Origin of the sequence: Microbacterium sp. VKM Ac-2870 (genome assembly GCF_015350795.1) — a bacterium.
Classification (GTDB): domain Bacteria; phylum Actinomycetota; class Actinomycetes; order Actinomycetales; family Microbacteriaceae; genus Microbacterium.
The window spans coordinates 1-46523 of record NZ_JADKSH010000008.1; the positions used below are offsets into that span (position 1 = coordinate 1).

50 protein-coding genes are annotated in these 46523 nt (G+C 67.3%); 25 read left to right on the top strand and 25 right to left on the bottom strand.

Features of this window, described 5'->3' with window-relative positions; genetic code table 11:
• Positions 1-9: 9 nt before the first annotated feature.
• The 4 genes from ITJ43_RS14575 to ITJ43_RS14590 form a co-directional block, all read right to left on the bottom strand.
• Positions 10-405, bottom strand: a complete 396-nt coding sequence (locus ITJ43_RS14575; protein ID WP_194584581.1) for a single-stranded DNA-binding protein — start codon at positions 403-405, stop codon at positions 10-12.
• Between the two features lie 28 nt (positions 406-433).
• A complete protein-coding gene (nrdH, locus tag ITJ43_RS14580) occupies positions 434-682 on the bottom strand; it encodes a glutaredoxin-like protein NrdH (RefSeq protein ID WP_194584582.1) in 249 nt (82 codons plus the stop codon).
• A 286-nt stretch (positions 683-968) separates the two neighbouring features.
• Positions 969-1763 carry a hypothetical protein gene (locus ITJ43_RS14585; RefSeq protein ID WP_194584583.1) on the bottom strand — a complete coding sequence of 265 codons (795 nt, stop codon included), beginning with the start codon at positions 1761-1763 and terminating at the stop codon, positions 969-971.
• Positions 1764-1886: 123 nt separating this feature from the next.
• Positions 1887-2150 carry a hypothetical protein gene (locus ITJ43_RS14590; RefSeq protein ID WP_194584584.1) on the bottom strand — a complete coding sequence of 88 codons (264 nt, stop codon included), beginning with the start codon at positions 2148-2150 and terminating at the stop codon, positions 1887-1889.
• Between the two features lie 71 nt (positions 2151-2221).
• Between ITJ43_RS14590 and ITJ43_RS14595 the strand changes: the two genes are divergently transcribed.
• The 3 genes from ITJ43_RS14595 to ITJ43_RS14605 are packed head-to-tail and all read left to right on the top strand — an operon-like array spanning position 2222 to position 3734.
• Entirely contained in the window at positions 2222-2548 is a 327-nt protein-coding gene (locus tag ITJ43_RS14595; RefSeq protein WP_194584585.1) for a hypothetical protein, read from the top strand.
• 26 nt (positions 2549-2574) lie between these two features.
• The gene (locus ITJ43_RS14600) at positions 2575-2844 is read left to right on the top strand and encodes a hypothetical protein (protein WP_194584586.1); all 270 of its coding nucleotides are present in this window, start codon (positions 2575-2577) and stop codon (positions 2842-2844) included.
• The gene (locus ITJ43_RS14605; protein WP_194584587.1) at positions 2841-3734 is read left to right on the top strand and encodes a zeta toxin family protein; all 894 of its coding nucleotides are present in this window, start codon (positions 2841-2843) and stop codon (positions 3732-3734) included. Before ITJ43_RS14600 ends, ITJ43_RS14605 begins: the two co-directional genes overlap by 4 nt.
• Positions 3735-3741: 7 nt before the next feature.
• Here ITJ43_RS14605 and ITJ43_RS14610 read toward each other — a convergent pair whose 3' ends face one another.
• The 11 genes from ITJ43_RS14610 to ITJ43_RS14655 all read right to left on the bottom strand — a co-directional run bounded on the left by ITJ43_RS14610 (position 3742) and on the right by ITJ43_RS14655 (position 16139).
• Entirely contained in the window at positions 3742-4020 is a 279-nt protein-coding gene (locus ITJ43_RS14610; protein ID WP_194584588.1) for a hypothetical protein, read from the bottom strand.
• Positions 4021-4161: 141 nt separating this feature from the next.
• Positions 4162-4491, bottom strand: a complete 330-nt coding sequence (locus tag ITJ43_RS14615; protein ID WP_194584589.1) for a hypothetical protein — start codon at positions 4489-4491, stop codon at positions 4162-4164.
• Positions 4488-5162, bottom strand: a complete 675-nt coding sequence (locus tag ITJ43_RS14620) for a DUF6349 family protein (protein ID WP_194584590.1) — start codon at positions 5160-5162, stop codon at positions 4488-4490. Before ITJ43_RS14620 ends, ITJ43_RS14615 begins: the two co-directional genes overlap by 4 nt.
• Positions 5159-5566 (bottom strand): hypothetical protein, encoded by a 408-nt coding sequence (locus ITJ43_RS14625; RefSeq protein ID WP_194584591.1) that lies wholly within the window; start codon positions 5564-5566, stop codon positions 5159-5161. Before ITJ43_RS14625 ends, ITJ43_RS14620 begins: the two co-directional genes overlap by 4 nt.
• Positions 5567-5832: 266 nt before the next feature.
• Complete coding sequence (locus ITJ43_RS14630; protein ID WP_228495966.1) at positions 5833-10737, bottom strand: DEAD/DEAH box helicase family protein; 4905 nt, start codon at positions 10735-10737, stop codon at positions 5833-5835.
• Positions 10738-10763: 26 nt separating this feature from the next.
• On the bottom strand, positions 10764-11351 hold the full coding sequence (locus ITJ43_RS15165; protein WP_228495967.1) for a hypothetical protein: 588 nt from the start codon (positions 11349-11351) through the stop codon (positions 10764-10766).
• Positions 11352-11536: 185 nt separating this feature from the next.
• The gene (locus ITJ43_RS14635) at positions 11537-11974 is read right to left on the bottom strand and encodes a ParB family protein (protein WP_194584593.1); all 438 of its coding nucleotides are present in this window, start codon (positions 11972-11974) and stop codon (positions 11537-11539) included.
• Positions 11971-12894, bottom strand: coding sequence for a ParA family protein (locus ITJ43_RS14640; RefSeq protein ID WP_323741250.1), 924 nt, complete (start codon positions 12892-12894; stop codon positions 11971-11973). The genes ITJ43_RS14635 and ITJ43_RS14640 overlap by 4 nt, the downstream gene beginning before the upstream one ends.
• Positions 12895-13292: 398 nt before the next feature.
• A complete protein-coding gene (locus ITJ43_RS14645; RefSeq protein WP_194584594.1) occupies positions 13293-15164 on the bottom strand; it encodes a hypothetical protein in 1872 nt (623 codons plus the stop codon).
• A 327-nt stretch (positions 15165-15491) separates the two neighbouring features.
• Complete coding sequence (locus tag ITJ43_RS14650) at positions 15492-15719, bottom strand: hypothetical protein (protein ID WP_194584595.1); 228 nt, start codon at positions 15717-15719, stop codon at positions 15492-15494.
• Between the two features lie 87 nt (positions 15720-15806).
• Positions 15807-16139, bottom strand: a complete 333-nt coding sequence (locus ITJ43_RS14655; RefSeq protein ID WP_194584596.1) for a MarR family transcriptional regulator — start codon at positions 16137-16139, stop codon at positions 15807-15809.
• Between the two features lie 305 nt (positions 16140-16444).
• Here ITJ43_RS14655 and ITJ43_RS14660 point away from each other — a divergent pair, with 305 nt between their 5' ends.
• The 21 genes from ITJ43_RS14660 (at position 16445) to ITJ43_RS14760 (ending at position 36562) form a co-directional block, all read left to right on the top strand.
• A complete protein-coding gene (locus ITJ43_RS14660) occupies positions 16445-17137 on the top strand; it encodes a helix-turn-helix domain-containing protein (protein WP_194584597.1) in 693 nt (230 codons plus the stop codon).
• Between the two features lie 170 nt (positions 17138-17307).
• Positions 17308-17649, top strand: a complete 342-nt coding sequence (locus tag ITJ43_RS14665) for a hypothetical protein (protein ID WP_194584598.1) — start codon at positions 17308-17310, stop codon at positions 17647-17649.
• Complete coding sequence (locus ITJ43_RS14670) at positions 17649-18581, top strand: hypothetical protein (RefSeq protein WP_194584599.1); 933 nt, start codon at positions 17649-17651, stop codon at positions 18579-18581. Before ITJ43_RS14665 ends, ITJ43_RS14670 begins: the two co-directional genes overlap by 1 nt.
• A complete protein-coding gene (locus tag ITJ43_RS14675; RefSeq protein WP_194584600.1) occupies positions 18578-19684 on the top strand; it encodes an alpha/beta hydrolase family protein in 1107 nt (368 codons plus the stop codon). The genes ITJ43_RS14670 and ITJ43_RS14675 overlap by 4 nt, the downstream gene beginning before the upstream one ends.
• Before the next feature lie 395 nt (positions 19685-20079).
• A complete protein-coding gene (locus ITJ43_RS14680) occupies positions 20080-22707 on the top strand; it encodes a hypothetical protein (protein ID WP_194584601.1) in 2628 nt (875 codons plus the stop codon).
• A 123-nt stretch (positions 22708-22830) separates the two neighbouring features.
• Positions 22831-23991, top strand: a complete 1161-nt coding sequence (locus tag ITJ43_RS14685) for a hypothetical protein (RefSeq protein ID WP_194584602.1) — start codon at positions 22831-22833, stop codon at positions 23989-23991.
• A 174-nt stretch (positions 23992-24165) separates the two neighbouring features.
• The gene (locus ITJ43_RS14690) at positions 24166-24615 is read left to right on the top strand and encodes a hypothetical protein (protein ID WP_194584603.1); all 450 of its coding nucleotides are present in this window, start codon (positions 24166-24168) and stop codon (positions 24613-24615) included.
• Positions 24616-24665: 50 nt separating this feature from the next.
• Positions 24666-25337: a hypothetical protein gene (locus tag ITJ43_RS14695; RefSeq protein ID WP_194584604.1), complete on the top strand. Its 672-nt coding sequence runs from the start codon at positions 24666-24668 to the stop codon at positions 25335-25337.
• Positions 25337-25948: a M23 family metallopeptidase gene (locus ITJ43_RS14700; RefSeq protein ID WP_194584605.1), complete on the top strand. Its 612-nt coding sequence runs from the start codon at positions 25337-25339 to the stop codon at positions 25946-25948. The genes ITJ43_RS14695 and ITJ43_RS14700 overlap by 1 nt, the downstream gene beginning before the upstream one ends.
• A gap of 17 nt (positions 25949-25965) precedes the next feature.
• A complete protein-coding gene (locus ITJ43_RS14705; protein ID WP_194584606.1) occupies positions 25966-26259 on the top strand; it encodes a hypothetical protein in 294 nt (97 codons plus the stop codon).
• 1 nt (position 26260) lies between these two features.
• Positions 26261-27775 (top strand): hypothetical protein, encoded by a 1515-nt coding sequence (locus ITJ43_RS14710; protein WP_194584607.1) that lies wholly within the window; start codon positions 26261-26263, stop codon positions 27773-27775.
• Positions 27775-29268 carry an SCO6880 family protein gene (locus ITJ43_RS14715; RefSeq protein WP_194584608.1) on the top strand — a complete coding sequence of 498 codons (1494 nt, stop codon included), beginning with the start codon at positions 27775-27777 and terminating at the stop codon, positions 29266-29268. Before ITJ43_RS14710 ends, ITJ43_RS14715 begins: the two co-directional genes overlap by 1 nt.
• Positions 29265-30884 carry a hypothetical protein gene (locus tag ITJ43_RS14720; protein WP_194584609.1) on the top strand — a complete coding sequence of 540 codons (1620 nt, stop codon included), beginning with the start codon at positions 29265-29267 and terminating at the stop codon, positions 30882-30884. Before ITJ43_RS14715 ends, ITJ43_RS14720 begins: the two co-directional genes overlap by 4 nt.
• Positions 30884-32173 (top strand): ParA family protein, encoded by a 1290-nt coding sequence (locus tag ITJ43_RS14725; protein WP_228495968.1) that lies wholly within the window; start codon positions 30884-30886, stop codon positions 32171-32173. Before ITJ43_RS14720 ends, ITJ43_RS14725 begins: the two co-directional genes overlap by 1 nt.
• 17 nt (positions 32174-32190) lie before the next feature.
• Positions 32191-32808: a hypothetical protein gene (locus ITJ43_RS14730; RefSeq protein ID WP_194584611.1), complete on the top strand. Its 618-nt coding sequence runs from the start codon at positions 32191-32193 to the stop codon at positions 32806-32808.
• Between the two features lie 41 nt (positions 32809-32849).
• Positions 32850-34628 carry a TraM recognition domain-containing protein gene (locus tag ITJ43_RS14735; protein ID WP_194584612.1) on the top strand — a complete coding sequence of 593 codons (1779 nt, stop codon included), beginning with the start codon at positions 32850-32852 and terminating at the stop codon, positions 34626-34628.
• A complete protein-coding gene (locus tag ITJ43_RS14740) occupies positions 34621-35016 on the top strand; it encodes a hypothetical protein (protein ID WP_194584613.1) in 396 nt (131 codons plus the stop codon). The genes ITJ43_RS14735 and ITJ43_RS14740 overlap by 8 nt, the downstream gene beginning before the upstream one ends.
• A complete protein-coding gene (locus ITJ43_RS14745; protein WP_194584614.1) occupies positions 35013-35507 on the top strand; it encodes a hypothetical protein in 495 nt (164 codons plus the stop codon). Before ITJ43_RS14740 ends, ITJ43_RS14745 begins: the two co-directional genes overlap by 4 nt.
• A gap of 157 nt (positions 35508-35664) precedes the next feature.
• Positions 35665-35925, top strand: a complete 261-nt coding sequence (locus ITJ43_RS14750; protein ID WP_194584615.1) for a type II toxin-antitoxin system prevent-host-death family antitoxin — start codon at positions 35665-35667, stop codon at positions 35923-35925.
• Entirely contained in the window at positions 35922-36188 is a 267-nt protein-coding gene (locus ITJ43_RS14755) for a type II toxin-antitoxin system RelE family toxin (RefSeq protein ID WP_194584616.1), read from the top strand. The genes ITJ43_RS14750 and ITJ43_RS14755 overlap by 4 nt, the downstream gene beginning before the upstream one ends.
• 2 nt (positions 36189-36190) lie before the next feature.
• Positions 36191-36562, top strand: a complete 372-nt coding sequence (locus tag ITJ43_RS14760; RefSeq protein WP_194584617.1) for a hypothetical protein — start codon at positions 36191-36193, stop codon at positions 36560-36562.
• A gap of 115 nt (positions 36563-36677) precedes the next feature.
• Here ITJ43_RS14760 and ITJ43_RS14765 read toward each other — a convergent pair whose 3' ends face one another.
• Entirely contained in the window at positions 36678-39902 is a 3225-nt protein-coding gene (locus tag ITJ43_RS14765; protein ID WP_228495969.1) for an AAA family ATPase, read from the bottom strand.
• 345 nt (positions 39903-40247) lie between these two features.
• Here ITJ43_RS14765 and ITJ43_RS14770 point away from each other — a divergent pair, with 345 nt between their 5' ends.
• Positions 40248-40544, top strand: coding sequence for a hypothetical protein (locus ITJ43_RS14770; RefSeq protein WP_194584618.1), 297 nt, complete (start codon positions 40248-40250; stop codon positions 40542-40544).
• 350 nt (positions 40545-40894) lie between these two features.
• Here the strand turns inward: ITJ43_RS14770 and ITJ43_RS14775 are convergent, their stop codons facing one another.
• The 9 genes from ITJ43_RS14775 to ITJ43_RS14815 all read right to left on the bottom strand — a co-directional run bounded on the left by ITJ43_RS14775 (position 40895) and on the right by ITJ43_RS14815 (position 46419).
• The gene (locus ITJ43_RS14775) at positions 40895-41257 is read right to left on the bottom strand and encodes a hypothetical protein (RefSeq protein WP_194584619.1); all 363 of its coding nucleotides are present in this window, start codon (positions 41255-41257) and stop codon (positions 40895-40897) included.
• Positions 41248-42072 (bottom strand): cutinase family protein, encoded by an 825-nt coding sequence (locus ITJ43_RS14780; protein WP_194584620.1) that lies wholly within the window; start codon positions 42070-42072, stop codon positions 41248-41250. The genes ITJ43_RS14775 and ITJ43_RS14780 overlap by 10 nt, the downstream gene beginning before the upstream one ends.
• 224 nt (positions 42073-42296) lie before the next feature.
• Positions 42297-42773: a hypothetical protein gene (locus tag ITJ43_RS14785; RefSeq protein ID WP_194584621.1), complete on the bottom strand. Its 477-nt coding sequence runs from the start codon at positions 42771-42773 to the stop codon at positions 42297-42299.
• A gap of 23 nt (positions 42774-42796) precedes the next feature.
• Positions 42797-43042 carry a hypothetical protein gene (locus ITJ43_RS14790; RefSeq protein WP_194584622.1) on the bottom strand — a complete coding sequence of 82 codons (246 nt, stop codon included), beginning with the start codon at positions 43040-43042 and terminating at the stop codon, positions 42797-42799.
• Positions 43039-43623 carry a recombinase family protein gene (locus tag ITJ43_RS14795; protein ID WP_194584623.1) on the bottom strand — a complete coding sequence of 195 codons (585 nt, stop codon included), beginning with the start codon at positions 43621-43623 and terminating at the stop codon, positions 43039-43041. The genes ITJ43_RS14790 and ITJ43_RS14795 overlap by 4 nt, the downstream gene beginning before the upstream one ends.
• Entirely contained in the window at positions 43620-43898 is a 279-nt protein-coding gene (locus tag ITJ43_RS14800) for a hypothetical protein (RefSeq protein ID WP_194584624.1), read from the bottom strand. Before ITJ43_RS14800 ends, ITJ43_RS14795 begins: the two co-directional genes overlap by 4 nt.
• A gap of 3 nt (positions 43899-43901) precedes the next feature.
• A complete protein-coding gene (locus ITJ43_RS14805; protein WP_194584625.1) occupies positions 43902-44120 on the bottom strand; it encodes a hypothetical protein in 219 nt (72 codons plus the stop codon).
• Positions 44121-44275: 155 nt separating this feature from the next.
• Positions 44276-45757, bottom strand: a complete 1482-nt coding sequence (locus ITJ43_RS14810; RefSeq protein ID WP_194584626.1) for a hypothetical protein — start codon at positions 45755-45757, stop codon at positions 44276-44278.
• A gap of 467 nt (positions 45758-46224) precedes the next feature.
• Positions 46225-46419: a hypothetical protein gene (locus ITJ43_RS14815; protein ID WP_194584627.1), complete on the bottom strand. Its 195-nt coding sequence runs from the start codon at positions 46417-46419 to the stop codon at positions 46225-46227.
• Positions 46420-46523 lie beyond the last annotated feature (104 nt).

Here is a 46523-nt window from a genome sequence, read left to right on the forward strand (position 1 = left end):
TGGGTTGGTTCAGAAGGGGGTGTCGTCGCCGTAGTCGGCGGGGTCGGGGGTGGTGGTCTTGATGACGCGGATGGTCTGGCCGGTGAGGCTGACGGCGATCTCGTCGGCGTTGACGCGGTGCTGCAGGCGGGGGCCGTTCTCGCTCTGGTACTGGGTGATGCGGTAGCGGCCGGCGAACATGATGCGGATGTTGCCGGACTCGGTGGCGGCGTCGACGAGCTTGACGGCCTTGTCTCCGCTGACAGCGACGTCGTAAGCGATCGTGGGCCCGTCAAGGTAGGTGCCGTCTTCCTGGCGGATGCCGTCGCTGACGAGGATGCGGGCGAACGTGTAGGGGCCGTTCTCTCCGTGGCGGAGTTCGGGGGTGGCGGCGAGGTTGCCGGTGCGGACGATGTAGCTGCTCATGATGGTTCTCCTTCGTTGGGTTGGGTGTTCAGTTGGTGAGGTGAGAGGCGATGCGGTCGATGTGGTCGGGGCGGAACCCTGACCAGTGGTCCTGGTCGTCGACGACAACGACGGGAGCCTGCAGGTAGCCGAGGTCCTTGACGTACTCGAGCGCTGCGGCATCTTCGGCCATGTCCACGACTCGGTAGTCGATGCCCTTCGCGTCGAGCGCCCTGTAGGTGGCGTTGCACTGCACGCAGCTGGGCTTGCTGTACACGACGATCTGCGGCTTGGTCATCTGGACCACCTTCCTTTCTTGTCTCTTCCCCCCGTTGTTTTCCCGGTGGGTGCCGGGGGCACGTAGTGGCCGGTACCGGCGGCGGAGCGCAGTGCCCGGAGAGGGCGGTACCGGACTGAGCGCAGCGAGGGAGGATAAGGAGCCCTCGGAGGGAACGCAGCGACAGAGCCGGTTTAGGCTCGGAGTCCCCCGACACACCCCGGGTGCCCGCCCCTTGTGGGGCGGGCTGAGATGGGGGCCGTGGAGCGGCCCGGGAGCCGCGAGGCTCCCCCGTTCGTGGTCGTGTCTAGAGAGAGTGAGCCGGCCCCTGGATGGCGGGGGCGGGAGAGACCGTGGGGCCTGTGTCGGAGGGTGTGCGGGGCATGAGGCTGGGGCCGCTGACGGTGCGCAGATCCTCGAGCGTCGCGGCGATCTCGGTGCTGGTGAGGCGGTCTACGGCGAGCTGGTCCTTTACGGCCTTGTAGGCCATGCCCCAGGCGATGACGTCGACGCTCGGCGCGGGCTGGTCGTCACGGACGCGGCGCTGCTGTTCGGCAGATGCCGCCCGCACGAGCTGACCGGTGTGCTCGTCGGCGTACTGACCGACGACGTACCAGAGGTCGGTGCGCTGGTCTTCGCGCAGCTGCTGCTCGAACCTCGCGCGTCCCTCGGGGGTGGCCAGGTTGACGGTCTCGTCGGGACCATACGGTTCGAAGCCTTCGGAACGCCCCGGCGCTGCGTCGACGGCCGCGGCGACGCGCTGCAGCGACGCAGGAACCTCCGGCGCGTCAGGGGTCGGCCAACCCGTGAGAGCTTCCGCGACGTCGAGTCGGGTGATGCGATCCCGCAGGTCCAGGTCACCGTTCCATACGAGCCGGTCGGCAAGCAGGCGGCAGGAGTCGGTTCCCACCCGCTGGCGACGCGACAACGTCGGCGTCATCGCGGATCCGCCGGCCGCGGGTTCATCAGCTGGGTTGTTCGCGGCGAACCACCGGTCGGTTTCGTCGGCGTACGCGATCAGTCGTAATGAGAGGGCTTCCCGCTCGGCCCGGTCGAGAGTGAGCGTGTCCGCGGGCATGGTGTTCTCCAGTGTTGTGCTCATGGTGCGCACGCTACGTGGGAGGCGCATCCCCACGTCGGAAAACCGGCCAAATTGACCACACCGCCCCCCTGTGGGTGCTCTGCGGGGCGAATTCCGGTCAGGCTGGCTGATCGGCGGCACCGGTCAGGCGTAGGCGCGGTGCACGTGCCACTCCCCCGCACCGCCGTACACGTCGAACACGAGCGATTCCCCCTCCGGGTCGGTTCCCTGGAACCGCCATCCGTAGAGGCCTCGGTGCAGCTGCTCGGGAGTGACGCTCCACACGCTGTCGCGAAGCCGAGTAGGAGTGTCGGTGACGGTCCAGCGACGGCCGGCGTAGAACATTCGCGCGGGCTGCTCGTCGACGAGCCAGAGCGTCACGTCGTGTTCGGTGTCGGTGTGGGCCATGGTCACTGAACATAGAACATTTGTTCTATTCTCGCTAGTGACTCGTCGGCCGGAGGAAGGAGCGCTCTGCGGTGACGACCAACCGCCGCTACGAGGCCCGCTACGCCGCCCAGCACGCCAAGTCGGTACTAGAGGCTTCTCCCCCGCCGTGCACGCTTCCACAGCAGGCATACGGGCCGCAGGACCTGGTGTGGGCGAAGAGCCGACCCCCGGTGTGGGCGTGGATCAGCTGGCCCGACCGTCCCGCGGAGCGGATCGCGGCGTTCGCCCGTGGATGGAACGATCGGGTCGTCAACGTCAGCTGGTACGGGCCCCGTGGAGAGGTCGATTGCGTGGTCTGGCGTAACGCCGTCACGCATCGATCGGCCGCCCAGGCGGCTGTCGAGGGCACGCGGTAGACTGGGATCTCCGATAGGGGGTCCGCATGTCGCAAGTGATCACTCACCGCCCCTCCTCGGATGCCGCGCAGATCCCGACCGTCGTTCTCTACGACGTGATGCGGGAGACGGCGAATCGTCTGCGTGGGCGGCTGTCGCATCTGCAGGATGTTCACCCGGAGTCCGGGGCGGAGTTGCTGCAGGCGCGTGTGGATGTCGCTCGTCGCGCGGATGCCGTCGACGCGCAGGATCGGTCCGCGATCGCTGAAGCGGATGCCATTTTCCGGGCCGAGCTGGCCCAGCTGCCCGCAGCTTGAGCGACCACGAGCCCTGGATCGTCGAGAGATTCAGGGAGAGGGTTCTGCCTGAGCTCTTTGCCGACAGTGCGGCATCGGCGGACCCGTTGTGGATCGGGATCGGTGGACAGCCCGGTGCGGGCAAGACCGCCGGCAGACAGCTCGCTGTGCGTCTCGCGGGCGGCGAAAGGGTCGTCGCTGTGATCGGGGATGACTTGCGTCCACTCCACCCCGATTACGACGCACTGCTCAGGGATGAGCCTCTCGCGATGCCCGAGCGCACGCAGACGGCCGCGTCGGCGTGGGTGGAGCTCGCACTCGAGCACGCGGCGCGGGAGCGGATCAGCACCCTCGTGGAGGGCACGTTCCGCCGCCCGGAAGTCACCCTGTCGACGGCGCAGCGGTTCCGGGATGCGGGGTTTCACACGCATCTGGTCGCTGTTGCGGTGCCGGGGTGGGAGAGCCGGCTATCGACGGTGGAACGGTTCGTGCAGGATCACAGGGAGGGTCGAGCGGCGCGGTGGACACCGAACGAGGCGCACGATGCGGGACTGATCGGGACGCCCGCGACGCTGCGTGCGGCCGCGGCTTCTGACTCTCCGGTCGACCGGATCAGTGTGGTCACCCGGCGAGGTGACGTGCTGTTCGATCAGCACCGTCCCGCTGATCTTCATGGCGCGGCTGTGGCTCTGCAGGCGGAGCAGCGTCGCACGCCTTCCGTGGCTGTGCAACGGGAGTGGGAACTTCGGCGTCGGGCGGTGGTTGAGTACCTCGCCCGGGAGGTTCCTCGCACGTCGGAGACGGCGGCGACCGTCGCGGCTCTGCGCGCCGACGCCTTGCGGTGGGAGTCGTCCACGGGCCCGGTCGGAGGCGTCGGCCCAGGATGGTCCGGGCCGCTCAGCTTGGGCTGAGCGCGGGCTACTCCGACGCGGCGACGTGACGGCTGACGAGGCCGACCGCGAGGGCGACGATAGCGCCGAGCGCTGTGGCGATGGCCGGCTGCGCATCACCCGCTGACCAGTAGGCGACGGCGAAGCTGAGGAAACCGACCGCGGCGAGGAATGCGACGCGCGCGATACCTCGGAGGTGTTGTTCCCGGCGCGCAGTGACACGAAGCCTGATGGCGAGGATGGTCGCGGCGATCAGGGAGAGGACAGCCACGCCCCACGCGATAGCGGAGAGCCAGTTGTCGAACATCACTCTTTCCTCTCTCTCACCGGAGGTGTGGGAGAAAACCCGGACCGGTGACCCTTCTCGGTATGCCCACCACCCCCGACGCTCCACCGTCAAGGATCGTGCGGGGTGCGTTCAGGTGAGGGTTGGCCCGGCGCTGCTGGGTCAGAAGAGGGCGTTGGCAGGGACGGGGCCGGTCACCCCGGTTGGTGTGCCGGCGTTGTCGCGGTGGAACCAGACGCGGCTGGCGGTTTCGTTGTCGGTGAGGCATTCGGCGTAGGGCAGGTCTCGGCCGTGCCAGTCCTCGATCCAGAGTTCGACGATGACCGCCTCTTGACGTTCGTCGTGGGTGCGGTCCTTCTTGTACTCGTAGACGCGCACGTCGTAGGCGATCCGCTGCCCGACTTGGAAGCGTTGCCCTTGGTGCTGGAGCTGTGAGACCTCGCGGGCGTGGTTCATGGGGCGAGGGAGGCGCGGGTCGCGCGTGGTGTTCACGCGCGACCCTGCTCGTCGACGGACAGGTCGAACCCACCGTAGGGGCTGTAGTTGGGGACGTGGCGGGTGCCGGTGCCGCCTCGGTTGGTGAGGATGGGGGCACCGGGGATGCGGAAGTGTTCGGGGTAGTTGGTGTCGAGCCAGTCTTCGAGCTTGGGGTTCATCTTTTTGTTGCCCATCTGTCCGCGAAGCTTCGGAGGCAGGATCGGGAGCTCGCGCCATCCGGGGAAGGCGTGGTCGTGCCAGGCTTCGACGACCACGTTCCAGTCCGGGTCGATCCAGTGGAGCTCGCAGGTGTCGCAGACGATGAGGTGGAGGTAGTTGCCGACGCATTCGCAGGGGATGCGCTCCGCGACGAGGCGGGGATGCTGTCCTTCGGTGCGGCAGTGGCGATCCCACATGCATCGCAGATCCGCCGTGTAGGTGGTGATCGAGTGGTTTGCGTAGGTCGCTCGCGCGCCGCAGTAGTCAGCGATCCAGCCGTGGCGGATGCGGTCCTCCCAGCTGCGGTGGCTGTTCTCTTCGTCGCGGCGGTGCTGGGCGGCGTCGAGATCTGCGCTGCTGTAGTAGCGGCTGGTGAACTGTAGCGGCGCACCGTTCCAGGTGGGCAGAGCGTTGAGGGTGTCTTCGGCGATCAGCTGGTCGATCGCGTCCATGAGGGTGAGGCTCACTGCTGTTCCTCCTGACGGATCGTGGCGGTGGTGGGCCAGTGGCCGGTGTTGGCCGCGTGGTCGCCGGCGTCTTCGACGTCACGCTCCCCGCAGGTCGAGCATTGCGGGAACTGTTTGGCTTCGGCGTTGAGGGTGTCGTAGGTGGTGTCTGCGGTGATGACGATCGCGGGACGGTTGCTGGCCCGGGCGAGGTAGTGGCGGAGGAGTTCTTTGGCCAGGGAGCGGCGGATCTCGTGAAGTGGGGCTCCGATGAAGGTGGCGGCGTTCTCTGCGGCTTGCCAGGCCCACAGCACCTGGTAGTTGGTGAGACCGGTGGGCGCGTTGAGGCCGTATGCGCCTTCGATCATGCGCTGGGCGATGCGCGCGTACTCGAGCGGCGTCGGTGTCAGGTCGATCGTTTCCATGCTGTTCCTCCTCGTTGTTTTCCCGGTGGGTGCCGGGGGCACGAAGTGGCCGGTACCGGCGGCGGAGCGCAGTGCCCGGAGAACGCGGTACCGGACTGACCGCAGCGCAGCGGAGGGAGGGAGGATAAGGAGCGTTCGGAGGGAACGGAGCGACAGAGCCGGTTTAGGCTCGCAGTCCCCCGACACCCCCGGGAGCCCGCCCCTTGGGGCGGGCTGAGAGGGGGGGCCGTGGAGCGGCCCGGGAGCCGTCAGGCTTTCCCTGCGGTTCAGCGCAGGCTGGGGCCGGTGCCGATCGGTGATGCGGGGCCGGTGTGCGGGCCAGTGTCCGCGGCTGGCGCTGTGGGCGCTTGTGGGCGCGGCTCGGGTTCGGCTTGGCTGGTGAGGGCCTGGTCGATGCTGTCGAGGCGCGCACGGGCCGCGTGGAGCGCGTCACGGTGCTTGAACGGGGCGTCGAGGCCTCGTTCGGCGTCCGCGTGTGCTTCGTCGATGGAGGCGAGGTCGGTGCGCGCGCGACTGATCTGCTCGTCGACGGTGGCGATGCGGTGCTCGAGGCTGCGGAGGATGCCGAGGTCGGCGGGGTCGAGCGCACGATCCGTGTTCACGCGGACGGCGACGCCGGGGAGGCCTTCGATGCTGATGTGCAGCTGGACGATGCCGGCGTCGGTGAGGGTGCGCGCCTGCAGCGGGAAGCTGCTGATGGTGCCGAGCTCACCGCGGGCACGGTCGTCGGTGACGGGCCGTGCCCACTGGAGGCCGGCGGAGGTGGCCCATGTGGCGATCGCGTGCTGCGCGTCGACGCGGGAGGTGTACTCGCGGCCGTTGATGGTGATGCGGAACCGGTCGCCGCTGAGGTCGAGGGCGCGGGGTTTCGCTGCCTCGAGCTGAGCGATCCGGCTCTCGACCCGCTCACGGTCCTCCTGGAGCGCGGTGATCGTGGCGCGGAGGGTGCGCTGGTTGCGGTGGTAGGCGCGTTCGAGGCGTTCGAGGCGGCTGGTCTCGTTGAGCGCGGTCGACCGGGCCAGTAGGAGCGGGTTGCCGCTGGCGAGGGCTTTGGCTTCGGCGGCGGTGAGGGAGTCGGAGCCGAGATCGTTGATCTCGCGCACGTCGAGCCGGCCGCGCATGACCTGGTTGATGAACCGGCTCTTGCGTTCGATCGCCTGCCACATGTATGCGGCGAAGGTCTGTTTGACGACGTACTGGTAGATCTCGATCTCGGCGTTCTGGTTGCCCTGTCGTTCGATGCGGCCGTGGCGTTGGGCGACGTCGGCGGGACGCCACGGGCAGTCGACGTCGTGGAGGGCGACGGCGCGCAGCTGCACGTTGGTGCCGACGCCCATCTTCGATGTCGACCCGATCAGCACGGCCACGCGGCCTTCGCGGGCCGCGGCGAACAGGCGGGCCTTCTCCTTGTCGTTCTTGGCTTCGTGGGCGAAACGGATGCCGCCTTCGGGGACCCCGCGGGTGACGAGCTGGGCCTTCAGCTCGTCGTACACGTTCCATCGGTCCTTGTTCGGGGTGCCGAGGTCGCAGAACACGATCTGCAGCGCGCCACGCAGCGGGGATTCCTCTCCGGTGCGAGGGTCGGTGAACACGTCGTCCTGGTGCTCACGGTGGATGCGGGCGATGTTGTCAGCGACCACGGCCAGCGGCACGGAGGTGGGGATCGCGGTGTCGTCGACCATGCGGATATCGAGGGCGGCTTTGCGGCCGTCGCCGGAGATTTTCAGCATGTTGTCCTGGTCGGGCGACACCTGCTTGGCGGCGACTTTATCGGCTCGCTCCCCCAGCTGACGCACGTAGTCGAGGACCTCGGGTGACGGGTCGATCGCGATCGTCTCCGGGGCGCGCCGGCCGTCGGCGCGCATCCGCAGCGGCGGGGTGGGCAGGTCGAGGTCTTCGGCGGTCTTCACGTCCGCGAACACGTGCCACATCCGCAGCATCTCGGGGACGTTGCGGAACCGGGCGAAACGGGTCTTCAGCCGGAATGATTCGCCTCCCTGGGGGGCCATCTCCACCTCGTCGACGGTCTCACCGAACGTCGCGGCCCACGCGTCGAACGATTCGACGCCGGCGTCGCGCAGCAGGTCGGGGCGCAGCAGTCGTTGCATGACGTGCGCCTCGGTGATGCTGTTGGCGATCGGCGTTGCGGTCGCCCCGGTGATGACCCGCTCACCGTGGGTGCGGCGCAGGTAGTCGAGCTTGACGGCCAGGTCGGTGGCGCGGGCGGAGCCGGTGATGTTGGCGTCGCGAATGCGGCTGACGGTGGCGAGGTTCTTGTAGTCGTGGATCTCGTCGACGATGAGGTAGTCGATGCCGGTGGATTCGAACGTGATCCCCGCGTCACGGGGCGCGTCGAGGAGACGCTTCTGCGTTTCCTCGGCCGCAGCGATCCGCTTCTCGATCTGCTTGACCGTGAGCCGGTCCTCGGAGTCCAGGTTCGCCAGGCCGTGCCGGAGAGTATCGACCTCGTTGTCGATGTAACGGGCCATGGTGTCCGGTTCGACGGGCAGACGCTTGAACGCTTCCCGGGTGAGGATGATCGCATCCCAGTCGTTCGCGGCGGCGCGGGCGACGAAGATGCGCCGCTTGTCACCGGAGAGGGTGTCGGTGTTGGCGGCGAGGATCCGCGCCTGCGGGTACAGCTGCAACCATTCGCGGGTGAACTGCTCGAGCATGTGGTTCGGCACCACGACACCGACCTTGTTCACCATCCCACGTCGACGCAGCTCCATCGCTCCGGCGACCATCTCGGCGGTCTTGCCGGCGCCGACTTCGTGGAACAGGCCGACGGCGGGTTCGCTGACCATGCGGGCGACGGCGGTCTTCTGGTGGGCGCGCAGCTCGAAGGAGGCGACCATCCCCGGCAGAGTGAGTGTTTCCCCTTCGGCGGTGTAGTCGCGCAGCACGATCCCGTTGAAGCGCCGGTTGTACTCGGCGGCAAGCTCCGCTGCCCGTTCGGGGTCTTCCCACACCCACTCTTCGAAGCGTTCCCGGATCAGGTCGGCTTTCTCCTGCGCGGCGGTGGTCTCGGTCGGGTTGAACACGGACCGTTCGGTGCCGTCGACGTCACGAATCTTGTCGTCGACGCGGATCTGCGACTGGTTCGCGAGCTGCTCCAGCAGGTCGTGCGCCGACCGACGCTCGGTGCCCCACTCGCTGGTCGCACGGATGCTGCGGCGCACCCCTCCGCGCACCTGCCATGTGCCGGGGAGCGGGTTGGTGACGGTGACGGAGGGGTCGGCGACGAGCTCACGGAGGAACTGCTGATGGTGGGCGGCACTGATCCACACCGCACCGGGACGAGCGGTGATCTCTTCCGGGGTGAGCGGGGTCGGCAGCACCTGTTCGAGGGCGCGCACGTTCACCCGGTACCGGTCGTCGGTCTCGGCCGCGGCACGCGCCGCGTCGAGCTTGGGCGGGATCACCCCAGACAGGTACTCGGCCGCGGTCAGCAGCTGGCCCGTGTCGGGGTCGTCGTACACGAGCGTGCCCAGCTGGGCGCGGGCCTGCTCCACCGTATCTCCGAGGAGGGAGGCGATGTAGTCGAGGTCGACGCGGCCGTCGTGGTGAAGGCTGATCTGGAGGGCTTCAGCGGCCGTGTCAGCGCCGAGCTTCTCCGGGCGGGGCAGGATCACCCGCCGGCTCATCATCGCCGCAGGGTGCGCTTCCTGCGACTCGTCGTCGAACACTTCGAGGGCGAACACGAGCGGCCCGAACGGGTCGTCGCGCAGCAGCCGCGGCGCGGTCGGCATCCGGCGGGCGAGGATCGGTTCCCCGTCCTCCCCGGTGCGCCCCGTCCCGGACAGCGTGTACCGGTTGATGGGTCCGAACCGGGCGACGTAGCCCTCCCATGAGGCTTTGAGCTCGGCGCGGGCGGCGACGATCTCGTCGGAGTCGTCGAGGCTTGCCCGTTCCAGCTCGAGCTGGCGCACGGCCCCGTCGCGCAGCTGCAGCAGAGCGCGAAGCTCCCGTGAGGCGGACGCGGGAACCTTCAACGGCTGCGGGCCCTGCCGTGTGGCAGTCGTGAAGGTGCCGGTGGCCTCGTCGTAGCGGATCGTCCCGTCCCACTCGTCCAGCGCCGGCAGCTGGTCGACGACGGAGCCGGCGGATGCGGTGCGTGCGGTGGCGCGCAGGCCTCGCTCGGTCGCGGAGGTGACGATCTGTTCGAGCGCGCCGCGGAGGCGCTCGTCGACGGTGGCGAGGTCGCTGCGCACGTGGAGGCTCTGCGCGCCGTACATGCCGTGCTCGGTGGTGAGCTCTCCGAGGATGTGCTCGGGACGTGAGTCGAAGTAGCTGTTGATCTTCACCAGCTGCTCCCCCACCGTCCGCGGCGTGACGCTCTCCCACGCGGTGTCGGCCGGCTCGGTGCCCGGTTCGCGGCGGCGGAAGATGAGAACGTCGGTGAGGGCTTCGGTGCCGGCGGTGCGACGATGCGCACCGGAGGGAAGACGGACGGCGCCGATCAGGTCCGCGTAGCGGCCCATCTCACGGCGGGCGGCGGGGTTGCCGGCGTCGAGGGTGTAGTGGCTGGTGAGGACAGCGACGATCCCGCCGGGACGGGTCGCTCGCAGCGACTTCAGGATGAAGTGGTTGTGCAGGGAGTGCCCGTTGGCGTTGTCGATCGGATCGTGCAGCACCAGGTCCGCGAAGGGGACGTTGCCGACCGTGGCGTCGAAGAACCCGTCCGGGATCTTCGTGTCCGCGAAGGACTGCGCGTGGATCGTCGCCTGCGGATACAGCAGCTGGGAGATCCGCGCGGTCGTCTCGTCGAGCTCAACACCCGTCAGCTCGTACCCCGAAGGGGCCAGACCGATGAACGTGCCGCTACCCGATCCCGGCTCCAGCACCCGCCCGGACTCAACGCCCAGACCGGCCACCGCATCCCACACCGACGCAACGTAGCGAGGGTCGGTGTAGTGGGCGTTCAGGACGGTGCGGCGCGCCTGAGCGAACTGCTCCTCGCTGAACAGTCCCGCAAGGATCGCCCGGTCGCCGGCCCACTCGTCGCGGGCCTCGTCGAACACCTGCGGGACAGCGCCCCAGCTGGACCACCGCGACAACACCGTCTGCTCGGCCGACGTCGCCGGCCTGCTCTCCGCCTCGCAGGCGCGCAGCACACGGAGCGCGGCGATGTTCGCGTCGACGCGGGAGCGTTGACCCGACGGGACCAACGGTACGGACGGGTCAGGACGAAACGCTACCGACTCTGAAACGCCGCCCAGCGGGCCTCGACCGACCGGTCCCACACCGCCCGGTTCTGCGGCTCGTTCAGGAACTCGTACGGCGACGCTGCCGCGACCAGAGCCTTCAGGAACGGCACCGGCAGAAGGTACTCCGCTGCGGTCTCCTCGAACGAGAACGTCGTCTGCTCCAGGCCCTCCAGCTGAGCCTGCATCCGCCACGCCCACTCCTGCAGACCCAGAAGCGTCTGCTGAGTGTCGCTCTCCCATTCCTCGCGAGAGGCCTCCACCTGCAGCAGACCCGACTGCGCCCACGCGATCTCCGTCGCGGTCGCCTTCGCGTTGCGGAGCCTCGCGACCTTCTCCAGGTACATCTCCCCCGGCAGATCCGGCCCCGCCAACTGCGCGGACAGCGTCGCGATCGTCGTCGCGAGCTCCTCCCCCGCCTCCGTGAAGAACCGTTCCGGATCCTCCAGCGCGGCCAACGCCTCGGGCCGGTGCTGCTCCCAGTGCTCCCGGACCCTCTGCCCGTAGTGATTCATCGCTCTCCCAATCGACACCGAACAGACCGCCATCGCCACCCACACCAGCGGGTACGCGATCATCGGAAGACGCCACCGCGGGATCATTGGCCACCCCCGCGGTCAGAGCCACATCGACGGACTCGTCGCTGCTCCCCCACAGGTCGAACTCCAGCTGAGTCGAAGGCACACGAGTGCGACGGCGAGCCATTAGGGCAACGTAACAAGATCACTCCCCCGCACGTCGGAAAACGGCCCATATTGACCACCTAGCCTCCGGCGCGGCGACCGCGAGGAAGTTCCTCGGTCACGGGGCGCAGGGGTGCCCCGTCGTTGTACTCCTTCTCGATGCGCTTGATCTCGGCCTCGAGGGCGTTGGCGACGAACTGGGAGAACGTCGGCACTGACTCGTGGAACGCGGCGTGACGGAACGCGGCTCGAGCTCGCCCGCGCAAGTCGGTCGTCACGTCTGCGGCGAGTTGTACCCGGGTTGCTGTCGGCGCGGATTCCGGCTTGGTCGTGCGCTTTCGCGGTGCGCGCTTCGGCTCCGCCTCGACTGGTGCGTCGGGAGTCTGTGGTGGCGTCTCTACGGTCTCCTTCTGGGGCGGCGGTGTCGCGGCGGTGCGATCAGCGGCCTGGAGATTGTGAGCTGCGCCCTGGGGGCGTGCTCGGGGGGTCAGTACGGCGATCTTCCGCTCGTCGCTCATGCTGTGGCTTCCTCCAGTGCGGCCTCGCGGGTGACGAGGCGTTCCATGATCTCCGTGGTCAGGGCGTACAGGTCGTCCGCGACGCTGGAGGCCGTCCGCGTTACGCGTTCCCCGCTCGCTTCGCCTCTCCGAATCCGCCACCATTCGGGCTGGGACTTTGCGTACTCGTCGAGCTCGTGGACGAGCTTGCCGAAGCGTCGCGCCTGCTGCGCAACGGAGGTTGAATGCCGGATCGCGGTGTTGAACAGCACTTCCTCGGTGCCGACCACCTCGCTGATCATTCGGCGGGCCTCCTGCTCAACACGTGTCGCGGACTTCTCCACGTCGAAGAGGGCCACCCCCAGCAGATCGAGGTTGGGGTTCACCTCCACAACCCGTTCGAGGCGTTCGGCGAGCTCCATCAGCCCGCGCCCCGTGCCTTCATCAGCCTTGGAAGGGGCGATGACCCACCGCGCCGCGCCGATGGCTGCGGTCTGCAGCGACTCGTTGCCTGGCGGGCAGTCGACCAGGATCAGGTCGTACTCATGAGCTATCGGCGCCAGGACTCGCGCGAGCGCATCTCGAGCGTCTGATCCTCGCTGGGACGCCGCAAGGGCGGCAGCGGCGCCGTGAAGCGCCGCGCCACCGACCACGACGTCAAGGTTTTCTCGAACCGCGCTCAGTACGCGAACCTCGGCGGTGAGCTGCTGCAGTGCGGCCGACAGCCCCCGACCCGCGTCGTCGTCGGATCCGTCCGCGTATCCGAGGTCGAGGCCGAGGTTGCCCTGGGGATCCATGTCGACGATCAGGACGCGGTAGCCGCTGCGGGCCATAAGGCCGCCTGCGTTCGCTGTCAGAGTGGTCTTCCCCACGCCGCCCTTGCCGTTGATGACGGCGATGACTCGTTGCAGCCCATCCCGCTGTACAAGGTCTCTACTCACAATGCTCACCTTCCCAGGTTAGTTAGCAATCCTCACAGTGTGGGGATTGCAAGCGGAGAGTCAAGTGCTCACACGCCTCACAAAGCGATCATTGCACACATTGTTAGGATTGTGGGCATTCGTAGAATTGTGGGCTTAGCTAGCCCACGTCGTAACGCTGTGCACAACGTGAGAATTGCTAACAATGCTCACCTCGACGCATCTAGGGGATGGGAGGAGAGCTACGTGCCCGAGGCTGTCCTGATCGCGGAGCAGGTGGGGCCATGTGTCAGAGCCCGACCGTCCACATTGGGTGCAGGCCAGCCGGCGGGAGCTGGGCTGTGCCCACTGTGGGCGGTCGCACCGTCCGACCAAAGGGCTGCCGCCCTCCGCACTTCGCGCTGCGGTTGCCTTCGGCGTCATGCGGCGAGTTCCGTGTCGCGGAGCTGCTGGATGAGTCCTGCGGTGACGTACTCCCAGGCGGTGTGGTGGTCCGCTGTTCCGTCGGGATGACAGGGGTAGGTGGGCCACGCCTCTGGTCCTCCGTGGGCGTCGCTGAGCTGGAACATGAGGGTTTGGGCTGGGCCGGTTCGTTCGCGTCCGCGTCGGCCGGCTTTGCGTGTGAGGTGGTTCTGCCACCAGGCCCATTGCTCTCGTTCGTTGGCGTGGCGGGCGCGTCGGCGCTTGAGGATCCCGTCGACGCCGAGCTTGCGTGCTGCCCAGTGTCGGAGATCATGTGCGGTGCGCCGCCAGGAACGGCCTGACGCGACGGCGAGGCGAACGTCGTGGAGCCGATGAATGATGCGAGTCACCCTGTGGTGGGGGATGCCGGCTGTCCATGCCAACTCGGCCGTATCCCTAGCGATCGGGGAGAGCGCTTCGTACACGCGTCGTGCTGTTGGTCCGAGGCCGGTGCGGGTGAAGACGTCGTGTCGTCCGTCGTCTAGCCGGCTTTCGAGTTCTGCGAGGAGAGCGGATCTGACGTCGAAGAGGTGACCGGGGGGGCGGGCGGTCACGTCGTGAAGTGGCCCGTCTTGTCGGGGAGCTGTGGAAAAACGGTCTGTGACCCTCCAAAACGCGGCGTCAAGTCCCTGGGACTCGCGAGTGCGGAGGGCGAAGCCGGCGTTCTGCAGGCGGCGCAGAGACCGGTCGACGGTGGTGGATGCCATGCCGGTGGTGTCCGCGATCGCGCGGAGGGAGGCGGCGGTGTCGCGGGCACCGGAGCGCAGCGCGAGCCAGGCGAGAGCGGTGAGGACGCGGGCGTCGTGGAGGGCGGGTTCGGTGGTGCCCCAGCGGCCGGGGGAGACGCGGAACGCACGAAGGAGGCCTTCGGCCATGTCGACGATGCCGGCGAGCTCGGTGAGGTCCTTGTCTGTGCGGTCTTGTGGGGCGTACCGGTAGAGGCTGGCGCGGCCCAGTGCCTTCTCCCATTGCCGGTCCAGGCGTGCGGCGGCTTCTTGCGGCTTGCGGGGTTCTCTGAGGCCGGTGGAGGGGTTGCGGCGGGTGCGGTAGTGCTCCATGCCGGGGGCGGTCCGCGCGGCGTGCTCGACGTCGTTGCGGGTCCAGCCGGCGACGGCCGCGGCGAGTAGGCATAGGTAGCCGGTGCGTGACGGGTCGGCTCCGCCGCCGATGGTGGCCATGTGCGCTGCGCCCCAGGAGGGCAGGTCACGGTGGGCCTGATGCGTGGGGGAGATGGGGCCGGTCGGGGCCTGGGTGGTCGCGTTGACGGCGGGTCGCAGCTGCTGGAACGCTGCGATGAGCCGGTCGAGGTCGGCTGTGGTGATGGTGGGCGTCGTGAGGGAGGCTGTGTCGCCTTCCATGACTGCTGAGGCGCCGCCCTTCGCGTGGGGTGCGCCGGGGGGGCGCACCGCGCCGGTGCGGTCGTTGCAGAGCAGACCGTGGTCCAGCGAGGGCAGGACCGCTCTGGCGGCCGCGGCGAGGCGGACCATGACGGCCTTGTCGACGCCATCGACGGCGAGGAAGACGTGGAATCCGCCCGTGGGGGATGAACGGCACACGACGTGGGGGAGATTCTGCGCGCGGAGGGTGCGGATGAGCACGCCGAGATCCTCGGCCGCCTGCTCGAAGTCTTCGGTGCGCTTGGCGTCCAGGTCGAACACGGCGATCCAGAACCGGCTGTGCTCGTCCGTGAGATCGATCGTCCACGGCGTCGACGGGAAGAACGGGCTCGAGGAGGGATACTTCCGCGGGTACGAGTTCGAGCGGACAACACCGTCCGCTTCCGCGATCATCACGTTCACGTAGCGGCGGCGAACGAGCGCGCGCGTCAACGCCCACGCCTCAGAGACGTCCGCGACCGTCCCCACAGACCCCGAGACCGGGTGTCGTGGTAAATATTGGGGCGAATCGCGCACGAAACGCGCGTCTGTGCTATGGCCAGCGGCCAGGGTTTCGGGTACTATGGGGTCACCTCCAAAGGTCGCAGTCCTTGGGGTACAACTGAGGTCCGGGTCTTTCCCGGTCTCTTCGACAAACAGGGCGCGGACGCCAATCCGCTTCCTAACACCGGCTCGATCCGATTCCGTCGCCAAACTTCAGCGGATCAAGCCCAACGCTTCCGAAGCCTCCGCCTTGCCAAAGGTGGGGGCTTCGACTTTCTATGCCACTTCGTCGATAGGCAGCTCCACACGTGACGGATCGGGCTGAGTGGGGGCGTACTGCTGCATCCCCAGGTCTTCGGCGATGAGAGTGGCCAGGTAGTCGCTCACCGTGAGTCCCAGCTCGTCTGCGCGCAGTCGGGCTGCGTGTGCGAGGGGGGCCATGGGGCGGGTACCGAGCAGCTCGCGCTCACCCTTGGACTTGCGACCACCGTTCGACGTTCTCATGCCCCCATCATGGGTGGGGCAATTACTGTTACAGCGACCGACACGCCGCGGGGTAACAGTTATCGAGGCTGAGCGGAGCGGCGACTGCTACGACTGCAGCCCAAGAAGTCGCCCCAGCTTGCGGTATTGGTCGGCGAGCTGTTGCTGCTGAACGACGTAGCGGGTTCGCATCCCGCGCCGGAGCGCGTACGGCACGGTTGGGGCAGGATCGGCCTCCAGGGCACCCAGAGCAACCAGAGCTGCGACGTGGTTCTTGACGGTGCCGAGGGCCAGCTCCGTGCCGTCGGCAATCTCTCGGACAGTGGAGTGCGGGTGCTCCCCGATGTACCCAAGCACGGCGACGCGAGCAGCGTTCGCTCCGAGGACGTTAATGGCGCGCTCCACATCGGGCGGCAGTAACGGCTCTGCGTACCAGGGCATAACTAGTCATTGTCGCAGGGGTCCTCTCTCTCGACATCGCGTAGCGCACTAAGTAGGCTACTCAATACATGCGACCACCGCCGATGGAGGGCACACAGGATGCGGAGACCGGCCCGACTCGAACAAGGGTCGGCCGGCCGGTGCATCTCGGGCAATAAATCGGCCCATGTCGCATCTCTCAATGGAGGAAGGCCCCAACCGCGAGATGTGAGATGACCCGACGATGAGCGAGACCGAAGAGAGTCGCGTGAGCGCCGACGCTTTCACAAGTGTCGGGCTATTTAGCCATTCCGTACGATGGAAGCATGGGCGTTCGCGGCATGGGTGAAGCATCGGAGTGGGCCCGCGCCTTCGCGAGCGCTGCGGCGGCGCTGCGGGTAGAGAAGGGCCTGACCGTTCAGGAGCTTGCGTCGCGGATCGGGAAAGACCCGAGCTACGTCTCCGGCCGCCTCAACTTCAACGCGCCATTCAACATGAACGACTGGGAGTTGCTGGCTGCGGCGCTTGACGTGCACCCACTTGAGCTCGCCCGGCGAGCCGCCCTAATGCAGCCACACAACGATGAGTTCGAGCCGATGGCCGATCTGGATCGGTCCGAGCTGTCCCGCCGTCTGAAGCTCCTTGAGAGGACACCAAGGCCGACAGGCGAGCCGTTCTTTGGCGCGGTGCTCGCGAACCTCGCGACAGAACGAGCGATCGCCCTTACCGAGGACGACTGGACCCGGCTGCGAGATGGCTCAGGCGATGGGGAGGTACCGCTCCGAGTGCTTGAGCTCGTAGCTGAGTACAGCGGTGTCGACGTCGGGTACCTTACGGATCTCTCCGACAGCGACGTTGCAGATGCGACTGAGGCGCAGCTCGAGCTGCGTGAAGCCATTCGCGCCGTAGGGGGCGACGGGCTGCTCGCCCGGTCGGTCGGAGACGTGAGCCCAGCGGGTCTGCGGGCGATCGCCGCATCCCTTCGCGCCGCGCGCAGCGACAGCAAGGACGTCGGCTGATGTCAGTTTTGTCGGTCAGCCCCGCGGACCTGCAGCGGCGGGTGGCGGAAGCTCTCGCCCGGCTTGGGCTGTCGCGGGGCGCCACGTTGTCAACGCTTCTCGAGGTCGTGGCCAGTACGTCTGGGCGAACGATCGAGATCAGCCCTGTTGGAACTAAGGAGTGGGAGACGGTGACAGGCTTGGTCCTGCTTTCCGAAGGAAGGGCCCAGGTCCTCGTCCGCAAGTCCGACCCGCGCTGGTATCAGTTCCACAGCGTTCTTCACGAACTGTCGCACCTCGTGCTCGAACACACCGGCTGCTCTTCACTTCCTTCCGGCCGGCGGACTGGGGTAACGCCGCGCGCGGGCCAGACGATGCTCGCGCGCAGTGTGGGTACGTACGAGTTCGAGCGGCACGTGGACTTCCACGACGAAGAGGCGGTGCGAGAAGCGGAAGCGGAGAAGCTCTCCCAAGTGATCGCCGAGCTCATGCTGGGCCCAAAATATCGCGAGGATGAAGCGGTGCTGGGCTGATGAAGTTGGCGGCGTTCCTGGCGCTGGCGGCGCTCGGAATCTACCGTCTACCTGCGCTTCGACGCGGCGGGGCGGGAACGATGAGCGAGCTGGCGTTGCTGGCGGGCGCAGGCGCGCTCTTCATGGGCGGGTCTGCGGTGCCTCTCGAGACGGTTGACTCGTGGTTTGGGGGCACCAACGTGGTGAACCTTCTCCAGAACGTGCTGGCTACGCTCGCGATCTGGTTTATGACGATGACGGCGCGCATCATGGCGACGGGGGAGTGGCCGTCCAGGCGCGCCGTTTACGAGCTTGGCCTCGTGCTGATCGCCTTCATCATCCCCTTCGCGTTGATGGATCGCGGTGCGACGAGTGAGACCTTTATCCGGTCGACGGCGCAGAGCGGATGGTTGTGGCTGTACGCGTCGATCTACATGATGTACGTGGCTTACCTGATGGGTTGGATGATTCTGGCGCTGGGGAAGCGACGCGCGCGGCCGTACCTGGTCGTCCGCGTGGGGGCGTTTCTCATGGGCACAGCGAGTGTCGTCGAAGTCGTATACCTGACGGCGCGCGTCCTCGGTGCGCGGCCGGAGTGGTTAGGGGACCTGTTCGTTCCACTGTTCTACGGCGGCATTCTGCTGATCGCGGGCGGTCTCGCCTGGTTTCCCGCCGCGCGGCAGGTGCGCGTGGTGTCGCTGCGGATCGCGGCGGCTCTGCTGCGGCGTGCGGCGGCCGCACATCCGGGTGCGGCGATCGAGTCAACACCGGTGTGGCGCTCTACCGCTCATGACACCTATCGCCTGGCTGTTCAGATTGCGGATCTCGGCAACGCGGTCGAACTTACGCGCTCGGAGCGGCTTGTGCTGCGATTCGCAACCTTCCTGCTGAACTTGCAGGTGCCGGCGCCCCGCATCATGACGATGTCCGCATCGCCCAGGGCTGCTGGATGATTGCCGTGCTTGTGGCAGCCGCGGTGCTGTTGGCGTGCGCGGCGGTCGTTATAGCCGTGGGCGTCATCCTGGCCAAGAAGGTGGTTAAGGCCGTACCCAGCAGACGGACACTGCCAGTCACGTTCAGCAACGGCCTCGTCACACTTCCGGCTGACCACAGAACGGTCGCTGACGGTGAGTACCTGCTTCGATTGGAGGAGGACTTCTCGCTGCCGCCCGTGAGGGTGGGCGAGGTTGTAGAGGTTCACGATGGGCAGGTGGTGCGGCGCGTGCACGGGCCCGCGGTGGAGCGACGAGGCGCCGGCAGAGGGGCCTGGATCGCTCACAAGTACGCAGGACCGGATGAGATCGGGCCCTTCCAAGTGGTGCAGGTCCCTGTCGCAGACGACGAGCTACGCGAAGCATGGCTGTTCAAGGGTGATCCGACGCGGTGGGTCATACATGTGCAGGGCATCCGAACCTCCCGAAACGTGACTCTCCGCACGGTCGCGATCGCCTCGGAAGCCGGCGCCACATCGCTCACGATCACGTACCGTGGCGCGGGAGACGGGCCACCTGCGAGAGCCGCGACTCTCGGCGCAGAAGAGTGGCGAGAGCTGCGCGACGCCGTCCGCTTCGCGCGAGAGCATGGCGCGAAGCGAGTCACCGTGGCCGCATGGTCGATGGGCGCTGCGCTCGCACTCGAGCTGCTGCGCCGCGACCCCAAGGCGGTCGACGATTTGATCTTGATCTGTCCTGTGTCCAGCTGGCCAGCCACGATCCAGCACGGAGCCGAGCACGCACATCTTCCCCGCTGGACGGGCAGCCTCGCCGGCCTCACGCTGCGATCTCGCGCTGGCTCGAGACTGCTGGGCCTACCTGAGCCGGTCGACGTTCGAGCGTTGGACTGGACGGGCCCCTCATCGATTTCCGTACCCACGTTGATCATCCACTCACAGGGTGACGAGGTGGCGCCCTGGAACAGCTCAGTGAAGCTTGCTGCCGGCAACCCGCGGACGACAACTCTGGTGGAGACAACGGCGTCTCCCCACGGCTTCGAGCTGACCGTACCCGACCCTGTGGCCCAGTCAGAACTATACGAATGGCTAATTAACCGTCACTGAGCTTGCTGCATGGTTAATTAGCACGTAGCGTTGCCCCCGTATCAAGTGAATGGGGGCATTCGCGTGGATCACAGCATCTGTGAATCAAGGCTCGTCTCAGACGACGCTGCACATCGCACTCTAGGCGCGCGCGCGTCCTTTGTCTCGGGCGGTGGCGTCCTGCCCCCTGGCGCCACCCCCCGACCCTCCTACGCCTCTGGCGTGGCAACCCCCGGTCGTCCGTAGCGCCCATGGGCGGTATGGCGACGGGAGCCCGAGTTCGCACCTCGAGCTCCCGTCTTGTCCCAGAAAAAGACACAGGAAGTGAACTCATGCATTCATCTGGAACCAACACCAGCGTAGGGAGCGGGAGGCCCCCCGTCACGCGGGGTGAGCTGCATAAGCGGTTGCGGCGCGTGTCGCGTCGTGTGAAGCGGAGCGTCGCTGCTGTCGCCGTCGCGGGCGTTGCGGTGACCGGTTTCGCGGTGGCGGCGCCGGCTATGGCGACGTCGGAAGGTGCCGGCCTGAATCTGTCCGGCGACTTTGGCGCGTACGGCTTCCGTGGTGCGCAGATTCAGGACGGACTGGCGGTGTTCTGCCTGGACTGGACGTATGACGCGCCGATCGGGTCGAGCCCGGCGAGTGTGTACCGGGCGACGAGCCTGGGCGCGAACGGCTCCGGCAATCAGCACGGCGTTGGCGGGACCGAGCTGGGGCGCATCAACTACATCCTCAGCACGTGGGGCGGAACGGGAGATAACACGACCGCGGCCGCGGTCGATCTCGCCGTGTCGTCGTACCTGCAAAACGGGGGCGTGGACGGCATGGCCAAGTACGTGTCCCAGTCCAGCCAGGGTCCCGCGGTACTTGCCGCGGCGCGCTCAATGGTCGACCAGGCCAACGCGATCACCATCGGTGGCTCGACGGCGCCCGGGTCGGGGAAGCTCTACTTCATAGTCGACCCCAACAACAACTACCAGGGCACTGTGGAGATGCAGGGCACAGCGGGATCGACGGGTGACATCACCCTGACGAACGGGTTCTTCGACGACAACGGCAACGGCATTCAGGATGCTGGCGAGTCGAACGTGAAGCCGAACGCGCAGGCGAACACGAAGTACAGCGTGCACGGGCTGCCGCCGGAGGGTGCGACGACGTACAAGATCTCCGGGACGGGTAACTGGTCGACCGGTGGCGGCACGGTGTGGCCGGCTGAGGTCGACGTGCTCGAGTTCGGTGGCGGGATGCAGCGCATGGCGCGCGCGATCGGGCCGGTGCAGGTGCAGTCCAACTTCCAGGTGTCGGGTATGGACCCGAACACCCGCTCGGTGGTGTTCGCTCCGGTGCTGTCGACGACGGCGACGACGTTCGTTCAGGCGGGTCAGCCGTTCACCGATCAGCTGGTGTTCTCTCCGGCCGCGGTCGACGGGCTCAACAACCCGTGGTTCCGGTCGGCTACGACCGGCAACTACGCGCCAGTGAAGGCTACGGGCGTCGTGTACGGGCCGTTCCAGTCGCAGCCGGCGGAGTCGGACACGGTTCCGGCTGGTGCGCCGGTTGCGGGTGAGGCGACGATCACGACCTCGCTGACAGACGGCCCCGCCGTTCCGTACACCGCGAACACGAACACGACAGCCGCGACGAGCGGCTTCTACACGTGGGTGTGGAAGATCAGCGCCGCCGATCAGGCCGCGGGCACGCAGCGCATCATCCCCGAGGGTTACGCCTGGCAGGACCGTTTCGGTCAGGTCGTGGAGTCGTCGGTGGTGCCGATGAACATCACGGGCGTCACTGAGGTGAAGTCGGCGGAGGTGCCGCTCAGTGGTGTCGCGCAGGACACGGCCACGATCAACTCGGGCGGCTACTGGCTGCAGGAGAACGCGGCGAATGTCCCGGTGAAGATCACCTGGAAGGCGTACCACGACACGAGCGAGCAGACCCCGGCGCGCGTTCCGGCGACGGCGATCCCGTCGACGGCGACCCTGCTGGGCACGTACTCGACGCAGGTGACGAACGTGGGCAACATCACCACGCCCGCCTCTCTCGCTGACGGCGGCATTCAGGCGCCGGACGCCAAGGGCGGATGGATCGTGTGGGTGCTGAGCATCGACGACCAGGATCAGCCCCGTCCGGGCTACGTCCGGCCGTTCTCGGACGACTACGGCGTCCCTTCGGAGATTCAGAAGATCGCCCTGCCCGAGGTTGCGACCAAGGCGCAGCCGGGCGTGAAGCCCGGTCAGACGATCACCGACACCGCCACGGTCACCGGCACACTGCCGGCGGATGGTGCGGAGCTGCACTTCGAGCTGTATAAGGCGACGAAGAACACCGCGGGGGAGTGGGTCTGCGAGGCGGGCAACCTCCTGTGGACGTCGCAGTCGCAGCATGTCGAGACGACCGGTGACTACGTGTCGCCGGCTGCTCCCGGCCAGGTCGACGGCGAATACCACTGGGTCGAGGTGCTGAGCTCCACGAAGGCAGGCGAGATCCACCGGGGCTTGTGCGGCCTGCCGAACGAGACCACGTTCGTCGTCGACGTGACCACCAAGGCCAAGACCGACAGCGGCAACGCCACGGCCAAGCCGGGCGAAGCGATCTTCGACACCGCACTGCTGAACGGCCAGGTGCCCGAGAAGGGCACGCTGACGTTCGAGGCGTACCGCGTGTTCGACGGCGCGAAGGTCTGCACCGACCAGACCCGCATCTGGACGTCCGAGGCGATCACCCTCGATGGCGGTCTGGCCAAGGACCTGCAAGTCGACTCCGCGAAGTTCACCCCGGAGCTGAGCTCGAAGGCCAGCACCGTCTACTTCGTCGAGACGACCCGTGACGCCACGGGCCGGATCGTGGCGCAGGGCGAGTGCGGGGAGCCGTCCGAGACGATCCCCGTCGACGCGGCGCACCTGGCGGTGACCGGTGGTGACGCGGATGCGTCGTCGTGGGTCCTCTTCGGGGGCCTCGGGGCGCTCGGCTTCGGAGCGATCGCGGTCCTCACGGCCGCAGCGATCCGTCGTCGCCGCCAGGAGGCCACGGCCCAGCAGTAACCCCCGGAAGGCGCCGCACACCACCTCTCTCGGCGGCAGCACTTCCGGCCCCCCAAGACCCCGCGGGGGCTTCCCCAGAGCCCCCGCGGGGCACCCACAGAAACAGCGAGACGGACGAGGATCATGACCGAGAACAACTCTCCCGAGCAGGCCCCCGAGGCGGAGACTGCCGAGCAGCCCGCCCCGGCGACGAGCCGCCGGCGGATGCCGTGGTGGGCGTGGGCCGGTATCGCGGCCGTGGCGATCGCAGCAGCGATCGCTATCCCGTTGTCCGTCACCGCGGCAACCCACACCGCTGCTCTCGACGGGTACCGTCAGTCGACGTCCACCGCGGCGGAGGCGGCGGACACCGCGACGAAGGCCGCTGCACAGCTCGCCGCGACAAGCGCGGCGGCGGTGTCGGAGGCCGACGCTCTGCAGGCGATCGTCGATCAGACGCCCGCTGAGCTCGTCGCGGACCCCGCGACGCGTGACGCGGCGGCCGCGGCGATCGTGCAGCTGCGCACCTCCGCGACAATGCCCGCGATCGACGTTCCCGCCATTGCCGAGTGGGGCTCTGTGCAGGAGTCGGCGTCGACCGACGACCTCAACATCGCGGCGAGCACCGCCGCTTCCTACACGTCCACGACGGAGAGCCTGGTCAGCCAGGCCAGCGCTGCCCAGGCGAAGATCAGTGACGATCTCACCGCCGCGCAGACCGCGATCGACAACCTCGTAGCCTCGGCCGCGGCGAAGGGCGCAACGCTCGTCTACGACCGGGCTGGTGACGGTGAGAAGCAGGCCCTCACGGCCGCTGTTGCCGCGCTCCAGGCGCGCAAGGCAGGCGCGGACCGTCCCAGCACGGCGGACACCACCGGCCTCGTCGGTGGGTACGTCGCCGCGGTGAACGCAGCGAAGGCATCCCACGATGCCGCGATCGCGGCCGACCAGAACAACACCGGCGGAAGCGACTCCGGCAACACCGGCGGCTCCAGCGGCGGGTCGGGCGGGTCGGGCGGCGGAGGGGGTAGCTGGGGAGGCGGCGGCTCTGGTGGCTCCGGCGGATCGACCGGCGGCGGTTCAGGAGGCTCCGGCGGCGGCAACTCAGGAGGAGGCACCGTCGATCCGGGGCCGCGTGGAGCTATCCATATGACGGGCTCCGCGTGTCAGGGGTCTGGTGGGTCCTCGTCGTCGAGCTGGGGGAGCGGCCTGGTCGCACCTTCGGACTCCACCATCACGAACGTGTGGGAGTCCTACGGAGACTCCTGGGGCATTTCGTGGCAGTGCAACGCGATCGACTTCTGAACGGAGAGAACTGTGTTGGTTGAGGGGGATGTTCGCATCGTTCCGGCGGGAGCCGGGTTGGTGCGGTTTCGAGACACCGCGTTGCTAGTCGACCGTGATGATGCGGTCCATTGGTTGCTGCGGTGCGTCACGCCGGCTGTCCTACTGGCGAGCACCGGAGCGAGCGAATACGGGTTGGAGATTCGGCACGCTGCGGATGCCCTCCGCAGCGCGGTCGAGATCACCGCGACGAGGCATCGCACTCGTGACGTCGAGAAGGTAACCCGGTGGCTCGGTGAGGCGCGCACGGGGCTGTTGCGGGACGCCGACGACATCGCCGGGCGACTCGAGACGCGGAGGATGCCGGTGCGGTTCCTCGCACTGCACGGCTCGGTGCCGGGAATGCTCGAGGCGCGCTTCGCGACTCTCGTAGACGTCGTGGCGATGATCCGTCGGCTGCCCGGCACCGGCGTGGTGGTGACGGAGGCGTACCGCGCGGCGGTCGCGGCGATCTGCCGGTCCATGCTCCTCGCGCAGCTGTGCATGGACCGGAAGCTCGTGCCCGATCGTCTCGAAGAGGCGTACCGGCACGCTCTGACGCTCCTGGCGTCAGTGAGCGAGGAATCGAACGGAACGGAGAGGTGAACATGACGAAGAAGACCGGGATTCTAATCGGCGCCGTGTCCGCGGTGGCCGTGGCTGTCGTCGCGACGGTCGTCGTGGTCACGGCGGGCCAGGGCGGCGGCGAGCCGTCGACGGCGGGGACGCGGACGCCGCTGACGGTGGTGACGCCCGGCGCATCGGTGAAGCCCAGTGCGGCTGTAGCGTCCCCTGAAGCTCCCACAGGCGACGGGGCTACGGCCGCGGGCTGGGTGGTCGAGCCGACCACGACGAACGCAGCGGAGTACGCGGAAGCTGCGCTGCGCGCGGTCACGACGTTCGACACCCGGAAGGCCACACGCGAGGAGTACCTCGCCTATCTCAAGACCTGGATGACCACCTTCGTGCGGGATACCCCTGGCAAGGATCTCGACGCACACCAGACCGAGCTAGCTCTTGAGAAGCTCGCGAGTGACGTGATCCCGCCGACGGATCTCTGGGACGAGATGACGGCGATGCAAGTGACAGCTGAGCCGTCGTTCCCTGACGGGAACCTCGTCGCGGATGCGCCGAACAACTACGGCCTCGGCTTCACCGTGAATGTGCAGACCACCTACCGTCCCCATGAATCGACCGAGGAATCGTGGGCGGATAGTCGCCATCTCTTCGTGTTGGTGCGGTGTGACGAGTACACAATTCCGCGCCCTGGGAGCGATCAGAAGCCGGGTGACTGCAAGGTCATCAACTGGGCGAAGCTGACTGGCTGATGCCGGCTCCAGCTGCAGCCGCGGCCGTCGCGAAGGCGGGGCTTATTCGCAAAGCGCTGCGGTACCTGATGCCGCTCGTGGCGGCAGGGTTCCTGCTTGTCGGCTTGGCGGGCTCGTTCCTGTTCATGGCTGTGTCGGCAAGCGCGTCCGGAGGAGCGTCGACGCAGCCAGCGCCGACGCTCGGGCCGGTCGTTCCGGGGTCGTGGATCGTTCCGGTATCGGATTCCTACTCGGTGACGAGCTGGTTCGGGTACCGCCCTGACGTGATCCCGCACCAGCACAACGGTGTCGACCTGGCGATGGCCGGCGGATGCGGGTCGGTCGTCGTTGCGGCCAACTCCGGCACAGTCACCTACGCCGCGTGGGCGGATGGCGGCTGGGGCAATCGGGTGCTGATCGCGCACCCGGACGGCACGATGACCGGCTACGCGCATCTGCAGAACGGCTCGTTTCTCGTCCACCCCGGTCAGACGGTGCAGACCGGCACCCCTCTGGCACGGGAAGGCAACACCGGTATCGGCACAGGCTGCCACCTCCACTTCGAGACCTTCATCAACGGGACCCGGGTCAACCCGGTGCCCTTCATGGCTGCACGCGGCATCACGTTCTAACGAAAGGAAACACCCTCATGACTCTGCTCCACCTCCTGCCTCTGGTCGACGTCCCCCCGATCACCCCGAACTTCGACGCCCCCTGGATGAAGGGCGTGCAGGTGATCGTGTCGTACATCCTCGGCACGGCCCTGGTGCTGATGATCCTCGCGCTGATCTTCGCGATCGTGTCCCTGGTGACCTCAATCCTCCCGGACGGGGCGCGCAGCTGGGCGGGCAAGAACATCGTCAAGGTGTTCATCGCGACGGCCGCTCTGGCGGGTATCAGCGGCCTGTTCCAGTGGATCGTGAACTTCAACTTCGGGTTCTGAAATGCGTCCCGTCCTGCGCTGGAGCGTCGGCATCGCCGTCGCCGTTCTCCTCACCCTGACGGGTGCGGGGGCGGCGACGGCCGCAGACGTACCCACCACCATGACCGCGGCACAGGCGGTGCGCGCGCCCGCCTCGGATGACGGCCCGGTCGAGGGTCAGGCGTGGTCTTCGCCGGCGGTGCCGGCATCTTGCACCCGAAGCGGCATCACCGTCACCTGCACACCGGAGAGCTCGTCGAGCTCCGTCGCGATGAGCTGCTACCTCGACGTCCCGCTCGATGGCACGAGCGTGACGGTGTGCGCCAGTTCGAAGGACTCCCAGACCGAGCTGGAGAGGACGCCAGGGAAGAAGCTGGACTATCAGTGGGGTTGCGCGCAGACGTGGGACTGGTGCGGGATCATGGAGAGCACCGCCGAGGCGATATCTGTTCAGGCGATCGACACGGCGGGCCGCACGGTCTCTGCGATCAGCTTCACGACGAAGAGCGCCCTGTGGTCGGCCGCGATGGGCCAGTGGAGCTTCTGGGTGTGGGCCGTGTGGATCGTGATCCTCGCGGCGGGAATCATCGGGATCACGCAAGCCGCGTTCACCGGTTCGTTTGGTGACGTATTGGGCGCGATCGGACGCCTAGCGGTCACGGTCCCTCTGACGCAAGCGCAGCTGTGGCTGATGGGCTCGATCAGCGATGCGATCAACGAGCTCACACTGACCCTGTTCGCCTCCTCGGACCCGTTCGGCACGATCGTGTCTCTGCTATTCAGCGGCGGCCAGGTGAACCCGTTCTCCGGGGCGGGTGCCGCGCTGCTGGTGCTGGTCGCGATGGGGCTCATGCTGCTGGTCTTCATCGTCCGAAACGTGGCCTTGGCGGCGCTGGTGATGGTCGGGCCGATCGCTTGGATGTTGTTCCCGATGCGTGAAATCGGCAGGCAGTGGGTGAGCCGGTACCTGTCGGCATACGGTGCGACGCTGATGACCGGACCCATCATGATGAGCCTGCTCGCTTTCACAACGAGCGGACTGAAGTCGGTGTCGTCGTTGTGGGACCCGGCGATCTGGCCGTTCATGATCGGGATCATCGTCATCTGCTTCGCCCCTCTGGCGGTGTTCAGCGTGTTCTCGTTCGTGGGGAACTCGGTCATCGATGGGGCAGCGAGCGGCGCAGGCCACGCGGCGCGAAATGTCAGCAGTCGTGTGTCGCGCCAGATCCCGTCCCCGCGTCTTGGGGGCGCTGGTGGCGGCGTACCACGAGGCGGCGGGTCAACCCCGTCGATCACGGGAGGAAGCGGCCGGTCAACCCCTGGGGGTAGCGGTCCGGGGCCGCGGTCGACGAGCCCCCGTCCCAGCGGGCCAGGTCCGTCCGGCGGATCGTCCGCGGCGCCGCCGACGCGACGCGGGGCTCGTGAGAGCGCACCTCAGTCGGCGCCGATGCCGCGCAGCGGCGGGGCCGCACGTCCGACGGGCGGGGTGGGTTCGCCGCCGTCCGCATACCGCAGTGCAGGAAGGAAGCCGAGCTGATGAGCATCGATGACAAGGAGCTCGCGCGTCCCGTGCGGCTGCCGGCGCGATCCTCGCAGGGGATCGTGCTGGGCCTGGACCCGTGGCAGGTGACGTCGCTGCTGGTCGCCGCGGCGATCGTGCTCGTCGCGGTGCAGCAGATCGGCCCCTGGGGGCTGCTGGTCGCCTCCCCGCTGTATCTGACGTTCGCGATCAGCGGCGTTGTCCGCCGGCATGGGATGTCGTTGCCGCGGTGGTGGGCAGTCAATTTCAACTACACGAGGCGCGCGCACCCGTGGGTGCACGCGAACAAGGAGGTTTTCATGCCCGAACGGGAGCGTCGAGCGGGAACGGTGCGGCTGCCTGGCCGGCTGGGGAAGGTGCAGCTGTGGGAGTCCGACGGCATCGCGGCTGTGTACGACATGGCCGGCAAAACGCTGTCGATCATCGCGCAGGTCGAAGTACCCGGGTTCCTCATGCGGGACCTCGAGGTACGGGCGGAGCTCGCGGAGCGGTGGTCGATGGTCCTCGCCTCCTTCACGCAGCGTCCCGGTGTGAAGCGGGTGACAACGCAGGAACGCACCCACCCGGGCACGATCGACGTCGCCCGCAGCTTCTTCGCCGCTCACGCGCTGGCGGGTGCTCCCGCAAGTGCGGTGCAGCGGTATGCGGAGGTGCAGGACGTGTCGGAGGGGTTCGCGATCGCGCACCGCGGGTATCTGACCCTCACCTACGACCTGACCTTGATGAGCGCGCAGCTGAAAGCGCTCGGGGGAGGGCAGGCTGCGATCGAACGGCTCGCCGCGGTCGAGGCGGGCAACGTGTCCGGCGCTCTGGAGGGCACCGAGATCGAGATCACGAAGTGGCTGTCGGTGCGCGGTGTCGCCGCCCTCGCCCGTGCGGCGTTCGACCCGGCAGCGGTGTCGATGATCGAAAGCCGCACGGGCGAGGACGAAGGCGTGGACCCGGCCGCGATGGGCCCGATGTTCATGGAGGAGCCGCGGGGTGCGAGCGGCCTCGTGTGGACGGACTCCGGCGTGCACACGACGCTGTGGATCCACGAGTGGCCACGAGCGGCCGCACCGATCGGTTTCGTCAACGATCTGGTCTTCGCCCGCCACCCCGTGACAGGACAGGCAATCTCCCACATCTTCACCGTGGTGCTCGCACCCGTCACCCAGAAGGAGGCGTTCAAGCGCATCCAGAGGGAGAAGAAGACGTGGCGATCGAACGAGAAGATGCGTGCGCGTCGCGGTGAGGGCGGCAACGCGGTCGACCAGAAGGACTACGACGCGCTCGAGCAGCAGGAGCAGGATCTCGTCGCCGGTCAGGGCGAATACCGGTACGGCGCGTATCTGACGATCACGGCGCGGGATGAGGCGGAACTGGAGCAGGCCGTCGCCGGCGCACGCAACGCTCTGTCGCGCAGCCGCATGGAGGCGCAGGTGCTGTACGGCCAGCAGGGTCAGGCGTTGCTCGTGAACGCCCTCCCGATCGGGCTGGGGCTGAAGTGAGCCAGATTCAGCGCACCGGGTGGCATTTCGAGGACGCCGGCCTCACCCGGGCTGAGCGGCGCGCGATCCGCCGGCAGGCACGCGCGGGTGAGAGCATCCTTCGGGTCGACGAGACGGCGAAGAAGCCGAACCTGCCTGAGCTTCCTCCTCCCGATCTGACCGGGATGATCCAAGCGTGGCAGGGCCGCGGGTACTGGAACCCGCTGCCGATGACCGTCCCCACCCACACGGCGAGCACCCGCGACCTCGCGGGAATCTACCCGTTCGTCGCGGATGCTGGGATCGGCATGAACGGTCCGATTCTTGGCGTCGACATGAACGCGGACAGCCTGTTCTGCTACTCCCCGTGGGAGTCATACCTGGATGAGTCCGCGCGCGGAGCGATGTCGACGAATCTGCTGGTTCTCGGCGCTTACCGTGGCGGGAAGTCCGGGACGATCAAGATCCTCGTCATGCGATGCATGGCATGGGGTTGCCAAGCCGTGGTCCCGTCCGACCCGAAGGGGGAGTGGGTGCGGCTTGCGCAGGCCACCGAGGGAGGTCTCGTCATCCGCCTCGGTGACGGTTCCCGTCTGAATCCGCTCGACCGGGGTCCGCGCCGCGCGGAAGACCAGGACGAAGAGGACCGGGAGATGGTCACTCTGCGCCGTTCGACGGTGCTGACGCAGCTGTTGGAGATTGCCGTTGGTCGATCGCTCACGCCCGCGGAGAGCGCGGCGGCGAACCGTGCCCTGCAGCTGTCGATCGAGGCGACCGACGATCATCCGACGTTGCGGAACGTTCACGCGCAGCTGTCGCGAATGGTCAGCGGGGACGTTCGCGTCGACGCGAAGCCGCGCGCGGCGGCCGAGGACGTGCAGCTGATCCTCGACCGGTTCATCACGGGCGAGCTGGCGGGCATGTTCGAGGACGAATCGACGGTCGAGTTCGATGAGAACGCGCCGGTCGTCGTGATCGACACGTCGCGACTGTTCCAGCGCAGCGACCTGGTGGCCCAGGTCGCGCAGCTGTGCACCTCGAGCTGGGTGCAGGCGGTGATCTCCGACGGCGGCACCCCAAGGCGCCGGTTCCTCGTGCGCGAGGAGGGGTGGCGGGATATGCAGAGCGAGGCCGCGCTGAAGATGTACCAGCAGTGGTTGAAGCTGTCCCGCAAGTACGGCATCAGCAACGTGGTCATCCTTCACACGATGCGTGACCTCGACGCCGTGGGCCCCGAGGGTTCGAAGGAGCGTGCGCTGGCGTACTCGTTCGTGCAAGACATCGAGAACAAGTTCATCTTCCACGTCAACGGGCAAGAGTCCGCGAACCTCGGCACCCGCCTGAGCCTTCCCGCCCCCCATGTGGCGATCGCCCGGCGGCTGCGCAAGGGCGAGTTCCTCGCCTATATCGGCGAGCACGCGTACGTCGTCGACTGCTTCGCGACGTCGACGGCCGCGGAGTACGAGCTGACGAAGACGGATGACGCTCTCGCCACTGACCGTGACGTCCCCGATCCGCGCCCCGCCCTTCAGGGCCTGTCGATCGATGATCTGTGGCCCGCGCCGGCGGGAGCTTCCGCTGGCGCGGATGCGTGGATCGCGGCGGCACCGAAGACGAAGACAGGAGAAGACGAATGATGACCACCCACCCCCTCGTCCAGGCGCTTGTGAAGGACGAGTACTGCGAGCTCACCCGCCCCGACGGGCAGAGCGAACGTGTCGGCATCTCAGCCGGCGTCGACGTACGAAGCGCGGTCCTTCAGCGCGCGACATCGGTCGCGGCAGACATGGGGGAGAGCATCGAGCTCGTCATCTCCGGGACCCTCGGAGATCTCCGCTTGATCGTCACACCGGCGGGCGAGGTGTCGGCTGCGGACACTCCGTCGTCGCCGGCGAGCGTGGTCGCTGATGAAGCGATCGCCCGCGCGTCAGAGATGATCCGACGCGGTGCGGCACCCACGGACGGGGAGCGGGTGCGCTCCGCTCAGGACATTCCGGCGCTGCGTGAGGTGCCCGAGGAGCCGATGCTTCGGCGCCGACGGACGACGTTCGTGTCGCAGACAGAGCCGGCGACCACACAGGTTTCCGGGTGGCGTGGTCTGCTGCGTGCGAAGCCGTCAAAGGCGGAGCTCGCGCAAGCCGAAGCCCGCCGCACCGTGTCCACACACTGGCCGAGCATCCGTCGCATCGCCGTGGTCAACGGCAAGGGCGGCGCGGGTAAGACGACCGCGACCGCGTGCCTCGCATCCGTGTTCGCCCGTCACGGCGGGGGAGGGGTGCTCGCGTGGGACAACAACGCGACCCGCGGCACGTTGGGGTGGCGCACCGAGGATGCCGGGCATCCCAGCACCATTCAGGATCTGCTCGAGCACGCCGACCAGCTGCTGCTACCGACGGTGACGCGCTCCGCGATCGCCGCGTATGTGCACCACCAGACGGAGGACAAGTACGACGTGCTCCGATCGAACCCGGAGCTGCTCGCAATCCGTCAGCAGGTCAACTCCGCCGAGTTCGACACTCTCATCCGGGTCATCGACCGCAACTACCGGGTCGTGATCTTCGACTCCGGCAACGACGAGTCCGCGGAGCGGTGGCTGCGGATGATCGATCACTCCCACCAGCTGGTCGTACCCACCACCGCATCACCCGAGGCAGCAGAGTCCGCGATGCTGCTGCTGGAAGCGCTGGCGGAGCGGGACGAGCGTTCCGCGTACCTCGCGAAGAGCGCCGTCGTCGTCGTCAGCGACGGTGATCGTGCCGGGCAGACAACACCGATCGCGGACGGGTTCCGCGACGCCGGCTACTTCACCGAAGTGATCCCTCTGGACCGGGCCCTGCGCAGCGGCCCCATCCGCCACGACCGGCTCGCCCGTGTCACCCAGGACGCCTGGGTCCGCGTCGCCGCGGCCGCCGCCCGCAACTTCTAAGCGAAGGAGAAACCGTCATGAGCAACAAGACTGATGAGCGCACGCTCGACGAAGAGGAGCTCCTCAGCTCCCTGGCGTGGTTGAAGAAGGTCGCCGGGGTAGACGACGAGTACCTCGAGCGCTGGTCCACACTCGAGTGGCGTCAGTGGCACGTGGCGATGCGTTCCCGCAGAGATGAACCGTGCCCGAGCGTCCCGGCGTGGATGCAGCCGCTGATGCCCGAGTGGAGCTGGGACTTCTCACTGCCTTGGCCGTGCGTCGCACAGCTCTGGCCGACAAGCCACGACTGGTTCAGCGAGGCTCGCGAACGCGAAGGCTTCCGGTTGGAGGTCGAAGAACCCAGTGAGGGCTGGGCTCCCACGCTCGCCCAGCTGGAGGAAGCCTGGGGCATCGCCGCACGGGCCGGTGCCGCACCACAGCTGTCCATGAACGTCCTCCCTGCGGTGACCCGTGCAGGGGAAGACGTTGAGCTCAGCGGCGTGTTCGGCGCGATCGAAGGGTTCTACATCGCGGCCAGCCCGACGAATCAAGCTGTCCGCGACGAGCTGGAGGCGACCCTTCGTCGGGCCGGTGCTCGACCGATCGGACCGCTCACTGGAGAACCGGTCCTCGCTTGGGAGTGGCTGTACGGCTGAGCGCCGCAGTCACCGCACTAAGACACAGAAGAGAAGAGATCATGGGACAGGAACGCAGACAGCTGGTCACGCTGGGCATCCTCATGTTGTTCACGGCGGTCGTTGTCGGCCTGGTGATGCTGGTCGAGGCGATGATCGCGGGAGCGTGCGGTGCTCGGCCGGTCGCACGGAACCCGATCGCCGCGCTCGAGCTGCTGTTCACCGGGAAAACCAACGGGTATGCGATCGCTGAGGGCTGCGTCGTCCCCGTGGTCGGTATTCAGGTCACCGCGGCCGCGATCGTGATCGCTACGCTCGCGCTGGTGGTCCTCGGCGCGGTGGGCTACGCCCGGTGGCGTCACAGCGATGCGGGATTCGTCGCCGAGCTGCAGGCGCGCGACGGGTTCGCGAACCGGCGTGAGGTGAAGAAGCACCTGTCCGCTCAGGCGGTCCTCCGAAACGCCCCGACGCTGCGGCCAGCGCTGGATCGGCCGGCGACGCCAGCCGACGTCGGCTGGCCGGTCGGCAAGGCGCGCGGCGTCGACGTGTACGTGTCGATCGAGGACTCCATGGTCATCGAAGGCGCACCGCGAGGCGGCAAGGGGTACCGAATCCTGATCCCCGCGATCCTCGACTGGGCTGGCCCTCTCATCACGACGTCGACGACGAACGACAACCTCACTGCCACGTTCCGGTCCCGGCAGAAGCGTGGCGAGGCGCACGTGTTCGACCCGCAAGGGCTGTCGGGCCTGTCGCGCACACTGCGGGTGAGCCCGATCACGGGTTGTGAGGACCCTCTGGTGGCCACGCAGCGTGGGCGGGCGATCATCAACGGGACCGCGCTGGGCGCGTCCTCGTCGAACGGGGAGTGGGCCGATGCCGCCGCGACCGTGTTCGCCCGTCTCCTGCACGCTGCGGCCATCGCCGGCAGGTCCGTCGACGACCTCTACCGGTGGGGATCGGCGCCGGGGCTCGCGCGCGGCGCGGTCGACATTCTCCGCGTCGACGGGACGCCCGGGTGGGGCGACGGGCTGGAGTCCGTGCTCGAGGGAGACCCGCGGCTGTTGTCGTCGCAGTGGTTCGGCGTGCAGGCCGCGGTCGCCCCGCTCGCGATCCCGCAGATCCGCGACGTCCTGTCACCGACGGGCGTCGACGCACCGTTCTCCGCGGCCGAGTTCCTCGTGGGGGAGAACACGCTGTACCTGCTCGGCTCGTCCAGCGGCGCAGCCGCGATGGGCGGATTCCTGTCGGCCCTGCTCGACGACATCGTGGAGGTCGGCCGTAAGCGTGCGATGGCCTCGCGTGGCGCGCGCCTCCCGATCCCGTTGGGGCTGATCCTGGACGAGATCGCGAACATGTTCCGCTGGGAGAGCCTTCCCCGCGTCATGGCCGACGGCGGCGGCCGCGGTATCTGCACGCTCGTCGTGCTGCAGGCGCTGTCCCAGGCGGAGACCAGCTGGTCCGCGGCCGAAGCCTCCACGATCTGGTCCGCCGCGACCGCGAAGGTTCTCCTCGGTGGCGGTGGCGACGCTGACCACCTGGGCGACGTCGAACGGCTCATCGGGTACCGGGACCGTCAGCGCACGCAACGTTCGTGGAACACCGAGCAGCTCGGCTACTCCACCAGCGAGCAGCACGAACGACTCCCGCTGATGACCGTCGACGAGCTACGCCGGATGCCGAACGGGACCGGCCTTCTCAGCTACCGCAACCGCCGGCCCGTATTGCTCGAGCTCGACGGGTGGACCGAACGCCGCGACGGGCGGGAGATCTCCACCGGCAAGCGCGACCTCGAGCGGGAGCAGCAAGCGCACTTCGCCGCCCAGGGCCGGGATGTCTAACCGACGCCGGCCCTCGCGCGGCAACACGTACCGCACCGGCTATCTGACCTCCCCGCAGTGGTTCGCTCGCCGCGACCGCTGGTTCCGCGACCAGCTGCAGGCGGCAGGGGGGTGGACGTGTGTCGGGTGCGATCGCACCGCCGATCAGCGCGAACTCGAACTGCACCACCTGTCTTACGACGGTGTGCAGAAGACCCAGACCGGCTGGTACGCCGACGAGGCACACGAAGACCTGTGGCCGCTGCACCCCGCGTGCCACGAGCTCCTGCACCGGATCATCGACCGGGACCCGCTCCTGGCACGCCACCGTACACGCGTGCAGGCATCCACGACCGCGCTGCAGATCGTCCGACGCAAACACGCCACCAGAGGGGAAGAAGGATCATGAGCGACGACTTCGACGATTTCGACGCCTACACGGTCGATGAGGCCGCGGCGGTGATGCAGGCCGAGATCGACCTCGACAACCGTCAGGCCGCGGCCGAGCTCGACGCGGTGTGGGTGGTGAACTGGCGCGAGCTCGACGACGAGACGGCCCACGACGTCTGGATCGACCTTCGGGACTGGGTGGAATGGTTCACCCTCCGCTACCAAGTCAGCCCCAGCGTCATCCCTGCCTGCTGGTGGAAGCACGGGTGGCTCGTCGAGGAACTCTCCGCTCTCCGTGGCGCGCACCGTGCTCTCTTCGCCGCCGAGGACACCGGCCTCGGCCCCATCGGCTGGCACGAGCGCTACGCCCTCGCCGCAGAGCGCATCAAGAAGGCTTCCTCCGGCATCGGATGCACCAACGGGCACCAGGAAACCCGTCCCAACCGCGACTGGTCCGACGCAACCGATGAGACCGAATGGGACCAGTGGATCACCCGCTCCCACGGGTAACAGGCCACGGTCTTGACCCGCGGCGGTGGCATGATCACGTCGTTGGCGCCGCGGCACCGCGCTAAGAGCCGTTTGTGGAACGGCGACCTGACATAAGATTCATTATCGGCATAAGCTACATACGAACACTTATGTACATTTAGTGTACGATGGGGGGATGAACAGCGTCAGCCGAAGCGTGGCCTCGAAGGACCTCCGCGACTCTCTCTCCGACGTTCTCGGGATCGTCGCGTACGGCTCCGAGCGTGTCGGGGTGACCCGGCACGGCAAGCTGACCGCAGTGATGATCAGCGTCGACGATCTGGAGCTGCTCGAAGAGCTGGAAGCTGCGCGCGATGCCGCAGAGTTCACGTTCGCGAAGGCCGCCGACGATGGTGGGCGCGTGAGCCTTGACGAGCTGCGCGCCGAGGTCGCGTGAGCGCCTATCGCGTCGAGTTCACGACCGCGGCCGCCAAGGAGGTTCGCAAGCTTGAGCCGCAGATTCGTCGGCGGGTGCTGGCCGCGATCGCGAACCTCGAAACCGACCCAAGGCCTTCGGGTGTGCGGAAGCTGGCAGGTCATGAGTCGGCGTGGCGCGTCCGCATTGGTGACTACCGCGTGCTGTACGAGATCTCCAATGAACGAGTTGTGGTCACAGTCTTCCGAGTAGCGCACCGCCGAGCCGTTTACGAGGACCACTGAACATGAGCGACAACATCGGGGCGTGCGACGTCGCCTACGTGTTCCGACTGCCGGACGGCCTGCCCGAGGTTCATGGGTTCGAAGCCCGCGGACGTCGCCTTGTGGTCTCCCCGCGGACTCTGCGGATCGAGCACTGGCCTGCTCACGATTCGCCCGGAGCTCTGCACGTGTTCATCGACGGCGCACGAGTGCGAGCGGACGGGACGCTCGGCGGCAATAAGGGCGTCGCGTTCAGTGATGAGCCAGACCGGTGGGCAGATACGGTGCGTCACACGCACGAGCTACCGGCATGGTCCCGGCCCTACATCGACGCCGTACGAATCTGGGAGACAGGCCGAAGCAACCCGCGGCCGCCACACTTAAGCCCGCTCTGAGGACGCCCGCTCACTGCCCCGACGGGCTTCAATCGGCACTCATCGGAGGGACTCACTGTGGAGTCTGTCGGCGCTCCGGTGAGCTGGAGACGTCAATCCCTGTGGGTGGGCTGACTTAGCGGATGCCGAACCCGTCGTCGAACTTGGGCGCGGACGCGGTGGTGCGCGCGTCTTGAGCGGTGCGGGCGTGGCGGATGCGCGCCTGGTGCTCGTGTGCGGCCTGCTCGGGTGTCATCGCGTCGCGGAGCTGCCGTTCGGCCGCGGCCCGCTCGACAGTCCCGTTCGCTCGTGCGTACTCACCGAGCAGCTGCTTACGCAGTGCGGTCGCTTCCTCGAGGGAGGCGGTCAGGCGGTCGCGCAACGCGATAAGCGCGCCAGGGTCTTCGGCCTCGACGCCGGCGACTTGCAGAGCGTGGCCACGGGCTTCTGCCATGGCCAGGCGGGCGCGGACGGTGCGGAGGGTTTCGGCGTTGCGGTGGATGCTGTCGCTGAGTCGTTCGACCTTCGCGCGCAGGTCCGCGGCCTTCTCTGGCGCGTCTGCGGCGAACCGGTCGAGGTCGATGATCGCTCCAAACGGACGCCTCTTACGGTCACTCCACACTGCCGGCGTGAGGTCCTCGCGCACGGGCTCGTCGACGGGGCGGGCGGCGCGGGACAACTCGTCCAGAGCGGCCCGCGAAGCGTCCTCCAGCGTGACTTCCTGACGGGCACGCATCATCGTGGCCGCCAGCTCGTCGACGGCCGACTCGGCACTCTGAGCGATCACGACGGCTTCGTTCCGTTCGCGTCCACGGGTCATGCCGACGTACAGGCCGGCGGCGTTCACGCCGGGACCGACGATTGCCTCATCGGTCGTCTCACCCTGGATGCCGTGCACGGTGGACGCGTAGGCGAGGTGCACGTGGTCGGCGACGTACTCGGCCGACACGTCCTTCACGTCACTGCTGTCGGTGACCGACACCAGGCGCACACCGTCGGGGCGGATCTCCTGGATCGTCCACAGCGCCCGGTTCTCGACCCCGGCGCCGCTGTCGTTGCGCCGAGTCTGCACGACGTCGCCCACGAGTAGACGCTGCTCGTTCTGCCCGATCGCGACCACCTGGTCGGAGAGACGGCCAGCGTCGACGAGCGCGGCCTGAATCGTGTCGTTGATCTGCTGGGCTTCCTCGTTGGTGCTCGTCACCAGAGACACGCGCCTGCCGGCAGCGTCAGCGTTCAGGTACGCGGTGACCATGTGCTCGCGCGCATCGTCCTGGCTGGTGACGGTCTTCACGAGGCCTCGGCCGGTGAGCGCCCACGCCACGCCAGTTGCTTCCTGCAGGTTCGCCGGCTCCCGCAGCCGCAGCGACAAGTCCCCGTACTCAGGGTCGGTGAACCGGTGCACCGCGGTGAGCTCGACGACAGAACCGGAACGGTTCTTCATCGTCGCCATCGCACCCGAATGACCCACGGGCATCGCCTGCAGGTGGTCACCGACCATCGCGATACCAGCGCCGGTCGCCTCAGCGACCTGGGCGAGAGCGTTCGCGGTGTGCAGGTCGACCATGCCGGCCTCGTCGACCACGATCCGATCCCCCGCCCGCAGCGGGAACCGGCGCGGCCCCTCGTACACGACCGGGCGTCCGTGCTCGTCGACGCGCCCCTGGTCGTACTCTCCGGGCTGCAGCAGAGTCCACACCTGCGCACCGGACTCATCGGTGCGCCACCGCCACCCGTGATCCAGCAGCAGCGCGTGCAGGCTCGACGCGGTGGTGCCGATCTCCCTGCCGACCACGCTCGCGGCCTTCTTCGTTGGTGCGACCGCGACCAGCTGACGACCTTGCTCTTCGAGCGCCGCCTTCGCGACCTTCAGCAGCGTCGTCTTCCCGGTGCCGGCAGGACCGGTCACAGTGACCAGGCGTGCGGTGCCGGCGATCGCGGCCGCGGCATCCGCCTGACCCGCATCCAGGGTCTTGCCCTCCTCGAGCACCCGCTCGGAGATCTCCGCCACGCTGTCCGCGGTGAGCATCCGGCCGGGCTCGTTGAGCCGGTCGAACCGTGCGGCCAGGTCGAGCTTCATCGCCGCCGTCGACGTCGACATGAACTGCTTGATGTGCGCCGGCACCCGGCTCTCACCGTCGAGCATGTCGACACTCATCTGCACCGCCCGAGCCACGACGTCCTCGATCGTCTCCTCGAGCTGCGCACGCTCCGCGACAACACCGGACGCGGCGATCGCACGCATCGCACCCGCGCGCACATCGAACAGGCTGTACCGTCCCCCGGTCTGAGCCGACCGCTTGTCCGCGTCGACGACCGCACGCGCGGCAAGCAGCTCACGGTCCAGATCCGCGATCGCCACCGCCTCCACAACCACCCCGTCACGGGGGGTGAGGATGCCGGCGTCGAGGTCCTCCAGCTCAGCGCGGGTGCGCTCCTGCCACTCGTCCTCCACCAGGTCGTGCGGCTTGTTCGGACGACCGAACGCCCACGCCCACCGGTCGATCGCCAGCAGCACATCCGGCGACGGTTCCAGCCCCGGGTGAGCGTCCCGCCACTGCGCCAGACGCATCGCCCGGTTCGCTTCGATCTGGTTCGACCGACGCGACAACGGACGCACCACATGAGCGAGCTCGGAGATCTCCCCCGCCTCATTCAGCGTGTATCCGTGACGTGCCAGAGCGGCCACCCAGGCCGGGTCGGTGCGCGCCGCGATCTCCCCTTCTGCGTTGATGAGCGTGTGCATCTTCATCGCGACACGGGAATCGATGTTCGACCATCGCCCGTCTTCCCCGAGCACCTTCACGTTCAGCCACAGGTGCCGGTGAATGTGCGGGTCCAGCGCACGGGAGCGTTCGTGCTGCAGTTCGACGACCTCGATCCGCTGCAACCCCTCACGTACGCGGCCGGCGGCACCGCGACGCGCGTTGAGCTCCCGCTGCCACGTCGTGATCACCTGGTCGCGTAGCCGGTCCTGCAGCCGCTCGTACTCGGCCGCGAGCTCCGGGTGCAGCAGCGCCGCGATGCTGTACGACTTCGGAGCGTTGATCGTCCCATCCAGCACCAGGTCCGCATCCGGTGACGCGAGCTCACGGCCACGCCGCTCCCCCGTCTCCGGGTCGCGCCCATCGACCCACACGCCAAGACGTTCCGCGTCGAGCTGGTCGACCGTGACCTGACCTGCCTCGACGACGAACCGGGTCACGGTGCCGGCGTCGACGTCGGAGTAGTGCCCGAGCGCATCAACACCGGACGGGGCGTGGATGTGGGCGTCGCAGGTGCCCTCCATCGCGTACGCGATCGCCTGCCGAACACCCTGCGAGTTGACACCTCGCTTCCACCGCTCCAGCCCGCCGCGCATGCCCCCAGCGTAGCTGATCACTCAAAGTGCCTGCGTGCATTCAATCTCTATTGCTCTTTGGGTCCTCTGGCCTCCTTGGTGGTCTGGGGTCTCTGGATCCTCTGTCATCGTGTGGGCTCTCCCTCTTGGCTTTCTCTCTGATCGTTGATGTGGCTGGTGGATGCCGTAGCTCGGTGCATCGTCTTCTCGCTCCCATCTGCGGCGTCCTCGGGCGCAGCAGAGCGCTGGCAGTGACCGCACGGACGGGCCGACGGTCGTCAACACGACGACCGAGCACACGACCGCACACCGCACCGGGAGGGCACCGTCGGCGCGCCCCTCCGCACCGCCGTGCATGTGGTGGTGGTGAAAAACACACCGACAGCATTCACCTGGCTCGCGCGCGACGACCGTCTGCGCATCCTCGTCGATATCGGACAGGCCGCGACAGACACAGCGACAGCATCGCACTTCGTCGACCGGGCCGGCAGCATCACCGCCCTCGCCTACGCTCTGCTCGAGCTCGTCGCCACAGTCCTCATCGACGACGCCACGTGGGCGCCGTCACGGGACCGTCCCACTCCACCTTTCGACGTGCCTGCAAAGCTCTTTGGTCGCTCGAACGGCGAAGGAAAGAATCTACGACGATCACAGGGCGAGTGAAGACGCCTCGCGCGAATATCCGTCGTGGACTATCCCACCGCTCTGTGGTTGGGTCAAAGCACAGAGCGGTGGGATGGAGCATGGATGACCACAACGAGCGAGGATCACGATTCAGCCTGTCACTCAGCTGCCCTCGAGCTAGCAGCGTCATTTCACAGCCAACGTCAGATTCTTGCCCTATCTCAAGAAGAGGTCGCCATCCTCGCAGGCATAACCACGGTGACGTATCGAGCGGTCGAACGCGCTCAAGCGCCCAACGGCAGACTCGTAAACCCGCGGCTGAGCACGATCGTTCGGGTCATGTCGGTCCTGGAAGTCCACGCCACGGTCGAACGCGGACTTCCGATCAGCTAGAGCCCGACCGCCCTCAAGCTGATCGCGTCAGTGATCAGATAGGCGGCAAGGGTAACGGCTGATCCCACCGCCAGTGGGGCGAGCACCCACCACCCTCTCCGCCGCAACGCGAAGGTGCACACGAGAGTTGTGACAACTACGACACCGACGATCACAAAGAACGTGTTGACCGCTCCGGCGAGTGAGTCGTAGTCGCAGGTGTCGCTGCAGGCCGCAACGCTCAGGGGACGCAGGTACATGGTTACTGCCGAGAAGGCGGTAATGAGAAACTGCAGCAGTGCGAACGCGAGGATCCAGTGGATTGAGACAGCGCTTGTCCGCTCCACACCTGCAGCTGAAATACCTTGAGTCACGTCCATTCGCCCATGTGCATCATCCATGAGAACACATCAGGCATGTGTTGCGCATAGTTATTGTGCGACGCGTTGGTCGAGCTGTTGAGAGCGAGCGACTGGCAAGCCCAGTCATTGGGGTAGCACCACGACCGGATCCGCGACGACCACATCGGATGATCGGCCCACTGAGGGTAGCCGTAGAACCAATACCGGCTCTCGAGGACATTCGTCAACCCCGTGGTGCGGGCTCCGAGTATTCCCTGGCCGCCCGGAGGTGGGGAGAAGTTGAAGTTCATGCCGGATCGAAACTTCGGATCTCCAAAGACCGCGACCGCCTTGATGTTCACCCACACCGATTTTAGAAGCTGTGAGTTGGCGAGGGCCTCCAATACGACGTCGGCACCCTGAGAGTGTCCGGCGAGGAAAATGAGAGGCATCTGTCCACCACAGTCGGCGAGAGAGTTGAGGACCGTCACCAGCTTCTGTTCTCCATCCAACTGGCTCGGCCAATACTCGGTACCTCCTCGAGCGTCGTACCTGATCGCTCGAGCCCACGTCGAGAAAACGTCTGCATTGAAGCTCGGAGCGAGCGCGGCAATCTGGTCGCCAAATCCACCCGAGGCATAGACGCGGCCGCCTTCCTCTGATCCGCTGCCAGCCGGCGCATCGGAGCCACGAACTCCGATGAAAACCTGGTCTGCCGAACACTTTGATGCGGGCGCAGCCTGCGCAGACTGAGCGCCCGTCACCCCGAGGGCGAGCCCGAGTACAACGGCTGTCAACGCCCGACTGGTTCTCCTGAAAGCCATGATTCTCCTTTGAGTGCGGAACAGGTTCACCAATCCTTCATAGAGCCTGATATCCGCACAAGAAAGAGAACTATGCATCCCAGGCGCCTTGTGGCCTAAGCCTGCAACTGCTCGAGCCAGCGGGCAAACGCGTCACCGACGCCGCCACGTGGGCGCCGTCACGGAACCGTCCTACTTCACCGCTCGACGTGCCTGCACCGTCACCCCACCCCGAAACGGTGAAGGAACAAAGCTGCGATTCTCGCCCGTCGGTCTCACACTTCCAGCGTTCGAGCGTTCACGATCGGCGCAGGCAGCGCACCACGGATACGGCGCGTGTGCGGCAGCACCTGGTGCAGCTCGACGCGATGCGGAACATCGCCGGCAGGCACCTGCGCCCACACGCTCGCCGTCACCACGGCACCCGGGTTGAGCACCAGGACCTGCCCGTCCTCCCACTGCCACACCGCCTCCGACGTGACTGCGCAGAGGTACTTCGCCCGCCCCGCCCACACGTGCGCTTCCTGACCGAACAGGGGCACCTGGCGCGGCCGGCGGGACGTGTTCGAGACGATCACCGGGACCTCCCACAACACGTCCAACACCCGATCCTCCGCGATCACCGGAGCGGTCACCTCGACCCGGAGCCCCTCGATCGACGCTGGCAGATTACGCCGATGCAGAACCCGGACCGCCCACCACCACAGCAACCCGAAACCGACCAATGCGAGCAACAACACCAGCACGTCCACGACCACTCCCCCTCACCCGGCGTCTAGACCGGATCCGGATCCGCCTGCAGCTGCTCCATCCACCTCTCGAACGCCAGCTGCGCAGCGTCGCGATCGGCATGCTCTCCGAGCTTTACTCGGTACAGCTGCATCCCGTCGATCTTCATCTCCGCGTCGACGACGATCCCCGTCGCGCCGCCCCGGTAGATGGGCATCACGCTCACCAGGTGGTCAACGTTGACCCAAAGCTGCGGGTTCCCATCGGCGTCGGGAATCGGTATCAGCTTCATCGCCCGCTCTCCATCCGTGCTCGGTGCCTGGCCGCGGCGCGGTAGACGCCGCTGCGGGAGATCCGGAAGATGCGCGCGACGTCGGCCGCGGACCGGTCGCCCTCCTCGAGCGCTTTGGCGATCGCCGCGTCCGTCTCGGGCGGGATCGCCGGCTGTCGGCCCTTCAGCTTCTTCCGCACGCTGGGACGCGCCATCGCCTCCTGGGTGCGGAGGCTGATCCAGCCGCCCTCGGCTTCCGCGATCGCGGCGAGGAAGGTCAAGAACAGCTTCGACCACGGGTCGCGCGGGTCGTAGACCGTGTGGCCCATCTGGAAGATGACGCCCCGCTCGGTGAGATCCCGGACGATGTGCAACGTGTCCTCGACGTTGCGGGCCAGGCGGTCCATCTTCGGCACCACGAGCGTGTCACCGTCACGGACGGCGGCGAGGGCCTGGTGCAAGCCGGCACGCTGCAGGTTCTTCCCGGTGAAGCCGACGTCAGTGTAGATGCGCTCCTCGTCGATGCCGGCAGCGATCAGGAACGTCCGCTGCGACGACACGTCCTGCTCATTCGTCGACACCCGCGAGTACCCGACCTTCACGAGCCCTCCCCCACTTCGCGGCGCGCGGCGCTGTTCGCGTCGAGCTGCCGTTCGATGTCGTCGATCATCGCCCGAACCCGCTTCGCGGCCTCCCGCAGACGCGGGCCGTCGCTCGAGGGAACACCCGGGCCGTTGTACGCGACCCGCTCGTCCTCGTCGGCGGCGTCGTGCTCGAGCTTGCTCGCGTAGTCGTACAACGCGGCCGTCAGCAACGCATAGTCCTCGCTATCAGCGAGGTTCAGCAGCACCGGCTCGAACGCTGCCCAGCTGGCCATCGGTCAACGTCCGTCGAGATCGCGCAGTTCGGTGAGCGCGCCGATGAGTTCGTTGATCCTTGCGCGGCGATCGTGCTTTCCGGCCACAGCGATCAGAAGCCAGCGAGGATCCTCAACCCACGCCGTGTTCTGGATCTTGATGCACGGATCACCGTCCGAGTTCTTCTCGACGGTGAAGTGATCACCATTGGCGATGACGAGCACGTCCTCGTCTCGGTCCATGTCATACCTCCTGGCTCGCGTTCCGTTTAGGCACCCGTCAGCGGGACGGTCTAAGAACACCGTATATGGGACGTCCGACATCCCGTTAGACCGCGAGCCCGGCGCCGCAAGCGGGCGTCTCGCTTACCGATCCCCAACCGAACATCACCGGCTCACTACGCACTCGTGTAGCCCTGCAGCCCGCCTTCCCAGATCGTGGCACCCTCAAGGTTCACCGTCCCACCGTCGCGGATCTTCGCATCCGTGAGGTCCACTATCCCGCGGTCGCTGATCGTCGCACGCCTGAGGTCCACCGTCCCGCGGTCGCTGAGCGTCGCACCCTCGAGGAACACGGTCCCGTCATCGCTGATCGTCGTGCGCCTGAGGTCCACCGTCCCGCGGTCACTGAGCGTCGCACCCTCGAGGAACACGCTCCCGTTATCGCTGACTGTCGCAGCCAGGAGGTTCACCTTCCCGCTATCGCGGATCTTCGCATCCGTGAGGTACAGCGCGCCGCGGCCGCTGATCGTCGCACGTAGAAGCACCACCCTCCCGTTATCGCTGATCGTCGCCTCCTCGAAGAGCACCCTCGCGTCCGCGTCGATGTTCACGCGCGCGAGCACCACTATCCCGCCGCCGCTGATCTTCGCCCCGTCGAGATATACATTCCCGCCGTCGGTGATCTTCGCGCGCGTCAGGTAGACAGCCCCTCGGCTGATCGTCGCGCTGCTGACGTCCAGCACCCCCTTACCGCGGATCTTCGCATTCGTGAGGTACAGCGCGCCGCCGCCGGTGATCGTCGCGTGCCCCAGGTCCACCTTTCCGCGACTGCTGATCGTCGCCCCGTCGAGAGCAAGGGGGAAGTCGATGTGTGCGCGCGCGAGGTTGATTGACCGGTCACGCCAGTGGGGTGCCGCGCCTTCCCCGAGGTGGTTTCGGATTACGGTGTAGCCGGCTTGCTTGACGGCGACCTCTTGTGAGGTGGTGCTCTGTGCGGCACGACGCTCGGCCGGCTCGAGTTGGTCGTACTCCTCCTGCGTGAGGGGCTCAAGCATGTCGTCGGTGCGGGGTGCGCGGAGGTATCCGGTGAGGACTTCGATGCACACCTGTACCTCGTCCGGCTTCCCGAAGGCGTCCCAGTCGTCGGCGAGGGCACCGAGGGCGAAAAGGGCTGCTTGCCGGTTGACGGGTGCGGGGTCGCTGAGGAGTTTCACGGTGGTGACGAACCGTTCGCGCAGCGCCCGCTCGGTGTCGATGCGCCTTTGCGCCTCTACTTCATCGCGACGCGCCTGCTCGCGCTTGCGGTCATCGTCGAGGCGCTGGCGGTCGCGTTCGGCTGCTTCGCGCTCCTGGTGGTGACGGGACATGCTGAGCCCGACGGTGACGACGGCGATCACGCCGCCGAGCGCGAGGAGTACGAGGTTGCCGGCAGCGGCGACGACCTTGGCTTTCTCGGCGGTGTCGTCGCCGGTGATCCAGTTGTTGAGCAGAGCTTCGGGTGCGTACAGCACAGTGACGAAAGCGATCACGAGGTAGATGAACACACCGATCGTGATCCGCCAGCCGTAGCTCACACTCTTCAGTCGGCGCCGCTCGGGAGGCGCGGAAGCTTCCTCGGTTGCCTTTGCGGTCTCGTCCGGATCGGGTTCTGCGTCCACAGCCCGATTGTGGAGCATCCGGCTCGGGCGCGCGAGCGCGACTACCAGTGCGCCCGCAGGGCACGTATGTGACCGCCGAGGATTACCGGCAGACGGGTCCCCCACACGAAAGACCGCACCACCGCAAGAGCTCGAATACACACTGCTGCCCCCGTATGACACCCGCTCACCGCGCCTCCCCCATCGTTCTACGGGTATGAGCTGTATGCCTGCGTCCTAGAGTTCGCCCCACGCGCCCCAATTCAATGACGAGGGCGCTGATAGGAGAACCGCGATGAAGTGTCCGACATGGTGCACGATGACCAGGGCGCCCTCCAAAGCAGCACCTTGCGGGGGCGCCCGTGAGCGGGCTACCGACGCGCCTGAAGTGTGCGCGTGCGGCGAGCGAGGCGTTGCCGGCACACGGTCGAGCAGGTGCGACGTGGGCGTCCGTTCGCAGCCTGCTCGATGGGTGTCCCACAGTTGGCTCAGCGGCTCTCGGCGGCGGGCGTGTGGAGTTCGGTGGCGAGGGTGACGGCGCCGCTGCCGGCGAACAGGTCGTGCAGCTCGTCGTCGGGTTGATAGCCGAGCGTGTCGAGGACCCAGTGGGTCCACGGGTAGGGCTTGGAGCCGACGTAGTTGTGTCGGTAGCTGATGCCGGCGATGAGGACGTGGGAACGCACGAAAGGGGGCGCCCGTAGGCGCCCCCTTGGGTTGGTTCAGAAGGGGGTGTCGTCGCCGTAGTCGGCGGGGTCGGGGGTGGTGGTCTTGATGACGCGGATGGTCT

Bases quoted from the DNA above. Each gene is read 5' to 3' on its own strand.
- ITJ43_RS14575 (WP_194584581.1), bottom strand. From the start codon at position 405: ATGAGCAGCTACATCGTCCGCACCGGCAACCTCGCCGCCACCCCCGAA.
- nrdH (WP_194584582.1), bottom strand. From the start codon at position 682: ATGACCAAGCCGCAGATCGTCGTGTACAGCAAGCCCAGCTGCGTGCAG.
- ITJ43_RS14585 (WP_194584583.1), bottom strand. From the start codon at position 1,763: ATGAGCACAACACTGGAGAACACCATGCCCGCGGACACGCTCACTCTC.
- ITJ43_RS14590 (WP_194584584.1), bottom strand. From the start codon at position 2,150: ATGGCCCACACCGACACCGAACACGACGTGACGCTCTGGCTCGTCGAC.
- ITJ43_RS14600 (WP_194584586.1), top strand. From the start codon at position 2,575: ATGTCGCAAGTGATCACTCACCGCCCCTCCTCGGATGCCGCGCAGATC.
- ITJ43_RS14610 (WP_194584588.1), bottom strand. From the start codon at position 4,020: ATGTTCGACAACTGGCTCTCCGCTATCGCGTGGGGCGTGGCTGTCCTC.
- ITJ43_RS14625 (WP_194584591.1), bottom strand. From the start codon at position 5,566: ATGGAAACGATCGACCTGACACCGACGCCGCTCGAGTACGCGCGCATC.
- ITJ43_RS15165 (WP_228495967.1), bottom strand. From the start codon at position 11,351: ATGATCGCGTACCCGCTGGTGTGGGTGGCGATGGCGGTCTGTTCGGTG.
- ITJ43_RS14635 (WP_194584593.1), bottom strand. From the start codon at position 11,974: ATGAGCGACGAGCGGAAGATCGCCGTACTGACCCCCCGAGCACGCCCC.
- ITJ43_RS14650 (WP_194584595.1), bottom strand. From the start codon at position 15,719: ATGAGAACGTCGAACGGTGGTCGCAAGTCCAAGGGTGAGCGCGAGCTG.
- ITJ43_RS14655 (WP_194584596.1), bottom strand. From the start codon at position 16,139: ATGCCCTGGTACGCAGAGCCGTTACTGCCGCCCGATGTGGAGCGCGCC.
- ITJ43_RS14660 (WP_194584597.1), top strand. From the start codon at position 16,445: ATGGGCGTTCGCGGCATGGGTGAAGCATCGGAGTGGGCCCGCGCCTTC.
- ITJ43_RS14670 (WP_194584599.1), top strand. From the start codon at position 17,649: ATGAAGTTGGCGGCGTTCCTGGCGCTGGCGGCGCTCGGAATCTACCGT.
- ITJ43_RS14675 (WP_194584600.1), top strand. From the start codon at position 18,578: ATGATTGCCGTGCTTGTGGCAGCCGCGGTGCTGTTGGCGTGCGCGGCG.
- ITJ43_RS14685 (WP_194584602.1), top strand. From the start codon at position 22,831: ATGACCGAGAACAACTCTCCCGAGCAGGCCCCCGAGGCGGAGACTGCC.
- ITJ43_RS14700 (WP_194584605.1), top strand. From the start codon at position 25,337: ATGCCGGCTCCAGCTGCAGCCGCGGCCGTCGCGAAGGCGGGGCTTATT.
- ITJ43_RS14705 (WP_194584606.1), top strand. From the start codon at position 25,966: ATGACTCTGCTCCACCTCCTGCCTCTGGTCGACGTCCCCCCGATCACC.
- ITJ43_RS14710 (WP_194584607.1), top strand. From the start codon at position 26,261: ATGCGTCCCGTCCTGCGCTGGAGCGTCGGCATCGCCGTCGCCGTTCTC.
- ITJ43_RS14715 (WP_194584608.1), top strand. From the start codon at position 27,775: ATGAGCATCGATGACAAGGAGCTCGCGCGTCCCGTGCGGCTGCCGGCG.
- ITJ43_RS14725 (WP_228495968.1), top strand. From the start codon at position 30,884: ATGACCACCCACCCCCTCGTCCAGGCGCTTGTGAAGGACGAGTACTGC.
- ITJ43_RS14730 (WP_194584611.1), top strand. From the start codon at position 32,191: ATGAGCAACAAGACTGATGAGCGCACGCTCGACGAAGAGGAGCTCCTC.
- ITJ43_RS14735 (WP_194584612.1), top strand. From the start codon at position 32,850: ATGGGACAGGAACGCAGACAGCTGGTCACGCTGGGCATCCTCATGTTG.
- ITJ43_RS14740 (WP_194584613.1), top strand. From the start codon at position 34,621: ATGTCTAACCGACGCCGGCCCTCGCGCGGCAACACGTACCGCACCGGC.
- ITJ43_RS14745 (WP_194584614.1), top strand. From the start codon at position 35,013: ATGAGCGACGACTTCGACGATTTCGACGCCTACACGGTCGATGAGGCC.
- ITJ43_RS14750 (WP_194584615.1), top strand. From the start codon at position 35,665: ATGAACAGCGTCAGCCGAAGCGTGGCCTCGAAGGACCTCCGCGACTCT.
- ITJ43_RS14760 (WP_194584617.1), top strand. From the start codon at position 36,191: ATGAGCGACAACATCGGGGCGTGCGACGTCGCCTACGTGTTCCGACTG.
- ITJ43_RS14765 (WP_228495969.1), bottom strand. From the start codon at position 39,902: ATGCGCGGCGGGCTGGAGCGGTGGAAGCGAGGTGTCAACTCGCAGGGT.
- ITJ43_RS14775 (WP_194584619.1), bottom strand. From the start codon at position 41,257: ATGGACGTGACTCAAGGTATTTCAGCTGCAGGTGTGGAGCGGACAAGC.
- ITJ43_RS14790 (WP_194584622.1), bottom strand. From the start codon at position 43,042: ATGAAGCTGATACCGATTCCCGACGCCGATGGGAACCCGCAGCTTTGG.
- ITJ43_RS14800 (WP_194584624.1), bottom strand. From the start codon at position 43,898: ATGGCCAGCTGGGCAGCGTTCGAGCCGGTGCTGCTGAACCTCGCTGAT.
- ITJ43_RS14805 (WP_194584625.1), bottom strand. From the start codon at position 44,120: ATGGACCGAGACGAGGACGTGCTCGTCATCGCCAATGGTGATCACTTC.